This window comes from Streptomyces cinereospinus (genome assembly GCF_042430725.1).
In the GTDB taxonomy this organism is placed as follows: Bacteria; Actinomycetota; Actinomycetes; order Streptomycetales; family Streptomycetaceae; genus Streptomyces; species Streptomyces cinereospinus.
In genome coordinates, this window is the sequence record NZ_JBHMCY010000049.1 from 1 (window position 1) to 56,199 (window position 56,199).

General features: G+C 72.8%; 50 protein-coding genes and 1 pseudogene (1 of these 51 only partly in view). 26 read left to right on the forward strand and 25 right to left on the reverse strand.

Translation table 11 applies throughout. From position 1 onward, the window contains the following. The coding region (locus ACFF45_RS23360) for an acyl carrier protein (protein WP_381348396.1) at positions 1-434 on the forward strand (434 nt) is incomplete at its 5' end. Positions 435-551: 117 nt separating this feature from the next. On the opposite strand, the gene ACFF45_RS23365 is transcribed toward ACFF45_RS23360, so the two are convergent. From ACFF45_RS23365 to ACFF45_RS23385, 5 genes are all read right to left on the reverse strand, one after another. Beyond that, the gene (locus ACFF45_RS23365) at positions 552-1,370 is read right to left on the reverse strand and encodes a Rossmann-like domain-containing protein (RefSeq protein ID WP_381348397.1); all 819 of its coding nucleotides are present in this window, start codon (positions 1,368-1,370) and stop codon (positions 552-554) included. A gap of 31 nt (positions 1,371-1,401) precedes the next feature. Then, positions 1,402-3,276 (reverse strand): B12-binding domain-containing radical SAM protein, encoded by a 1,875-nt coding sequence (locus tag ACFF45_RS23370; RefSeq protein WP_381348398.1) that lies wholly within the window; start codon positions 3,274-3,276, stop codon positions 1,402-1,404. 293 nt (positions 3,277-3,569) lie between these two features. Next, positions 3,570-4,613: a helix-turn-helix transcriptional regulator gene (locus ACFF45_RS23375; protein WP_381348399.1), complete on the reverse strand. Its 1,044-nt coding sequence runs from the start codon at positions 4,611-4,613 to the stop codon at positions 3,570-3,572. A gap of 323 nt (positions 4,614-4,936) precedes the next feature. Further along, entirely contained in the window at positions 4,937-5,641 is a 705-nt protein-coding gene (locus ACFF45_RS23380) for an MBL fold metallo-hydrolase (protein ID WP_381348400.1), read from the reverse strand. Positions 5,642-5,714: 73 nt separating this feature from the next. Then, complete coding sequence (locus ACFF45_RS23385) at positions 5,715-5,873, reverse strand: hypothetical protein (RefSeq protein WP_381348401.1); 159 nt, start codon at positions 5,871-5,873, stop codon at positions 5,715-5,717. A gap of 306 nt (positions 5,874-6,179) precedes the next feature. On the opposite strand from ACFF45_RS23385, the gene ACFF45_RS23390 reads away from it, so the two are divergent. After that, positions 6,180-6,602 (forward strand): hypothetical protein, encoded by a 423-nt coding sequence (locus tag ACFF45_RS23390; protein ID WP_381348402.1) that lies wholly within the window; start codon positions 6,180-6,182, stop codon positions 6,600-6,602. A 42-nt stretch (positions 6,603-6,644) separates the two neighbouring features. Here the strand turns inward: ACFF45_RS23390 and ACFF45_RS23395 are convergent, their stop codons facing one another. Next, positions 6,645-7,088 (reverse strand): transposase family protein, encoded by a 444-nt coding sequence (locus tag ACFF45_RS23395; protein WP_381348403.1) that lies wholly within the window; start codon positions 7,086-7,088, stop codon positions 6,645-6,647. Between the two features lie 956 nt (positions 7,089-8,044). Here ACFF45_RS23395 and pcaDC point away from each other — a divergent pair. From pcaDC to ACFF45_RS23410, 3 genes are read left to right on the forward strand one after another with little or no spacing between them, the layout of a single operon-like run. After that, a complete protein-coding gene (gene pcaDC / locus ACFF45_RS23400) occupies positions 8,045-9,346 on the forward strand; it encodes a bifunctional 3-oxoadipate enol-lactonase/4-carboxymuconolactone decarboxylase PcaDC (protein ID WP_381348404.1) in 1,302 nt (433 codons plus the stop codon). A 34-nt stretch (positions 9,347-9,380) separates the two neighbouring features. Beyond that, complete coding sequence (locus ACFF45_RS23405) at positions 9,381-10,013, forward strand: MBL fold metallo-hydrolase (RefSeq protein WP_381348405.1); 633 nt, start codon at positions 9,381-9,383, stop codon at positions 10,011-10,013. A 49-nt stretch (positions 10,014-10,062) separates the two neighbouring features. Then, positions 10,063-10,842 (forward strand): exodeoxyribonuclease III, encoded by a 780-nt coding sequence (locus tag ACFF45_RS23410; protein WP_381348406.1) that lies wholly within the window; start codon positions 10,063-10,065, stop codon positions 10,840-10,842. 60 nt (positions 10,843-10,902) lie between these two features. Here ACFF45_RS23410 and ACFF45_RS23415 read toward each other — a convergent pair whose 3' ends face one another. Continuing rightward, a complete protein-coding gene (locus ACFF45_RS23415) occupies positions 10,903-12,666 on the reverse strand; it encodes an SGNH/GDSL hydrolase family protein (protein WP_381348407.1) in 1,764 nt (587 codons plus the stop codon). 255 nt (positions 12,667-12,921) lie between these two features. Here ACFF45_RS23415 and ACFF45_RS23420 point away from each other — a divergent pair, with 255 nt between their 5' ends. Continuing rightward, on the forward strand, positions 12,922-13,329 hold the full coding sequence (locus ACFF45_RS23420) for a DUF6278 family protein (protein WP_381348408.1): 408 nt from the start codon (positions 12,922-12,924) through the stop codon (positions 13,327-13,329). A gap of 198 nt (positions 13,330-13,527) precedes the next feature. Here the strand turns inward: ACFF45_RS23420 and ACFF45_RS23425 are convergent, their stop codons facing one another. Next, positions 13,528-15,096: an alpha/beta fold hydrolase gene (locus ACFF45_RS23425; protein ID WP_381348409.1), complete on the reverse strand. Its 1,569-nt coding sequence runs from the start codon at positions 15,094-15,096 to the stop codon at positions 13,528-13,530. A 79-nt stretch (positions 15,097-15,175) separates the two neighbouring features. Continuing rightward, on the reverse strand, positions 15,176-15,478 hold the full coding sequence (locus ACFF45_RS23430; protein WP_381348446.1) for a hypothetical protein: 303 nt from the start codon (positions 15,476-15,478) through the stop codon (positions 15,176-15,178). A 115-nt stretch (positions 15,479-15,593) separates the two neighbouring features. Here ACFF45_RS23430 and ggt point away from each other — a divergent pair, with 115 nt between their 5' ends. Then, on the forward strand, positions 15,594-17,396 hold the full coding sequence (gene ggt / locus ACFF45_RS23435) for a gamma-glutamyltransferase (protein WP_381348410.1): 1,803 nt from the start codon (positions 15,594-15,596) through the stop codon (positions 17,394-17,396). Between the two features lie 195 nt (positions 17,397-17,591). Here ggt and ACFF45_RS23440 read toward each other — a convergent pair whose 3' ends face one another. Then, a complete protein-coding gene (locus tag ACFF45_RS23440; RefSeq protein ID WP_381348411.1) occupies positions 17,592-20,126 on the reverse strand; it encodes an ATP-dependent Clp protease ATP-binding subunit in 2,535 nt (844 codons plus the stop codon). Positions 20,127-20,569: 443 nt separating this feature from the next. Further along, the gene (gene map, locus ACFF45_RS23445) at positions 20,570-21,346 is read right to left on the reverse strand and encodes a type I methionyl aminopeptidase (RefSeq protein ID WP_381348412.1); all 777 of its coding nucleotides are present in this window, start codon (positions 21,344-21,346) and stop codon (positions 20,570-20,572) included. A 32-nt stretch (positions 21,347-21,378) separates the two neighbouring features. Between map and ACFF45_RS23450 the strand changes: the two genes are divergently transcribed. The 6 genes from ACFF45_RS23450 (at position 21,379) to ACFF45_RS23475 (ending at position 27,941) form a co-directional block, all read left to right on the forward strand. After that, positions 21,379-21,630 carry a helix-turn-helix domain-containing protein gene (locus ACFF45_RS23450; protein ID WP_381348413.1) on the forward strand — a complete coding sequence of 84 codons (252 nt, stop codon included), beginning with the start codon at positions 21,379-21,381 and terminating at the stop codon, positions 21,628-21,630. Positions 21,631-21,766: 136 nt separating this feature from the next. After that, on the forward strand, positions 21,767-23,185 hold the full coding sequence (locus ACFF45_RS23455) for a hypothetical protein (RefSeq protein WP_381348414.1): 1,419 nt from the start codon (positions 21,767-21,769) through the stop codon (positions 23,183-23,185). 171 nt (positions 23,186-23,356) lie between these two features. Beyond that, complete coding sequence (locus ACFF45_RS23460; RefSeq protein ID WP_381348415.1) at positions 23,357-24,199, forward strand: nitrilase-related carbon-nitrogen hydrolase; 843 nt, start codon at positions 23,357-23,359, stop codon at positions 24,197-24,199. Continuing rightward, positions 24,196-25,479: an aspartate aminotransferase family protein gene (locus ACFF45_RS23465; protein ID WP_381348416.1), complete on the forward strand. Its 1,284-nt coding sequence runs from the start codon at positions 24,196-24,198 to the stop codon at positions 25,477-25,479. Before ACFF45_RS23460 ends, ACFF45_RS23465 begins: the two co-directional genes overlap by 4 nt. A 28-nt stretch (positions 25,480-25,507) precedes the next feature. Continuing rightward, entirely contained in the window at positions 25,508-26,911 is a 1,404-nt protein-coding gene (gene hydA, locus ACFF45_RS23470; protein ID WP_381348417.1) for a dihydropyrimidinase, read from the forward strand. Between the two features lie 10 nt (positions 26,912-26,921). After that, positions 26,922-27,941, forward strand: a complete 1,020-nt coding sequence (locus ACFF45_RS23475) for a TIGR03842 family LLM class F420-dependent oxidoreductase (RefSeq protein WP_381348418.1) — start codon at positions 26,922-26,924, stop codon at positions 27,939-27,941. A gap of 94 nt (positions 27,942-28,035) precedes the next feature. Here the strand turns inward: ACFF45_RS23475 and ACFF45_RS23480 are convergent, their stop codons facing one another. Next, positions 28,036-28,686 carry a hypothetical protein gene (locus ACFF45_RS23480; protein ID WP_381348419.1) on the reverse strand — a complete coding sequence of 217 codons (651 nt, stop codon included), beginning with the start codon at positions 28,684-28,686 and terminating at the stop codon, positions 28,036-28,038. A 336-nt stretch (positions 28,687-29,022) separates the two neighbouring features. On the opposite strand from ACFF45_RS23480, the gene ACFF45_RS23485 reads away from it, so the two are divergent. From ACFF45_RS23485 to ACFF45_RS23520, 8 genes are all read left to right on the forward strand, one after another. Further along, on the forward strand, positions 29,023-30,849 hold the full coding sequence (locus tag ACFF45_RS23485; protein ID WP_381348420.1) for a gamma-glutamyltransferase family protein: 1,827 nt from the start codon (positions 29,023-29,025) through the stop codon (positions 30,847-30,849). A gap of 94 nt (positions 30,850-30,943) precedes the next feature. Further along, positions 30,944-31,789: an inositol monophosphatase family protein gene (locus tag ACFF45_RS23490; protein ID WP_381348421.1), complete on the forward strand. Its 846-nt coding sequence runs from the start codon at positions 30,944-30,946 to the stop codon at positions 31,787-31,789. A gap of 122 nt (positions 31,790-31,911) precedes the next feature. Further along, positions 31,912-33,321, forward strand: coding sequence for a phytoene desaturase family protein (locus ACFF45_RS23495; RefSeq protein WP_381348422.1), 1,410 nt, complete (start codon positions 31,912-31,914; stop codon positions 33,319-33,321). Continuing rightward, on the forward strand, positions 33,318-33,830 hold the full coding sequence (locus ACFF45_RS23500; protein ID WP_381348423.1) for an O-acetyl-ADP-ribose deacetylase: 513 nt from the start codon (positions 33,318-33,320) through the stop codon (positions 33,828-33,830). Before ACFF45_RS23495 ends, ACFF45_RS23500 begins: the two co-directional genes overlap by 4 nt. A gap of 143 nt (positions 33,831-33,973) precedes the next feature. Next, positions 33,974-34,615: a phosphoribosyltransferase gene (locus tag ACFF45_RS23505; protein WP_381348424.1), complete on the forward strand. Its 642-nt coding sequence runs from the start codon at positions 33,974-33,976 to the stop codon at positions 34,613-34,615. 23 nt (positions 34,616-34,638) lie between these two features. Next, complete coding sequence (locus ACFF45_RS23510) at positions 34,639-35,064, forward strand: CBS domain-containing protein (RefSeq protein ID WP_381348425.1); 426 nt, start codon at positions 34,639-34,641, stop codon at positions 35,062-35,064. 124 nt (positions 35,065-35,188) lie between these two features. Beyond that, positions 35,189-36,601 (forward strand): dihydrolipoyl dehydrogenase, encoded by a 1,413-nt coding sequence (gene lpdA, locus ACFF45_RS23515; protein ID WP_381348426.1) that lies wholly within the window; start codon positions 35,189-35,191, stop codon positions 36,599-36,601. Between the two features lie 147 nt (positions 36,602-36,748). Beyond that, the gene (locus tag ACFF45_RS23520; protein WP_381348427.1) at positions 36,749-37,183 is read left to right on the forward strand and encodes a DUF7144 family membrane protein; all 435 of its coding nucleotides are present in this window, start codon (positions 36,749-36,751) and stop codon (positions 37,181-37,183) included. A 99-nt stretch (positions 37,184-37,282) separates the two neighbouring features. Here ACFF45_RS23520 and ACFF45_RS23525 read toward each other — a convergent pair whose 3' ends face one another. Next, a complete protein-coding gene (locus ACFF45_RS23525) occupies positions 37,283-37,639 on the reverse strand; it encodes an ArsR/SmtB family transcription factor (RefSeq protein ID WP_381348428.1) in 357 nt (118 codons plus the stop codon). A gap of 57 nt (positions 37,640-37,696) precedes the next feature. On the opposite strand from ACFF45_RS23525, the gene ACFF45_RS23530 reads away from it, so the two are divergent. Genes ACFF45_RS23530 through ACFF45_RS23540 form a run of 3 tightly spaced genes read left to right on the forward strand, consistent with a single transcriptional unit; the run spans position 37,697 to position 41,665 of the window. After that, the gene (locus ACFF45_RS23530; protein WP_381348429.1) at positions 37,697-39,643 is read left to right on the forward strand and encodes a heavy metal translocating P-type ATPase; all 1,947 of its coding nucleotides are present in this window, start codon (positions 37,697-37,699) and stop codon (positions 39,641-39,643) included. A 49-nt stretch (positions 39,644-39,692) separates the two neighbouring features. Further along, positions 39,693-41,174, forward strand: a complete 1,482-nt coding sequence (locus ACFF45_RS23535; RefSeq protein WP_381348430.1) for an AlkA N-terminal domain-containing protein — start codon at positions 39,693-39,695, stop codon at positions 41,172-41,174. An 8-nt stretch (positions 41,175-41,182) separates the two neighbouring features. Next, positions 41,183-41,665 carry a methylated-DNA--[protein]-cysteine S-methyltransferase gene (locus ACFF45_RS23540; RefSeq protein ID WP_381348431.1) on the forward strand — a complete coding sequence of 161 codons (483 nt, stop codon included), beginning with the start codon at positions 41,183-41,185 and terminating at the stop codon, positions 41,663-41,665. On the opposite strand, the pseudogene ACFF45_RS23545 reads toward ACFF45_RS23540, so the two are convergent. Then, positions 41,599-41,895 (reverse strand): annotated as a pseudogene (locus ACFF45_RS23545) (hypothetical protein); the annotation flags it as partial. The gene ACFF45_RS23540 and the pseudogene ACFF45_RS23545 overlap by 67 nt on opposite strands. A gap of 66 nt (positions 41,896-41,961) precedes the next feature. Between ACFF45_RS23545 and ACFF45_RS23550 the strand changes: the two are divergent. Next, positions 41,962-42,162: a type II toxin-antitoxin system VapB family antitoxin gene (locus ACFF45_RS23550; protein WP_381348432.1), complete on the forward strand. Its 201-nt coding sequence runs from the start codon at positions 41,962-41,964 to the stop codon at positions 42,160-42,162. 12 nt (positions 42,163-42,174) lie between these two features. On the opposite strand, the gene ACFF45_RS23555 is transcribed toward ACFF45_RS23550, so the two are convergent. Both ACFF45_RS23555 and ACFF45_RS23560 read right to left on the reverse strand, forming a co-directional pair. Beyond that, entirely contained in the window at positions 42,175-42,666 is a 492-nt protein-coding gene (locus ACFF45_RS23555) for an NUDIX domain-containing protein (RefSeq protein ID WP_381348433.1), read from the reverse strand. 159 nt (positions 42,667-42,825) lie between these two features. Beyond that, the gene (locus tag ACFF45_RS23560) at positions 42,826-43,899 is read right to left on the reverse strand and encodes an ADP-ribosylglycohydrolase family protein (protein WP_381348434.1); all 1,074 of its coding nucleotides are present in this window, start codon (positions 43,897-43,899) and stop codon (positions 42,826-42,828) included. A gap of 180 nt (positions 43,900-44,079) precedes the next feature. Between ACFF45_RS23560 and ACFF45_RS23565 the strand changes: the two genes are divergently transcribed. After that, complete coding sequence (locus ACFF45_RS23565; protein ID WP_381348444.1) at positions 44,080-45,216, forward strand: glycerate kinase; 1,137 nt, start codon at positions 44,080-44,082, stop codon at positions 45,214-45,216. Positions 45,217-45,372: 156 nt separating this feature from the next. Here the strand turns inward: ACFF45_RS23565 and pssA are convergent, their stop codons facing one another. The 9 genes from pssA to ACFF45_RS23610 all read right to left on the reverse strand — a co-directional run. Then, a complete protein-coding gene (gene pssA / locus ACFF45_RS23570; protein ID WP_381348445.1) occupies positions 45,373-46,152 on the reverse strand; it encodes a CDP-diacylglycerol--serine O-phosphatidyltransferase in 780 nt (259 codons plus the stop codon). Between the two features lie 58 nt (positions 46,153-46,210). Continuing rightward, positions 46,211-46,867 carry a phosphatidylserine decarboxylase gene (locus ACFF45_RS23575; protein WP_381348435.1) on the reverse strand — a complete coding sequence of 219 codons (657 nt, stop codon included), beginning with the start codon at positions 46,865-46,867 and terminating at the stop codon, positions 46,211-46,213. 172 nt (positions 46,868-47,039) lie between these two features. Continuing rightward, the gene (locus tag ACFF45_RS23580; protein WP_381348436.1) at positions 47,040-48,245 is read right to left on the reverse strand and encodes an acyl-CoA dehydrogenase family protein; all 1,206 of its coding nucleotides are present in this window, start codon (positions 48,243-48,245) and stop codon (positions 47,040-47,042) included. Positions 48,246-48,247: 2 nt separating this feature from the next. Continuing rightward, positions 48,248-48,760 (reverse strand): MaoC family dehydratase, encoded by a 513-nt coding sequence (locus ACFF45_RS23585; protein ID WP_381348437.1) that lies wholly within the window; start codon positions 48,758-48,760, stop codon positions 48,248-48,250. A 5-nt stretch (positions 48,761-48,765) separates the two neighbouring features. After that, positions 48,766-49,728 (reverse strand): HpcH/HpaI aldolase/citrate lyase family protein, encoded by a 963-nt coding sequence (locus ACFF45_RS23590; RefSeq protein ID WP_381348438.1) that lies wholly within the window; start codon positions 49,726-49,728, stop codon positions 48,766-48,768. Beyond that, positions 49,725-51,752, reverse strand: a complete 2,028-nt coding sequence (locus ACFF45_RS23595; RefSeq protein WP_381348439.1) for an ethylmalonyl-CoA mutase — start codon at positions 51,750-51,752, stop codon at positions 49,725-49,727. Before ACFF45_RS23595 ends, ACFF45_RS23590 begins: the two co-directional genes overlap by 4 nt. A gap of 10 nt (positions 51,753-51,762) precedes the next feature. Further along, complete coding sequence (gene ccrA / locus ACFF45_RS23600) at positions 51,763-53,106, reverse strand: crotonyl-CoA carboxylase/reductase (protein WP_381348440.1); 1,344 nt, start codon at positions 53,104-53,106, stop codon at positions 51,763-51,765. 412 nt (positions 53,107-53,518) lie between these two features. Continuing rightward, positions 53,519-54,346, reverse strand: coding sequence for a TetR family transcriptional regulator (locus tag ACFF45_RS23605; protein ID WP_381348441.1), 828 nt, complete (start codon positions 54,344-54,346; stop codon positions 53,519-53,521). Positions 54,347-54,488: 142 nt separating this feature from the next. Further along, positions 54,489-56,199: the 3' portion of a 3-hydroxyacyl-CoA dehydrogenase family protein gene (locus ACFF45_RS23610; protein ID WP_381348442.1), read on the reverse strand. Its footprint extends 95 nt past the window's final position; 1,711 of the gene's 1,806 nt are visible here — the last part of the coding sequence; its start codon lies beyond the right edge, outside the window; the stop codon is at positions 54,489-54,491.

The window sequence follows — 56,199 nt, forward strand, 5'->3', positions numbered from 1 at the left end:
ACGCGGCGTTGGCGGGTGGGGACCCGGCGGTCGTGGCCGCGCGTTTCGACCCGGCCGCACTGCGCACCGCCGGCACCGAAGGCCACCTGCCGTCCCTTCTCGCCGGATTGGTCGAGCGGGTGGACGGAGCGGCGGAGCCGACGGCGCCCGTCAGCCTGAAGGCGCAGCTCGCGGAACTGGCCGAACCGGAGGGGGCCCGGCTGATGCTGGAAACCGTCCGTGGCGAGGTGGCCGCAGTGCTCGGACACGACTCGGTGACCGAGATCGACGTGGAGGCCGAGCTGATGGACCTCGGCTTCGACTCGCTCACCGCCGTCGAGCTGCGCAACCGTCTCAACGCGCTCACGGGCCTGCGGCTGAGCAGCACGCTCGTCTTCGACTACCCGACCACCCAGGAACTCGCCGAGTACCTGCACACGGAACTCATGCCGTAGGGCCCGCAGCGTCTGCGGCGGGAGCGTCGCCCGCACGGCTGTGGCAACGCCGATGGCCGCACCTCCGTCGAGAGGTGCGGCCATCGGCGTGTGAGGTCGCGCGAGGGGCGTGGGCGCTCAGCGCTCCCGCCGGTACACCTCCAGCAGCGACGGCCCCTGGAAGAGGTACTGCGGCTGAGGCTCCGAGATCACCGCGTCGATCCCGAACGTGTGCACGTACTCCTGCGCGAAGTGGCATCCGGAGACGGCGAAGACGACCAGCCGGGTGTCGTTGTCGCGGGCCGCGGTCACCAACGACTCCAAGGTGTTGCTGGCGAGCGTCTCGCCGCAGACCAGGGCCACGTCGGCGTCGGCGACCAGCTCCGCGCTGTGGTCGCCGTGGTGGACCGGCACGCCCAGGATGCCGTGCTCGATCAGCTCCTGGTCGAAGTCGCTGGTGGCCAGGGTGACGTTCTCCTGCTGGAGCAGGTGCACGAGGTTGCCCATGACGCCGATCTGCGCGACGCGCTTGCCGCCGCCGGTGCGGCGCAGCTGGCGCAGGGTCTCCTCGACGATGACCTCCGCCCGGGCCAGGGCCTTGTCGGAGGGGCGTCCGTCGATGACGAGCCGGCGCTGCGGGTCGCGCGGGAGTGCGCCGAAGGCCGCGTCCAGGATGGCGATGCTCTCCTCGTCGGTGCGGCCGACGGTCTCGCGGGCGTCACCGCCGATCAGCGCGTCGCCGTCCGCGTCGACGGAGACCGTGCCGAAGTCGGCGTAGCAACAGCCCTGCCGGACAGTCTGGGCCAGGACGAAGCTGTAGACCATGAACCGCTCGTAGGCGGTGGGCTGGGAGCGGTAGTCCACGCCCCACAGGGCGCGCAGACGGAAGTCGTCGTCGGGAACATTGTGGCTGCTCTCGGCCACGATCGTCCGCAGGGTGTCGATGATGCTGTGCACGGATGGGCTCCACGGCGGTGAGGGAACGGGATCAGACGGTGCTGCGCTGCTCCGGGGCTGCGGAGTTGCGGACGGTGCCCCAGCGTTTCGCCGTCGACTCGTGGATGAACCAGATGTCGTCCTCGGTCAGGCGCTGGGAGACCACTCCGGGGAAGGCCTCCTCGAAGTAGACGTACGGTGGCCGGTTCTCCACCTGTGGCGAGTGGTAGTCGAGCCGGTCGGCCATGCCGTGGGCGCGGGTGATCGCGGTCGCCGGATGGTAGGTGAGGATGTTCGGGCTGGCGAGGCCGAGCAGGTCGTCGTCGATGAGGAGGCCGACTTCCTGGACGGTCTCCTCGATGGTCTCCCTGGTCTCCCCCTCGAGGCCGAACAGCACCGAGCTGCCCGCGGGTATGCCCGCCTCGCGGATCAGTTCCAGGGCCCGGCGCACCTTCGCCTTCCACGGCCTGCCCGCGACGCGGCGCACGTTCTTGTGCACGTGCTGCATGACCTCGGCGGCCATGCTCTCGATGCCCATGTAGACGTATGTGCAGCCGGCCTCGCGCATGGCGGCGAGCACCTGGCGTACGTCGTCCTCCTTGTGCAGGGCGGTCATGAGATCCACGGTGACCTGGGCGCCGAACTGCAGTCCGCGCAGCCGCTGCCAGTCGTCGTCCTCGGTGATCCACTTGCGGCAGGCGGGAGGCAGGTCGTCGGGGCCCTGGGCCTGTCGTACGGCGCTGAGCTGATCGCAGAAGGCCCGGATGAGGGGGAACGTGCCGGACCAGAAGATCGAGTCGTCGAAGAAGACCGCCTCGGCGCCGTAGCTGACGTACTCGCAGATCCGCTCGACGGCGACGGCAGCCGGATCGCGGCCGAACCTCTTCAGGCCGCCGACCACGGTGGCCGCCTCGGAGCAGAAGTCGCAGTGGTACGGGCAGGCGTTGGAAACCGTCATGTGGGCCGTGCGGGCGGGGGAGCCGTCGGCGAGCGGGAAGACGGGGAAGCGGGAGCGGATCGCGAACCCCTGGTAGGGGGAGGGGAGGTCGGCGAGGTCGAAGGCCGGACCCTTGGCCGGGAAGGCGTGCACGGCGTCTTCCGTGATCCCGCAGATCAGGGAGGAGCCCGGGACGCGCTCCCCGGCCTCGCCGAGCAGGCGGAGGACGTCGACGACGTCGGCGGGGTGGGCTCGAGTGCGGTCCAGGTCCATGGCGAGGGACACCGCCCGCAGCAGCAGGTCGAGGGCGTAGTAGCCCTCCCCGGCGACGAGGAAGTCGACCACGGGGCCGATCCGCCGGTCGTCGACCGCCCGTAACGGACTGCTGTACTCCACGACCAGTTTTCCGGTGCCGGGCAGGTACCGCATGGTCTCGTCGACGTGCCGGCCGCCGAGGATCACGAGGCAGTGGGGCAATTCCTCCTTGGTGACTCGTGCCATCTCCAAGGCGTAGCGATTGCCCGGCGAGACGGTGCTGATGAGCAGGACTCTGGGGCGGCGGCGGCGCAGTTCCGCGCGGAAATCCGCCTCCGAGCGTTCGTCCCAGACCCGGGGATCGAAAACGGTGTGGTCGGCGACGCTGTCGTCCGCGTTCCATTCCCGGAGTGCATGGTCGGCGGCGAGCCTGTCCCGGCGGCTGGGCGCGGTGCCCCAGTCGGGACACAAGTCGCTGAACGGTGAACCGGGCCCCGCCCCTCGGCGGGCCGAACGCAGCGCGTGGTCGACCGCGACCGACAGCGCGGCGTACAGGCACATGGGGTCGCCGGGGTAGGTGATCTCGCCTTCGGTCGACGTCATGACCGGGGCGAGCACCGCGAGGACGGGATAGCGCCGGACGTCCCAGGGAAGTTCACTTCCGGTCCGTTCGGCCAGTTCCGCCAGGCGGGACGTCCGTAGCCGGTCGAGACGTGCGCGTTGATCGGGTGACACGTCATCTTCCGCTAGCAGACAGGTGTGTATGACAGTACGGCGTGTCAGCAAGAGAATTCCTCCAGAGCAGCCTGTGGCGCCTCGGACGCACGTCACCGAAAATTCAGCCCAACGAACGGCGAGTGAAATCATCGGCAGAGCTGGAATTCCGCCCGGCCGACGATTTCACTCGTCGTTTACTGGAGACTCGGCTCGCCCGACCAGACTTGCTCAGGTGGAGGCGGCTATCCAGAAAGTAATCAGCCTGGTACTTTTCGCGCCATGCTGAGGCGGTCGTGGATTGCCGGGGATTCTCAGGGACTGCTGACGCAGCGTAGCCTGAGCGGCGTCCGGCAATGCTGGGTGTGCGGGGCGCCGACCGGCAGGTGGATGACGAGTTTCAGCGGCTCGGGCGCGGCCTGGTGCATGAGGGAGGTCCTGCGCATGGTCACGGCGCCGTGCAGTGGATGGCGCACCGTGCACTGGCTCATCCCCTGGCCGCCCACCGTGTGCTCGTCCCAGTAGCGGCGGAAGTGGGCGCTGGCCTCGGTGAGGTCCTGCACCAGCGAGGTGACCCGGGCGGTGTCCCGGCATTCGAGGGCGTCGGCGCGGAAACAGGCGACCAGGCCTCTGGCCTGCTCCTGCCAGTCCACGAAGCGCTCCCGCGCGCACTTCGAGGTGAACATCCACACCAGCAGGTTGGGCCGGGGTGCGGAAGTCGCGGCGAAGTCCCCGAACCAGTCGGTCGTCTCGTTGTTCCAGGCCACCAGATCGCCGGCCTGCGTACACAGGTACGCGGGGAGGGGGGCGAGCGACTCGACGACCTGGGTGAGGTTCTCCACGACGGCCGAACGCTGGCTGGACTGTGCCGTCGGCGGCGGTGCGGGATACGACAGGTTGTAGAGGTATAACCGCTCGTCTTCCGAGAGACACAGTATGTCGGCGAGGCTTTCCAGCACCTCGTGCGAGGGGGAGATGTCCCTTGCCTGCTCCAGGTACGTGTACCAGGTGGGACTCACGCCGGCCAGCACGGCGACCTCTTCCCGGCGCAGCCCCGGAGTGCGTCTGCGGGGGCCCTTCGGCAGGCCGACCGCCTCCGGCTTCATCGACTCGCGACGGGTACGTAGAAAATGGGCACGTTCCCGTCGACGGAACTCGGAATCAGACATATTCGCCCCCGTAATGTCCAAAAGTGACAACAGAAGGTAACTCGCTGCCGCCGAGGGCCGCAAGGGAGTCCGGTTCGGTTCCGCTTCGATGAAGTGGGTGAAGTTTCGTCCGGAGAGGAGGTCGCGGGGTCGGGAATAGTGCGCCCCAGGAGGGGTGAGATCTGGCCAGTGAGGTGCTGATCCGGCCATGTCCGTGCCCGTGAGAATGTGCCGACATGGGCGCCAATGCCCATAAGTTGTTGTGGTACGCGGAGTACCAGGCTCCCGGCTGCCTGTGTACCCGGCCCGTCCGGCTCTAGAATGTCGACGTGCCTGCCACGCGCGGTTATGGCCCTGCGACGAACGAATTCGGAATCCATCCCTCCGGCAACGGTCGAGCCCAGGACGGCGCCCACGGGTGCGGCACTCGAAGTCTCATCGAAAAGGTCTCCGGCGTCGGCGCCGGGTTCGTCCCCGGGTGCGCCGTGCCGGGGGGGACCGTGCCGCAGCCGGACCGGTCCTGACGGGCGGCCTCAGCCGTCGCAGGACGCCGCGGCCCCGCGCAGGGCCGCGGACGCGCTCCCGACGACGGGGTCCCCGTGCCCGAAGCAGGCGGTGTCCACGTCCAGGTCGGCGAGCCGGTGGAGCGAGGCGATCGCGCGGTCCCGGTCCGTGTTGAAGACGCCCACCATCGTCTGCCCGTCCGGGTTGGCGAGCGCGTCCCCGGTGAACAGCACGCCGGTCTTCGGCACGTACAGCGCGATGCTGCCATCGGTGTGCCCGGGAACGCTGATCACGTGGGCCCCGCCGCCGAAGTCCAGCACATCACCCTCGTCGAGCACCTGGTTCACCTGTGCCGGCGGAGCAGGCGGGAGCGGAGGTTTGGTCTCGAACAGTGTCCGTTCCCACTCCGGTGCTCCCTGGAAGGCGGGCCGTGCCGCGACGCTCTCCCCGCGGACGACCGGAACGTCGAGCCGGTGCGCTATCACCGTCACGCCGCCCCAAGCCCCGATCTCGGCCGCCGCACCCGCGTGATCCTCATGCGCGTGCGTCAGTACCACGCGGTCCAGATCCCCGGTGGACCAGCCCAAGTGCTCGATCGACCTGGCGATCAGCTCCCCCGAGCCGGCTGTCCCGGTGTCGATCAGCGTCAGTGAGCCGGTGTCCCGCCACAGATAGGCGTTCCCGATCTCGAAGTCGAGCTGGTACAGCTGGGGCGACAGTTTCCTAGTGCGCACAGCATCTGCATAACCGCTGAAGCCGCATGAGTAACGGCTTTTCATGCGAAGCGCGGTTAGTGTGCACGTATTATCAACTGCTGAGAATGTGTCGATATGGAACACCCGGGCCAGTCGGCAGCGGCAGCGGCAGCAGCAGCGGCAGCGGCAGTGCCCGTGGCCGCGGGCCCGGAGCCTTTTCGGGCCAGGGCGGCAGCAGCGGCTCGATCAGCGCCCACAAGTCATCGTCCATGATCCACGGCCGGGTGGTCACACCATCCCGCACGGCCGAATCGGCACACCGGTCATGGCCTGTCAGGACCGTTCAACAAGATCGCGTTACCAGTTCATGGGGAACGATTGTTTTTCGGATCGATATGAGGATATTTCCCTGAAAGGACAACTCTGGGGCGACCGCCTTTTCGGACAGTTTTTTTTCGGGCCTTGACTGAACCGTTCGGACTGTCGATATTTGTGGTGCCGACTTGCGGCGGTCTCTTAGGCGGTGCCCCGCAGGTCACATCCCCCCACATCCTGAATAAGACATAGGAGCTGGCTTGTGAAGATATCGAAGCTGGTGAAAGCTGCGGCCGTTCCGATGGTGCTCGGTGTCGTCGCGTCGGTCGTCGCAGGCGCGTATCCTGCAAGCGCGGCTTCAGAGCGCGTTCCCGCCTCCCCCGTGAAGAGCATCGTGTCCGAGGCTGGACAGCCGCGGCAGCTGTTGGGCCAGGTCGCGGGTAGCGGTCCGACGTACCTGGAGGCCAGCGCCCACACCGCCGGAATCTACGCTGTCGAGTACGACATCAAAGGCACCGCCTTCTACGACACCTACGTCAATGACGTAGAGCTCGGGTACGTGGGCGGTGGCACCGGAATTTATCGGACGCGGCCGGTGTCGCTGTCCGCCGGCGGCCACCTGGTAAAGATCCCCGGCGTGGAGGGGTCGGCCACCGCATCGGTCTACCTCGTGCAGATCTCCTGAATCGACACACTGAGCCTTTTCCATCCGGATCAGGAGGCGCGTTCAAGGGCGGCAACGGCACGGACGATGGCGGTGAGCCGGGTGGTGCTGCTTCCGCAGGAGCCGCCGGCAGTTGGAGGGTGGCCATGGCACGTCCGCGGTGGCCGCGTATCGTGATCGCGGTTGTGCGGCGGGCGCGCCGGCCGCGCAGACTCCTGCCCGGGACGGGACGCGGACCGCAGAACCTGCGCCCTGGTACGCCTTGTCGGCCCTGTGCTTGATGTCCCCCGCGGCGAGGGTGGGGGAAATGCCGTGGGTCCGGGTCGCGGTCGGATCGTGCACGGCCTCGGGCAGCGCGTCCGAGGCCCAGATCGGACGGCCGGCTGGATCCCCGAGCAGTTGCACGTTCATCCCGTGGTGCTTCCTCTTCCCGGAGCGGTACGGGCGGCCGGGGGCGACGCGGTCGACCGGCGGCACGGTGCCGTCGGGGTCACGTGCCGGCGACATACGCCGCGCCGGCACCGCCTGCGGATCCGGCGGACATCGCCGCAGTCGAACGTGTCGTCGGCCGCCCGCTGCCGAAGCCCGTGGTGGTGTCGCTGCTGCGACACGAGGAAAGGACAGGAGGCGGACAACGACTTCATGAAGCTCGGGTTCGGCAGCGTCCTGTACGGACACCCGCAGTTGATCCCCATCGCGCGGGACCTCGGCGGAGGGCACAATCGTGCTGGACCAGCGTGCCAAGATCGACCGGGGCGCGTCCACGAAGCCGAGGCCGTGGAAGGCGTCATGCGCGTATCAACCTGAGGCGTGCGCGTCTCTGCCGGTGCTCATGGAGGCGATCGCCACGTCTCCCGAGACCTGCCAGCCGCTCCGCGGCACCATGCCGGTAGGGGACCAGGAGCAGAGGCTGTACTGGGAATCGCACACCGCCGCGCGATGACCGGACCCCGCATCGGTCATGACGCATCAGCAGCGCATAGTGAGGATCCGAGCCTCGGACGCGCTGCCCGGGGCCGTGCACGGTCTGACCCGGCCCGGCCCCACGGCATCCCCGCCGCCGGCATCAAGTGCTGGAGGGCGCGGGTCATGCTGTCCACCGCCCGTTCCCGGCCAAGGACGTGCGCGGCTGGAATCGGTGTCACAGCCGCCATCGCGCCAGGACACGCGGCCTCGGCGAACGTGCCATGGCCACCCTCGACTGCCGGCGGTTCATGCGGATGCTCCGCCGCAGCACCACCCGGCTCACCCGCCGTCGTCCGTGCCGTTGTCGCCCTTGAACTCGCTTCGTGATCAAGATGGCGGCGGCTCACCGTCCCCACGGTCACGCGTACCCGCCGGAGAACTCGTATCTGGATCCCCGAGGGTTCCGGCAGTGCCGGACGTGCCGCGCCGGGAGGGGCAAGAGCCGTCGGGTTCCCCGGGCCGTGTGAGATTCCGTGAGACGTGAGAGGGTCTGGGGCGTGAGTGAGACACCGTCGAACACCCTGCAATACCGCTTTGACGGGCCAGAAGAGGCTCCCGTCCTGATCTTGGGTCCGTCCCTGGGGACCACATGGCACATGTGGGACCGGCAGGTCCCGGAGCTGACGAAGCAGTGGCGCGTCTTCCGCTTCGACCTGCCCGGGCACGGCGGCGCCCCCGCCTACCCCGCGGGATCCGTCGCCGAGATCGCCGCCCGGCTGCTCGCCACCCTCGACGGCCTGGGCGTGCACCGCTTCGGCTACGCGGGCTGCGCCCTGGGCGGCGCGGTCGGCGTCGAGCTGGCGCTGCGCCACCCGGAGCGGCTCGCCTCCCTGGCGCTGATCGCCGCCTCGCCCCGCTTCGGCACCGCCGACGAGTTCCGCCAGCGCGGGGTGGTCGTCCGCACGAACGGGCTCGACCCGATCGCCCGCACCGCGCCCGACCGCTGGTTCACGGCCGGGTTCGCCGCCGCCCAGCCCGCGATCACCGAGTGGGCGGTGCAGATGGTGCGCACCACCGACCCGGGCTGCTACATCTCCCACTGCGAGGCGCTCGCCACCTTCGACGTACGTCAGCACCTGGGCCGCGTCGGCGTGCCCACGCTGGTGCTGGTCGGCTCGGAGGACCAGGTCACCGGCCCCGCCGAGGCCCGCACCCTGGTCGCCGGGATACCCGACGCCCGTCTCGCCGTCGTGCCCGGCGCCTCCCACCTGGTCCCCGTCGAGCAGCCCGCCGCCGTCACGGACCTGCTGGTCACGCACTTCTCCACCGCCTGGCAGCCTGCCTTCGACGCCACCGGCCAGATGGCCGTCGTGGCCGCCCCGGTCAGGCCCGCCCTGGCCGTGCAGCCGCCCCCGCAGGCCGTCGCGCCCGTCGCCGAGATCGCCCCGGCCCCCGTGGAACCGCACCCGGACGGGCGGCCCGACCCGTACGACGCCGGGATCAAGGTGCGCCGCGAGGTGCTCGGCGACGCGCACGTGGACCGGGCCCTGACCCAGGCCGACGAGTTCTCCGGCGACTTCCAGGAGTTCATCACCCGCTACGCCTGGGGCGAGATCTGGAGCCGGCCGGGACTGGACCGCCGGTCCCGCAGCTGCGTCACCCTCACCGCCCTGGTCGCGGGCGGACACCTGGACGAGCTCGCCTTCCACACCCGCGCCGCCCTGCGCAACGGCCTGACCCCGGACGAGATCAAGGAGGTGCTGCTCCAGGCGGCCGTCTACTGCGGCGTGCCGGCCGCGAACAGCGCCTTCAAGGTCGCCCAGCGGGTCATCAGGGAGGAGACCACCCCCCAGGAGTGAGCCCCGGCCACCGCGTCCGGGCAGGATGGTCCCCATGAAGCTCACGAAGAAGTCGCACGCCTGCGTCCGCCTGGAGAAGGACGGCCGGACGCTCGTCCTCGACCCGGGCGGATTCAGCGAGACGGACGCCGCGGCCGGCGCCGAGGCGATCCTCGTCACCCACCAGCACGCCGACCACTTCAGCGAGGAGCGGCTGCGGGCCGCCCTGGAGGCCGACCCGGCCGTCGAGATCTGGACGCTGAGGTCCGTGGCGGAGCAGATCTCGGCGGCGTTCCCGGGCCGGGTGCACACCGTCGGCCACGGCGACACGTTCACCGCCGCCGGCTTCGACGTGCAGGTGCACGGCGAGCTGCACGCCGTGATCCACCCGGACATCCCGCGCGTCACCAACGTCGGCTACCTGGTCGACGGCCGCGTCTTCCACCCCGGCGACGCCCTGACCGTCCCCGACCACCCGGTGGAGACGCTGATGCTGCCGGTGATGGCCCCGTGGAGCAAGATCTCCGAGGTCATCGACTACGTCCGCGAGGTCGGCCCGCAGCGCGCCTACGACGTGCACGACGCCCTCCTGACCGACCTGGCCCGCCCGATCTACGACAAGCAGATCGGCGCCCTGGGCGGCGCCAAGCACCTGCGGCTGGCGCCGGGGGAGTCCGCGGAGCTGTGACACCGGCGGGCGGGCCGCGTTGTCGGACCCGCCCGGTAGGTTGTGAGGCATGCGCATCGCGACCTGGAACGTGAACTCGATCACCGCCCGTCTGCCCCGGTTGCTGGCCTGGCTGGAGAGCAGCGGCACGGACGTGCTGTGCCTCCAGGAGGCCAAGGTCGCCGAGGACCAGTTCCCGTTCGACCAGCTCCGCGACCTGGGCTACGAGGCCGCGGTGCACGCCACCGGCCGGTGGAACGGCGTGGCGGTGCTCTCCCGGGTCGGCCTGGCGGACGTGGTCAAGGGCCTGCCCGGCGACACCGGCTACGACGGCTCGGTGGAGCCCCGCGCGCTCTCCGCCACCTGCGGCCCGGTCCGCGTCTGGTCGGTGTACGTGCCGAACGGACGTGAGGTCGATCACGCCCACTACGCGTACAAGCTGCGCTGGCTGGAGGCGCTGAAGGCGGCCGTCGCCGGTGACGCGGGCGGCAGCCGCCCGTTCGCGGTGCTGGGCGACTTCAACGTCGCGCCGACCGACGACGACGTGCACGACGTCGCCGCGTTCGAGGGCCTCACCCACGTCACCCCCGCCGAGCGCGCCGCGCTGGCGTCGCTGCGCGAGACGGGGCTGTCGGACGTGGTCCCGCGCCCCCTGAAGTACGACCACCCGTTCACGTACTGGGACTACCGCCAGCTGTGCTTCCCCAAGAACCGCGGCATGCGCATCGACCTGGTCTACGGCAACGAGCCGTTCGCCGGCGCGGTCAAGGACGCGTACGTGGACCGGGAGGAGCGCAAGGGCAAGGGCGCCTCGGACCACGCGCCGGTCGTGGTGGACCTGGAGGTCTGAGGCCGGGGAAGTCCGCGGCCCGGCAGGATTGAGGCCCGGCAGGTCTGAGGCCCGGGCGGGTCACAGCAGCGTCAGGTCCACCGACTCCGCCAGCGCCGCCAGTCCCGCGTCCCCCGGATGCAGATGGTCGCCGCTGTCGTACGCGGGCAGCATCCGGGCCGGCCGCGCCGGGTCCCGGACGACCGCGTCGAAGTCGAGCACCCCGTCGAAGGCGTCGCTCTGCCGGATCCAGGCGTTGACGGCGGTCCGTTCGCACTCCAGGGCGGCCGTGCAGCGGGGCTCGCCGCCGCACGGCAGCAGGGTCGCCACCAGCACCCGCAGCCCCCGCGCGTGCGCCCGGTCGGCGATCTCCGCCAGGCCCCCGGTCAGCTGCTCCGCGCTCCTGCCCGCGAGCAGGTCGTTGACGCCCTCGAAGACGACCGCCGTGCGCACCGAGGTCTGGGCGTGCACGTCCCGGTCCAGCCGGTGCAGCGCGCTCACCCCGGCCGCGTCGGTGGCGACCCCGTCCCCGGGATAGCGGTCGGCGAGCACCCTGTTGCCCGCGATGCCCTGGTTCAGCACCCCGTGGCGCGGCACCGCGTACTGCGCCCGCAGCCGCCCGGCCAGCACGTCGGGCCAGCGCCGGTTGGCGTCCGCGGTGGACCTGTCCCCGTCGGTGATCGAGTCGCCGATCAGCACCACCGACCCGGGCCCGCCGGCCACGTCCACCCCGGTCAGCAGCGGCCAGGCGGTCAGGACGGCGGTGTACGCCGTCGCCGCGCCGTCGGCGGTGTGGTCGCCCGGCTCGCTGAGGTAGGACCGCTGCTGTGCGAGGCGGTGCACGGGGGCCGCCGCGACCGGGCCGGGCAGGTGGAAGCTGACCAGCAGGGCGGCGCCGGCGGGCACGTCGAAGGCGAGCGGATCGCTGTACGCCTGGGCGCCGGCCGGGATCTCGGTGCCGGCCGCCCCGCCGAAGGCCAGCCGCACCGGCGGGGCCGCGGCCCGCGCGCCGCCGTCCTGCACGGCCACCGTCGCCCCGCCGATCCGCACCGGCGCCGCGGCGAAGGTGTTGTCGAACCGCAGCCGCACCCGGGGCCCGCCCACCGAGGTGTGCACCACCAGCCGCAGCGTCCGGTCGGTCCACGGGCCCACGGCCGGGTATCCGGACGTCGCCGTCGCCCAGCTGCCGGTCCAGCCGGTCGCGGTGGCCCGCACCGACAGGGCGAAGACATGCAGGTCGGGGGCGAGCGGCAGGCGCACGGAGGCGACGGTGCGCTCCGCGTCGACCGGCACGGTCACGACGTACAGCCGCGCCTTCTCGGTGAGCCGGCCGCCGGGGGTGTTGACGTGCGGCAGCGCGACCGCCTTGGTGGCGAGCGGGCCGCGCCGCCAGTCGGGCGCGGTGAGCACGTACGGGGAGTCGGTGCCGTCGGCGTAGGAGACCGTGCCGGAGGCGGTGAGATCGGTGCCGGAGGTGCTCGCGGCCAGGAAGGCGAGCGCGTCGCCCCGCCCGCCCAGCACCACGCTCTGGCCGTCCGCCCGTACGTTGTCCGGCTCTCCCGCGGCCCGGTCCGGCCAGGTCAGCGTGGCGCCCTGCACGGTGAGTGCGCGGCCGGGAGTCCAGCCGGCGGCCGCGAGGTCCTGGGCGGACAGGGAGGCGCCCAGGCCGTCGAAGTCGGCGCCGGCGGGGTCGGCGTCGTCGCTGACGGCGGTGCTGTCGAAGAGCTGCTCCAGCGGCAGCGGCGCCGCCGTCCCCTCCTGGGTGGCCCGGGCCGCGGCCGTGGGCAGCACGGACGCGATCAGCACGAGGACGACCGCGATCCCCCGGACACCTCGGCGTACCAACCGGCCCTCCTCCTCGGCGCGACCACGACGGGCGCCACCACGAACGGCGCGACCACGGCGGACGCCACCACGGCGGACGCGACCACGACGAACAGCGGCGAACTCTGACGAAGCGATGATCGTGAAGCTAGGGAGGCGGCCGGGTCGTGGTCAACGAACCATGCGCGAACACGGCGTGAAACCCGCCCGGACGACCGGCCCCGGCCGTCCGCGCGCCTGTGGTGCGCACGCGGGTACGAATGACAGGCTGGACGTATGAACATCCCCTTCCTGGGCCACCGACGCCGCAGGCCCGGGGTCTTCGACCCCGAGGGCATCGCCGAGCTCCTGGCCGAGTGCGAGCTGCTCCGTTCCCAGGCGGGCCGGGTGGGCGTGCAACTCGACGACAGCGTCGCCTCGTTGGAGGCGCTCGACCAGCTGCTGCCGCGCTGGCGGGACGACGCGGAGATCCTGCCCTGGCTGGGCAACGACGCCGGCCTGTACCTGGGCACGGTGATCGTGCGCACGGTGCCCGGCGCGGTGTGGGAGATCTGGCCGGACGGGCAGCCGGTGGTGCGGCTGGCGTCCGGCCGGGAGTTCGACGTCGTGGCGTGCGGTCAGGAGTGGGCCGCCAGCGGGGTGCCCGAGCTGTCGCAGCTGTACGCGGAGGTCGCCGAGTCCTGAGGCCCGCGCCGGCCGCGTGCCCCGTCCTTCCCGGCGCCCCGGTCACCGCCCCGAACCCGGCCTGCCACCGGCCGCGTTCGGGGGCGGCGGACCTCGACTACGATGTGCCGTTCAGCCCCGTGCCGGGTTCCCCCGCGGCCGTTCGACCGCGGGGGGCGGCGGTACCCCGAGCCAGACCCGTCCGGCAGCGGTCGGAGATCACTGCTCGCGCAGCGGAATCGACACGTACGACGGGTCGTTCGCCGGCGAGGAGAAGGTCAGCCGCGCGCCGGACGGGTTGTGCTCGGTGTAGAGCGGGTCGACCGTGTCGACGACCAGGGCGAGCCGGTGCCCTGCCGGGACGTCGTACGCGGTGGAGAACAGTTCCAGGTCGACGCCGAACGGCTGTCCGGGCGTACGGCCGTGGAAGGTGTACGGCGCGTTGCCGACCAGCTTGCCGACGCCGAGCGGGCCCACGTCGTAGAGGTACGCGACGAGGGTTCCGCTCCGCGCGGTCGGGGTGAGGGTCGTGTGCAGCTTCGCGGTACCGCGCACCCGCTGGGCCGTGGCGTACCGCTCCGACTGCCACACGGCGGCCCAGCGGCGCGGCAGCAGCGGGACGGAGGCCGTCGGGGGCACCTGGGCGATCTGGTCGAACAGGCTGGACAGGAGGACGACCCCGCCGTCGGCACCCGAGTCGACGTTCGTGTGGACCGTGGCCGGGTCCGCGAGGTCGATCTTCCGGCTGGTCGCGGCGACCGACTTCCAGTCCGGGTAGCCCTCGTAGCCGCCGCCGGTGCGGGACTTCAGGCGGACCGGCTGCTCGCGGCCGACGCCGTTGTCCTCGCTTTTGAGGTGGTGGTCGAACCAGCGCTCGGTGTCGGTCCACACGTCGTTGGGCAGGCCGAGCAGCCCGGTCGCCTCGGCGGTCGCGTGGTCGCCGGGGCGCAGGACGAGGCGCTTGGGGACGGTCAGTTCCTCGTAGAAGTCGGCGTACTGGCCGGGCGGGAAGATCGAGTCGCCCCAGGCGTTGGCGAGCATGATCGCGGCGCCGTTGTCGTTGATCCGGTCGACGTGGGCCGCCGGGGAGCGTCTCTTCCCCCAGGCGATCAGCTCGGGTTCCTTCGCCGGGCCGGAGGCGAGGAAGTCCGCGAAGATCTGCTGGAGTTCGGCGCTGGGCCGGCCGGTGAGCCGGCCGGTGCCCAGCAGCAGGGCGGCGGCCTGGGTGTGCGGGGTGCGGCCCGAGTAGATCGAGTCGATGAGGTCGGCCCAGCCGCTGAGCGCGGCGACGGCTCTGACGCGCGGGTCGTGCGCGGCGGCGAGCAGGCTGATGCCGGCGCCGTAGGAGACGCCCGCCATGCCGACGCGCTCGGCGTCGGACGGGGTGTTGGCCAGCGCCCAGTCGATGACCCGGGACGCGTCGGCGGTGTCGGGTGGCCCGGCGACCTCTATGTATCCGCCGGACTGCCAGAAGCCGCGGGAGTTGTACGTGACGACGACGTAGCCCGAGTCGGCGAGCTTCTGGGCCTGGGCGAGGTACTCGGTCTGGGGCGTGGCCCAGCTCGTGGGCAGCACCAGGAGCGGGTAGCGGCGTCCGGCGTCGGCGCCCGCGGGCGTGACGGCGTTCGCCTTCAGCACGATGCCGCCGTCGCCGGTGATGTCGGCGAAGCGGACGGTGTTCACGGCCGCCTGGGCGGCGGGGGCGAGCCCGAGGGCGCTTCCGGCGACCAGGGTCGCGGAGACGGCGCCCACGGCGGTCGTGCGCAGGGCCTTGCGGGGGAGTCCCACGGGTCACTCCTCACTCGTGCAAGTGGAAAGTGACCCGACGGTAACCGCGAGGACTTACCGCTGGTAACCCATCGGTAAGTTACGTACAAGTAACAATCGTTGGGTGCGGGGCGCGCGGACAAGGAGGTGAGGGCAGGCCCTGGGCGCCTGGGCGGCGCGGTGCGGGGTGCGGGTGCCGCCCGCCGCCGGGAGCGGTGCCTGGGCGGCCCGGGATCGCGTCCGCGACCGGCTCCACCACGTCCGGCCCGTACACCTGGGAGTTCACCACCTTCAGCAGCGGTACGAAGGTGTGGTTGCCGTGCTTGCGGCCCGGCCGGCCGATCGCGGCGCTCAGGCCGGCCGCGATCACGCCGAGGACGATGTCGCGCACGTCGTCCGCCATGGGCGCGTGTGCCGGCGGGTGCGGGGAAATCATGTTCGAGGGTGGTGATGTGTGCTCCTGACGCGGGCATGCCTATGACATAGGCTGCGCGGACGGTCCCTGACTGGAGGTGCTGATGCGTCGCCCTGTCGTGCGGAAACTGACGGTTCTGGCGGTCACGGCCGCCGTGGTGTCGGTGGGGGCCGCGGGGCCCCCGGCCCCCCGGACCACGCCGGTGGAGAAGGTCCCGGTCGCCGTCGGCCACGGCGGCGCGGTGGCCAGCGCCGACGTCAACGCCTCCGCCGTCGGTATCGAGGTGCTCAAGAAGGGCGGCAACGCCGTCGACGCGGCCGTCGCCACCGCCGCCGCGCTGGGGGTGACGGAACCGTTCTCCGCCGGCATCGGGGGCGGCGGCTACTTCGTCTACTACGACGCCCGCTCCCGCAGGGTGCACACCGTCGACGGCCGCGAGACGGCGCCGCTGACGGCGCGCAGCGACCTGTTCGTGGAGAACGGCGCACCGCTGCCGTTCGCCGAGGCGGTCAGCAGCGGCCTCGCGGTCGGCACCCCGGGCACGCCCGCCACCTGGCAGACCGCGCTCGACGCGTGGGGCACCGAACGGCTCGCGACCCTGCTGCGGCCGGCCGAGCGGCTGGCCCGCGACGGTTTCACGGTGGACGCCACCTTCCGCGCGCAGGCCGCGCTGAACGAGACGCGTTTCCGCTACTTCCCCGACACCGCCGAGCTGTTCCTGCCCGGCGACGCGCTGCCGGTCGTCGGATCCACCTTCAAGAACCCCGACCTCGCCCGCACCTACCGGGAGCTGGGACGGGAGGGCGTGCGCGCGATGTACCGCGGCGACATCGCCGAGGATGTCGTGAACACGGTCAACAAGCCGCCCGTCGACCCCGGTGCGGGCTGGAACGCCCGCCCCGGCGACCTGTCCGCGCGGGACCTGGCGGCCTACCGGGCCAAGCCGCAGGCGCCGACCAGGACGTCGTACCGTGGTCTCGACGTCTACTCCGCCGCCCCGTCCTCGGCCGGCGGCACCACGGTCGGCGAGGCCCTCAACATCCTGGAGAACACCGACCTGTCCGAGGCGAGCGACGTCGCCTACCTGCACCGCTTCATCGAGGCCAGCCGGATCGCCTTCGCGGACCGCGGGCGCTGGGTCGGCGACCCCGTCTTCGAGGACGTCCCCACGAAGGAACTGCTGTCGCAGCGGTACGCCGACGCGCGCGCCTGCCTCATCAAGGACGACGCCGTGCTCACCAGCCCGCTCCCGCCCGGTGACCCGCGCGATCCGGCGGCGTGCGGCACGGCGGGGAAGGCCGTCCGGACGACGTACGAGGGCGAGCACACCACGCATCTGACGGTGGCGGACCGGTGGGGGAACGTCGTCTCCTACACCCTGACCATCGAGCAGATGGGCGGCAGCGCCATCACCGTGCCCGGCCGCGGGTTCCTCCTCAACAACGAACTGACGGACTTCTCCTTCGCCCCCGCCGACCCGGCCGTGCACGACCCGAACCTGCCGGGTCCGGGCAAGCGGCCGCGGTCGTCGATCGCGCCGACGATCGTCCTGGACGCGCATGACCGGCCCGTGGTGGCGGTGGGCTCGCCGGGCGGCGCGTCCATCGTCACCACCGTGCTGCAGACGCTGACCGGTTTCCTCGACCGGGGGCTGCCGCTGGCCGAGGCCATCGCCGCGCCGCGGGCCAGTCAGCGCAACGCCGCCCAGACCGAACTGGAGCCCGGCCTGTACGACGACACCGGGCTGCGGCAGCGGTTGCAGGACATCGGCCACTCCTTCCGCCTCAACCCCGAGATCGGCGCCGCCACCGGCGTGCAGCGGCTGCCGGGCGGGGCGTGGCTGGCGGCGGCCGAGAAGACCCGGCGCGGCGGCGGCTCGGCGATGGTGGTGTCACCGGCGCGGTGACGCCGGCGCCGCGCGGCCGCTACCACACCTGCGCGTACGGCCGCTACCACACCTGCGCGTACGGCCGCTACCACACTTGCGCCAACGCGGCCGCGAGCACACCTGCGCATGAGCGGCCGCGCCGGCGCCTGCGGCGTCGTGGCCGCGCGTGGCGCCTGCGGCGGTGCGCCTGCGTGGTCGCGCAGGCGGGGGCGTCTACGCGGTCGCGCTCCCGGCCCGGAAGTCCAGCCTGCCGTTCGTCACGTCCACCAGGACCAGGTCGCCCTCCTTCACCCGGCCGTCCAGCAGGAGGAGGGAGAGCTGGTTGTCGACCTCGCGCTGGATGGTGCGGCGCAGCGGACGGGCGCCGTACTCCGGCTGGTAGCCCTGGCGGGCCAGCCAGTCGACGGCCGGATCGGTGAACTCGACCGTGACGCCCTGGGCGTGCAGCAGCCGGCGGGTGCGCTCCAGCAGCAGGTTGGTGATGGCGTGCAGCTGGTCCGGCGTGAGCTGGCGGAAGCAGACGATCTCGTCGATCCGGTTGAGGAACTCGGGCCGGAAGTGCTCGCGCAGCGGCCGCAGGATCTGCTCGCGGCGCGCCTCCTCGTCGGCGTCGGCGCCACCCGGGCCGAAACCGATCCCCGCGCCCCGCCGGATGATCGCCTCCGAGCCGAGGTTGCTGGTCATCACGATCACCGTGTTGGTGAAGTCGACCGTGCGGCCCTGCGAGTCGGTGAGCCGGCCGTCGTCGAGGACCTGCAACAGGATGTTGAAGACGTCCGGGTGCGCCTTCTCCACCTCGTCCAGCAGCAGCAGGGAGTACGGGTGCCGGCGCACCACCTCGGTGAGCTGCCCGGCCTCCTCGTGGCCGACGTACCCGGGCGGCGCGCCGACCAGCCGGCTGACGGTGTGCCGCTCCTGGTACTCGCTCATGTCCAGCCGGACCATCCGCTCCTCGCTGCCGAACAGTGCCTCGGCGAGCGCGCGGGCCAGCTCGGTCTTGCCGACGCCGGTCGGGCCGAGGAACAGGAAGCTGCCGATCGGCCGGTCCGGGCTGGCGAGCCCGGCGCGGGAGCGCAGCACCGCCTCGGAGACGACCCGCACCGCCTCGTCCTGGCCGACGACCCGCTCGTGCAGGTGCTGCTCCAGGCCGAGCAGCCGCTCCTTCTCCTCCTCGGTCAGCCTGCTGACCGGGATGCCGGTCTGCCGGGACACCACCTCGGCGACGGCCTCGGCCGTGACCTCCAGGTGCTGCCCCTCGTCGGCCTGGCCGTCGCCGGTGGCCTCCGAGATCCGCCGCCTGAGCTCCACGATCCGGTCCCGCAACCGCGTGGCCTGCTCGTACTGCTCGGCGGCGACCGCCTGGTCCTTGTCCCGGGCCAGCTGCTCGGCCTCCCGCTCCATGGCCCGCACGTCCGTGCCCTTGGTGCGGGCGCGCAGCCGCACCCGTGCGCCCGCCTGGTCGATCAGGTCGATGGCCTTGTCGGGCAGCCGGCGGTCGGTGAGATAGCGGTCGGACAGCTCGACGGCGGCGACCAGGGCCTCGTCCGTGTAGCGCACCTGGTGGTGGGCCTCGTAGCGGTCCCGCAGGCCGCGCAGGATCTCGATGGCGTCCGCGGCGGTCGGCTCGGGGACCAGGATCGGCTGGAAACGGCGGGCGAGCGCCGCGTCCTTCTCGATCCGGCGGTACTCCTCCAGGGTGGTGGCGCCGACGATGTGCAGCTCGCCGCGGGCCAGGGCCGGCTTGAGGATGTTGCCGGCGTCCATGGAGCCGCCCTCCCCGCCGCCGCCCGCGCCCACCACGGTGTGCAACTCGTCGATGAAGACGATCAGGCGGTCGGAGTTGGCGCGGATCTCGCCCACGATGGTGTTGAGCCGCTCCTCGAAGTCGCCCCGGTAACGCGTCCCCGCGACGACCCCGGGCAGGTCCAGGGCGATCACCCGCCGCCCGATCAGCACGTCGGGCACGTCACCGTCGGCGATCCGCTGCGCCAGCCCTTCCACGATCGCGGTCTTGCCGACGCCCGCGTCACCGATGAGCACCGGGTTGTTCTTGCCGCGCCGGGAGAGCACCTCGATGGTCTGCTCGATCTCCTCGTCCCGTCCGATGACCGGGTCGATACGGCCCTGCCGGGCCAGCTCGGTGAGGTCGCGGCCGTACTTGTCGACGGTCGGCGTCGCCGCCGGGCGGGGGTGCTCGGGGTGGGGCTGCGCGGTGTCCGGGGCCTCGGGCGGCATCGCGGAGGGGGAGAACCGGGCCGCGTTGAGGATGTGCCCGGCGGCCGAGTCCGGGTTGGCGGCGAGCGCGCTGAGCACGTGCTCGGGGCTGATGTAGCCGGTGCCGCTCGCGCGGGCGAGGTCGTGCGCGTCCAGCAGGGCGCGCTTGACGGCCGGGGTGAGCGAGAGCGACGTGGGCGGCGGGGCCTCGTTCTGCGGGTGCTGCACCGGGCCGGAGCGCTCGTCGATCTCCGACGCCAGGGAGTCGGGGTCCGCTCCGGCGCGGCTGAGCAGGCTGCGGGTCGGTTCGCTGGCGAGGGCCGCGCGCAGCAGGTGCTGGGTGTCGAGGTCCCGGCTGCCGTGCTCGGCGGCGTACTGGGCGGCGCCGCGCACCAGGTCCCGGGCCGGCTGACTGAGCAGCCGGCCGATGTCGATCTGGCGGGGGCCGGGGCGGGGTCCGCCGAAGAAGCGGGCCAGGAATTCTCCGAACGGGTCCGAGTTCATGCCCTCCGGGCCGGGGAAGCCGCTGGTCATCACAGTTCCGTTTCGCTGATCGGCGTACCGGTGTGCACGAGTGCCCGTGCGCTGCGCGGCTATGCGTGGGGGTGCGCTTCCCAACACCCTGGCACGATCGGGGGCGGGTGGCATGTGGAGGGGCGATGGGTCCGGGGCGGGTGGGTTGTCGGTCGCGGGGTGCGGGGTGCGGGGTGCGGGGGGTTGGCCGGGCGGTTCCCCGCGTGCCTTGGGGGGTGTGCGTGGTGGGTCGGGTGCGGGGTGCGGGGGGTTGGCCGGGCGGTTCCCCGCGCGCCTTGGGGGGTGTGCGTGGTGGGTCGGGTGCGGGGTGCGGGAGGTTGGTCGCGCGGTTCCGCCCGCCCCTCGGGGGTGCGGGTCGCGGGTGCTGGTCGCGCGGTTCCCCGCGCCCTATCGGATGGTCGTGCGGCTGTTCGTGCGGCTTCGGGGGCGTTTCCCGGGCTCCCTCAGGGGGTCTGCCTGGCCGTGAGGATGCGGGGGCCGGAGTCGGTGATGGCCACCGTGTGTTCCGCGTGGGCGGCGCGGGAGCCGTCGTTCGTGCGGAGGGTCCAGCCGTCGGGGGCCGCGTGGAAGTCGTCGCGGCCGCCCGCGAGGACCATGGGCTCGATGGCGAGCACCATGCCCGGGCGCAGGCGCATGCCCCGCCCCGGGCGGCCCTCGTTCGGCACCGAGGGGTCCTCGTGCATGCGGCGGCCGATGCCGTGGCCGCCGAAGCCGTCCGGGATGCCGTAACCGGCGCGGCGGCAGACCGTGCCGACGGCGTGGGCGATGTCGCCGATGCGGTTGCCGACGACGGCCGCCCCGATGCCGGCGGCCAGCGCGCGCTCGGCGGTCTCGATCAGGCGCAGGTCGGCCGGGCGGGGGCGGCCGACGGTGAAGCTGATCGCCGAGTCGCCCACCCAGCCGCCCAGCTCGGCGCCGCAGTCGACGGAGAGCAGGTCGCCGTCGCGCAGCCGGTAGCCGCTCGGGACGCCGTGCACGATCGCGTCGTTCACCGAGGTGCAGACGACGGCCGGGAAGGGCGTCGGTGCGAAGGAGGGGCGGTACCCCAGGAAGGGGGACGTCGCGCCCGCCGCGCGCAGCACCTCGCGGGCCACCTCGTCCAGCTCCAGCAGGGAGACGCCCACGGCGGCGGCCGCGCGTACGGCCGTCAGGGCGCGGCCGACGACCTGGCCCGCCTCGTACATGGCGTCGATCGATGTGTCTGTCTTCAGCTCCACCATGCCAATTACTATACCGGTATTAGAATGGTGGCATGGTGCGCACCCCACTCACCCCGGAAGAGCGTGAACGCGGCGAGCGGCTCGGGCGGCTGCTGCGCGAAGCCCGCGGCGGCCGCAGCATGGCCGAGGTGGCGGCGAGCGCGGGCGTCTCCGCGGAGACGCTGCGCAAGATCGAGACCGGCCGTGCCCCGACCCCGGCCTTCTTCACGGTGGCCGCGCTGGCCCGCGTGCTCGGCCTGTCCATGGACGAACTGGCCGGCGCGTGCGCGCCGGCGGGGGTCTGAGGCCGCCGACGTCACCGCCGCGACGCGGCAGGTCCGAGGTCTTGGCGTTCCCGTGGAAAACTGCCCGTAGCGAGCCCGTAACACGACTGGTGTTGTCTACGGCCCGGAGTGCTCCGGTCCTTACGTGGGGTGTGCGATGTCGGTGGAACAACTCCCGGGTCCGATGCGGGACTTCGCCGCCTACCTGAGCGGTCTGCTGGCGCGCCTGGAGCACGGCGCCGGGTGGTGCGCGGTGTTCTGGCAGCGTGACCCGGACGGTATGCGAGCCTGTCTCGACGGGCGCGACGTACCGCCGTGGGACGTGGTCGAGGCGCTCCTGCAGGACCTCGCCGCGAAGTACGGTCCCGAGGCCGCCGTCCCCGGGAAGGAGCGGGCCCGCCCTTTGCACGCGGCCGCGCTGCTCGCCCACGACACCCGCCCCGGCGGCCGCGACGCCCTCGGGGACCGGCTCGGCCTCATGCTGCGCGAGCAGCGGTACGCCGCCGAACGGCTCGCCGAGCTGGAGCGGCTGCTGCCCACCGCCGCGAGCCGCGGGGACGCCGACGCCCTCCGGCTGGATCTGGCGTGGGCCCGGGACGACCACGACCGGGCGACGGCGCGGTGCGCGGAACTGCGGGCGCGCCTCGCCGAGCTGGACCGCCCGGCGGCGCCCGGCCGGGTACGGGGCGCACGGCGGATCCACCTGCCCACCGCCGACCGGACGCCGCCACCGGGCCCCGGGGCCCCTGCCCCGGTGGGCACCGCCGCACACCCTCTGCCGTCCGCGCCCGCCCACGCCGTCCCCCGCCCGGCGGAGACCGCCGACCCGGCCCCCGCCCCCAAGCAGCGCAAGCGCCGCCGGGGCGGTGCCCGGTTCGCCGGGATGGTGGACGAGGAGGCCGTGCCCGCCGTCGTGGCCCCGGACGCCGTGCCCGTCCTGCCCGCCCCCGCCCCCGCCGCCGGCCGGACCCCGCGGGGCGCCCGTTTCGCGGGGGCGGCCGCGGAGCCGCCCGCGCCGGGCGGGCCGCCGGCGGAACCGCTGGACGCGGGGGCGCTGCGGGAGCTGGCGGCAACGGTCGCGACGCTGGTGCGGCTGCGCCGCGAGGGCCGCACGGGGGAGGCGCACGTCCTGCTGGTCGAGGCGGCGTACTGGCCCGCCGACCACCTGCCGCTGCTCGCCGCCGAGATGGACCGCGCCGGACTCGCCGCCGACTGGGCGACGCTGCTGTGGGAGGCCGCCTCGCTGCCCGCCGGTCAGCTGGTCGCCGCGGCGGACGCGCTGGTCGCGGCCGGCCGGGCGGCCGACGGGGAGCAGATCCTGCGCCAGGGCATGGGCCGGCCGGCCGAGGAGGTGGGCCGGGCCGTGCTCGGACTGGCCCACGACGGCCGGCGCCGCGAGATCCGCGCGCTGCTCGACGCGTACGTGCGGGTGCGTACCCCCGAGGAGGTCGCGCGCAGCGCCGAGGCCGACCCGCAGACCCTGGTACCGCTGCTGCTGGAGGCGGCGCTGGGCGTCTCCGCCGAGCGGCACTGGGACCTGGTGCACGCCCTGCGGGTCGCCGGGCTGACCGCGTAGGCGTGCCCCGCCGGTCACCCGCCGCGATCACCCACCGGGGTGCGAAACACGATCGACTCCGCGGGTTGACGACGATGGCCTTGGCAAGGCCCGCGCGGAGGCATACGTTCGTGCCTCTATGACCCGCTCTACGGGCGTAGAGGCGCTGACGTCCCGTCGAAGGAGCAGCTCATGGCGAACGTCGTCCGTGCCGCTCTGGTCCAGGCCACCTGGACCGGCGACACCGAGTCCATGGTGGCGAAACACGAGGAGCACGCCCGCGCGGCGGCCCGGCGGGGTGCCGGGGTCATCGGGTTCCAGGAGGTCTTCAACGCCCCCTACTTCTGCCAGGTGCAGGAGCCGGAGCACTACCGCTGGGCCGAACCGGTGCCGGACGGGCCGACCGTGCGCCGGATGCGGGACCTGGCGCGCGAGACCGGCATGGTGATGGTGGTGCCGGTGTTCGAGGTCGAGCAGTCCGGGTTCTACTACAACACCGCGGCCGTGATCGACGCCGACGGCACCTACCTCGGCAAGTACCGCAAGCACCACATCCCGCAGGTCAAGGGCTTCTGGGAGAAGTACTACTTCAAACCCGGCAACCTCGGCTGGCCGGTCTTCGACACCGCGGCCGGCAAGGTCGGCGTCTACATCTGCTACGACCGCCACTTCCCCGAGGGCTGGCGGCAACTCGGCCTCAACGGCGCCCAGCTGGTCTACAACCCGTCCGCCACGCACCGCGGCCTGTCCGGCTACCTGTGGCGGCTGGAACAGCCGGCGGCCGCCGTCGCCAACGAGTACTTCGTCGCCGCCATCAACCGGGTCGGCGTCGAGGAGTACGGCGACAACGACTTCTACGGCACGAGCTACTTCGTCGACCCGCGCGGGCAGTTCGTGGGGGAGGTCGCCGACGACCGGACCGAGCAACTCCTCGTGCGCGACCTCGACTTCGACGTCATCGACGAGGTGCGGCAGCAGTGGGCCTTCTACCGCGACCGCCGCCCCGACGCCTACGAAGGGCTGGTGCGGCCGTGACCGGGGACCTGCTCGGACGCCACCGGGCCGTGCTCCCCGACTGGCTCGCGCTCTACTACGACCAGCCGATCGAGATCACCCACGGCGAGGGCCGGCACGTCTGGGACGCCGCAGGCAACCGCTATCTGGACTTCTTCGGCGGCATCCTGACCACGATGACCGCGCACGCCCTGCCCGAGGTGACCGAGGCGGTGAGCGAACAGGCCGCGCGGGTCATCCACACCTCCACCCTGTACCTCAACCGGCCGATGGTCGAACTCGCCGAGCGCATCGCCCGGTTGAGCGGCATCCCGGACGCCCGGGTGTTCTTCACCACGTCCGGCACCGAGGCCAACGACACCGCCCTGCTGCTGGCCACGACGTACCGCCGCAGCAACACCGTCCTGGCGATGCGCAACAGCTACCACGGCCGCTCCTTCAGCACCGTCGGCATCACCGGCAACCGCGGCTGGTCACCGACCTCGCTGTCCCCGCTCCAGACGCTGTACGTCCACGGCGGCGTGCGCTCCCGGGGACCGTACGCCGCCCTGGACGACGACGCGTTCGTCGCCGCCTGCGTCGATGACCTCACCGACCTGCTCGGCCACACCCGCCCGCCGGCCGCGTTGATCGCCGAGCCGGTCCAGGGCGTCGGCGGCTTCACCGCCCCGCCGGACGGCCTGTACGCGGCCTTCCGCGAGGTGCTCCACGAACGCGGGATCCTGTGGATCTCCGACGAGGTGCAGACCGGGTGGGGCCGCACCGGCGAGCACTTCTGGGGCTGGCAGGCACACGGCCGCAGCGGCCCGCCCGACATGCTCACCTTCGCCAAGGGCCTCGGCAACGGCATGTCCATCGGCGGTGTCGTCGCCCGCGCCGAGATCATGAACTGCCTCGACGCCCACAGCATCTCCACCTTCGGCGGCACCCAGATCACCATGGCCGCGGGCCTGGCCAACCTCACCCATCTGCTGGAACACGACCTCCAGGGCAACGCGCGCCGGGTCGGCGGACTGCTCATCGAGCGGCTGCGGACCGTCGCCGCGCAGGTGCCGGCCGTGCGTGAGGTGCGCGGGCGCGGACTGATGATCGGCATCGAGGTGGCACGGCCGGGCACCGGCGAGGCGGACCCGCAGGCCGCGGCCGCCGTGCTGGAGGCGGCCCGCGAGGGCGGACTGCTCATCGGCAAGGGCGGCGGGCACGACACCAGCGCCCTGCGCATCGCCCCGCCGCTGTCCCTGACCGTCGCCGAGGCCGAGGAGGGCGCCGCCGTCCTCGAACGCGCGCTGCGCGGTCTGTGACCGCCGTGCCCCGACAGGAGGGACCAGCATGAGCAGCCGTACCGTCGTCCGCGGTGGCCTCGTCGTCACCGCCGCCGACGAGATCCACGCCGACGTCCTGATCGAGGACGGCCGCATCGCCGCCCTCGCCGCCGGCGGCACCCCGGCCGCCGAGGCCTGGACGGCCGAGCGGGTGATCGACGCCACCGGGAAGTACGTCCTCCCGGGCGGCGTCGACGTGCACACCCACATGGAGCTGCCGTTCGGCGGCACCTTCGCCTCCGACACCTTCGAGACCGGCACCCGGGCCGCCGCCTGGGGCGGCACCACCACGATCGTCGACTTCGCGGTGCAGAGCGTCGGCCACACCCTGCGCGAGGGCCTCGACGCCTGGCACGCCAAGGCGGAGGGCAACTGCGCGATCGACTACGGCTTCCACATGATCGTCTCCGATGTGCACGAGGAGATCCTCGCGGAGATGGACCTGCTGGTGGAGGAGGGGGTGACCTCCTTCAAGCAGTTCATGGCCTACCCGGGCGTCTTCTACAGCGACGACGGCCAGATCCTGCGCGCCATGCAGCGCTCCGCCGGCAACGGCGGACTGATCATGATGCACGCCGAGAACGGCATCGCCATCGACGTACTGGTGGAACAGGCGCTGGCCCGGGGCGAGACGGACCCCCGCCACCACGGGGAGGTCCGCAAGGCCCTGCTGGAGGCCGAGGCCACGCACCGCGCCATCCGGCTCGCCCAGGTCGCCGGCGCCCCCCTGTACGTGGTGCACGTCTCGGCCATGGAGGCGGTCGCCGAACTGGCCAGGGCCCGCGCCGACGGGCTCGCCGTCTTCGGCGAGACCTGCCCGCAGTACCTCTTCCTGTCCACCGACGACCTCGCCGGGCCCGGCTTCGAGGGCGCCAAGTACGTGTGCAGCACACCGCTGCGCCCCCGGGAGCACCAGGCCAAGCTGTGGCAGGGGCTCAGGACGAACGACCTCCAGGTGGTCTCCACCGACCACTGCCCCTTCTGCTTCACCGGCCAGAAGGAACTCGGCCGCGGCGACTTCTCCAGGATCCCCAACGGGCTGCCGGGCGTGGAGAACCGCATGGACCTGCTCCACCAGGCCGTCCTCGACGGGCACCTCACCCGCCGGCGCTGGATCGAGACCGCCTGCGCCACCCCGGCCCGGATGTTCGGCATGTACCCGAAGAAGGGCACCATCGCGCCGGGCTCCGACGCCGACGTCGTGATCTACGACCCGCACGCCGAGCAGGTGCTGTCCGCCGCGGAGCACCACATGAACGTCGACTATTCGGCGTACGAGGGCAAGCGCGTCACCGGCCGCGTCGAGACCGTGCTCTCGCGCGGGGTCGCGGTCATCACCGAGCGGGAGTACACCGGGCACGCCGGGCACGGCGTCTACACCCCCCGCTCCACCTGCCAGTACCTCAGCTAGGAGCTGCCCCATGGACTTCGGACTCGTGCTCCAGACCGACCCGCCGGCCTCCCGGGTGGTCTCCCTGATGAAACGCGCCGAACGCAACGGATTCCGGTACGGCTGGACCTTCGACTCGGCCGTGCTCTGGCAGGAACCGTTCGTGATCTACAGCCAGATCCTGGCCAACACCAGCAAGCTGACGGTCGGTCCGATGGTCACCAACCCGGGCACCCGGACCTGGGAGGTCACCGCCTCCGCCTTCGCCACCCTCAACGACATGTTCGGCAACCGCACCGTGTGCGGCATCGGGCGCGGCGACTCGGCGATGCGGGTGGCCGGCCGCAAGCCGAACACGCTGGCCCGGATCAGCGAGGCCATGAAGGTCATCCGGGCACTGGGCAGCGGCCGGGAGGCCGACCTGGGCGGCACCGTGATCAGGTTCCCGTGGATCGGACCGGGCGCCCGGCTGCCCGTGTGGATGGCCGCGTACGGGCCCAGGGCCCTGAAGATGGCCGGCGAGGAGGCGGACGGCTTCATCCTCCAACTGGCCGACCTGTATCTCACCGAGTACATGGTCAAGGCGGTCAAGGACGCGGCCGCCGCCGCCGGGCGCGACCCGGCCGACGTGACCGTCTGCGCGGCCGCCCCCGCCTACGTCACCGACGACGACTCGCCCGAGGCGCTCGCGCACGCCCGGGAGCAGTGCCGCTGGTTCGGCGGCATGGTGGGCAACCACGTCGCCGACCTGGTCGCCCGGTACGGCGAGCACTCGTCGGCCGTTCCCGGCGAACTCACCGCCTACGTCAAGGCCCGCCAGGGCTACGACTACGCCCACCACGGGCGCAGCGGACACCCCGACACCCGGTTCGTGCCCGACGAGATCGTCGACCGGTTCTGCGTCATCGGGCCGGTGGAGCGGCACGTCGAGAAGCTCACCGCGCTGCGCGCGCTGGGCGTCGACCAGTTCGCCGTCTACGACATGCACGACGCGCAGGAGAGGGTGGTCGACGCCTACGGCGCCCACGTCATCCCCGCGGTCCGCGCCTGAACAGGCCACCGCCGCTCACCCCAGCGGGCGTCGGGGGACGCCGCACCGCCCGCCGCCGCGGCCCGCACCCTCGACGGTGCGGCGGGCCGCGGCGCTACAGCGCCGCCGCGGCCTCCTTGGCCGCCTTGATCGCGCCCCTGTTCATCTCGTCCGAGCCGGGCGCGTCCTGCGACTCGAAGTCGGAGCCGTTGTACGTCACGACCACCAGCGCGTTGGCCGCCCGCACGACCACCACGGCCTCGCGGGTCCGCTGGTCGCCCTCGGTGGTGAGGTTCACGACGGAGTAGGCGGCGTCGCCCACCCCGGGGACGGCACCGCCGCCGCTCTTCTCCTCGATCCGCTGCTCGTACTGCCGCCGCGCCTCGTCGTCCGAGTCGCTGATCTCGAAGGAGACGTCCAGCCAGCGGTAGTCGTAGCCCTTCAGGGCGTTCCAGGAGCAGGTGCGCCGGACCGAGCTGTCCGTGGAGTCGATCTCCCTCCCGGCGGTTCTGGCGCCGGGCACCAGCGACGTGATCGTCTCCTCGGCGAGGCTGCCGCACGGCGCCGGCGCCTCGGTGTACGTCTTCGGCGCGGCCGTCGACGACGGTGCCGTCGCGGGCTGGGTGCCGGTCCGGTCCACCGCCCTGTCCTGGGCGGCGGGGGCGGCGGACTCCGGGCCGGAGGTGAGGACCCAGCCCGCGCAGGCGAGCACGGCGACCGGGGTCAGACGCGCGGTGAGGGCGAGCGGCAGAGGAAGAGAACGCACGGCGCACTTCTCGTGGGGGACGGTGCGGAGGGAGTCCGCACTGCGGACGGGACGCCAGTGTCACACGTCTGTCCGTGGGGCGGAAGTGCCAACTCGTTCCGTACCTGAGCGGTAACTGAGGCCTACCGCCGACGCGTTGTGTGCCCCGTTATGTCCGCGGCGCGCCATGCGGCGCCCCCCTCTTCACCAGGGGGCCCAACTGGCCGCGCGGGCCGAGGAGTCGGAGCCGGCGACCGCGCACGGCGGACGGCCCGCGCCAAACGCGGCGTCCGACGGACCCCGCCGCCCACTGCGTACGATCACCTGACCCGCCGTCGTACGACGAGGAGTCCGCCCGTGTTCACCACCCGGCCCACCCTCCAGGGCACCTTCGGCATGGTGTCCGCCACCCACTGGCTCGCCTCGCAGTCCGCGATGGCCGTGCTGGAGGACGGCGGCAACGCCTACGACGCGGCCGTGGCCGCGGCGTTCGTGCTGCACGTCGTCGAGCCGCACCTCAACGGGCCCGCCGGAGAGGTGCCCGTCCTGATCGCGCCCGCGGACGGTCCGGTGCGGGTGCTGTGCGGGCAGGGCGTGGCACCCGCCGGGGCGAGCGTCGCCCACTACCGGGGGCTCGGTCTCGACCTGGTCCCCGGCACCGGGCCGCTCGCCGCCGCCGTCCCGGGCGCCTTCGACGCCTGGATGCTGCTGCTGCGCGACCACGGCACCAAGCCGCTCGCGGACGTCCTGAAGTACGCCGTCGGGTACGCCGAGCACGGGCACGCGCCCGTGGAACGCGTCGGCGAGACCGTCGAGACCGTGCGCGAGCTGTTCGAGACGGAGTGGACCTCGTCGGCGGAGATCTACCTGCCGGACGGCAGGCCCCCGCGCCCCGGCCGGCTGCTGCGCAACCCCGCGCTCGCCGCCACCTGGCGGCGGCTGCTCGCCGAGTCCGCCGGGGCGGGGGACCGGGAGGCGCAGATCGAGGCCGCGCGCCGGGTGTGGCGCACCGGCTTCGTCGCCGAGGCGCTGGCCCGGCAGGCGGCACGGCCCACGCTGGACACCAGCGGCGAGCGCCACACCGGCACCCTCACGGCCGACGACCTGGCCGGCTGGTCCGCCGGGTACGAGGCGCCGGCCACGTACGACTGGAACGGCTGGACGGTGTGCAAGGCCGGGCCCTGGAGCCAGGGCCCGGTGCTGCTCCAGCAACTCGCCCTGCTGCCGGACGACGTGCCGGAGTACGGCTCCGCGGACTACGTGCACCTGCTGATCGAGGGCTGCAAGCTCGCCATGGCCGACCGGGAGGCCTGGTACGGCGACGCGCGCGAGGTGCCGCTGGAGGACCTGCTGTCCCCGGCGTACGCCGCACAGCGGCGCGGACTGGTCGGCGACCGGGCCTCGCACGAGCTGCGGCCGGGGTACCCGGGCGGGCGCACCCCGCGGCTGTGCGCCCACGCGCACGAGGTCGCCGAGGGCGGGGCGGGCGTCAGCCCGATGGGGGCGGGGGAGCCGACGGTCGCCAGGAGCCCGACGTCCCCGGTGCCCGGCGAGCCCGAGATCTCCGGCGACGGCGGCACCCGCGGCGACACCTGCCACCTGGACGTCGTCGACCGGTGGGGCAACATGGTCGCCGCCACCCCCAGCGGAGGCTGGCTGCAGTCCAACCCGGTCGTGCCCGAGCTGGGCTTCCCGCTCGGCACGCGGTTGCAGATGACGTGGCTGGAGGAGGACCTGCCGAACTCGCTCACGCCCGGACGGCGGCCGCGCACCACGCTCACCCCGTCGGTCGCACTGCGGGACGGCGTGCCGGTGCTGGCGTTCGGCACGCCCGGCGGGGACCAGCAGGACCAGTGGCAGCTGCACTTCTTCCTGGCCCTCGCCCTGCGCCCCCCGGTCCGCGGCGGACTCGACCTCCAGGGCGCGATCGACGCCCCGAACTGGCACAACGACAGCTTCCCCGGCTCCTTCCACCCGCGCGGGATGCGCCCGGGCAGCGTGACGGTCGAGGGCCGGACGGCCCCGGAGGTCGTCGCGGGACTGCGGCGGCGCGGCCACCTCGTCACGGTGGGCGGGGACTGGTCGGAGGGGCGGCTGTGCGCGGTGGCGCGGGATCCGGGGACGGGCGTGCTGTCGGCGGCGGCGAATCCGCGCGGGATGCAGGGGTATGCGGTAGGCCGGTGATCAACGGCGGCCGACGCCGGGAGTTCATCCCGATTCCCCCCGGCATACACCGGTCCGGCGGGGATTGTCAGTGCCGCGTGCTCTCATGGAAGGCATGAACGACGACATGGAAACCATCGACGAGTTTCTCGTACGCCACTCGGCCGATGTCGAAGAGGCGCTGCGCAAGGCCGCCGCGGCCGAGATCATGCCGCGTTTCCGGCAGCTGGCCGAGCACGAGGTCGAGCGCAAGAGCGGGCCGCACGACCTGGTGACGGACGCAGACCGCCTGGCCGAGCGGTATCTCACCGAGGCGCTCGGCGCGCTGCTGCCCGGTTCCGTGGTGGTCGGCGAGGAGGCCGTGCACGCCAACCCGGCGTCCTACGCGGCGATACGCGGCGACGCCCCGGTCTGGATCGTCGACCCCGTCGACGGCACCCGGCAGTTCGTGCACGGCGACGACGGCTTCTGCACCCTGGTCGCGCTCGCGCACCGCGGTGTCGTGCTGGCCTCGTGGACCTACGCGGCCGCCCGCGACCAGCTGGCCACGGCCGTCCGCGGCCGGGGCGCCTTCCTCGACGGCGTGCGGCTGTTCGCCGGGCCGCCCACGCCGGGCCGTGACCTGCGGATCGCCACCTCCCACCCGGACTACACCACCCCCGAGGAGAAGCGCGCGCTGCTCGGTCTGCGGACGGACGGCGTCGCCCCGCGCGCGTGCGGTTCGGCCGGTCTGGAGTATCTCGCCGTCGCCCGGGGCGAGTCGGACGCCGTCGCGTTCTCCTGGGAGGCCGCCTGGGACCACGCGGCGGGCCTGCTGCTGGTCGAGGAGGCGGGCGGCGCGCACCTGACCCGCACCGGCGAGCCGTTCCGCATCACGGGCGGCAACCCCCTGCCGTTCACCGCGGCCCGGGACGCGGCCACGGCCCGGCAGGTGGTGGCGCTGCTGGCGTCGGGGGTCTGAGTGCCGGCCCGCCGTCCCGGGAGGACCGCCGCCGGGGGCCCGTCGCGGTGGGGTGTCAGCCCCCCGGCATATCCTGATCCTGAGTGGCCATCGGCTGACGAAGGAGTCCGAAGGTGCCGTCGATGCTCGATGCGGTCGTGGTGGGTGCGGGGCCGAACGGACTGACCGCCGCCGTGGAGCTGGCCCGCCGCGGCTTCTCCGTGGCGGTGTTCGAAGCCCGGGACACGATCGGCGGCGGCGCCCGCACCGAGGAGCTCACGCTCCCGGGCTTCCGTCACGACCCGTGCTCCGCGGCCCACCCCCTGGGCATCAACTCCCCGGCGTTCCGGGCACTCCCGCTGGAGCGCTACGGCCTTCAGTGGCTGCACCCCGAGCTGCCCATGGCCCACCCCTTCCCCGACGGCACCGCAGCGGTCCTGTCCCGCTCGGTCGGGGAGACGGCGGCCTCCCTCGGGCCCCGCGACGCGGGCGCCTACCGCAGGCTGGTCGAGCCGTTCCTGCCCCGGTGGGACACCCTGGCCCGCGATTTCATGTCCCTGCCGCTGACCGCGCTGCCCCGCGACCCGGTGACCCTCGCCCGCTTCGGCCTGGCCGGGCTGCCCCCGTCGACCTGGCTGACCCGCCGATTCCGCGACGAGGCGGCCAAGACCCTCTTCGCCGGCCTCGTCGCCCACGTCATGGCCCCGCTCAGCTCCTTCGCCACCAGCGCGATCGGCCTGGTCTTCGCGCTCGCCGCGCACGCCCGGGGCTGGCCGGTGGCCCGGGGCGGCTCGCAGTCCCTCTCGGACGCGCTCGCCGCGTACCTCACCGACCTCGGCGGCACGATCCACACCGACTACGAGGTCAAGCGCCTGGACGACCTGCCGCCCGCGCGCGCGTACGTCTTCGACACCTCGCCCACCGCCCTCGCCCGCATCGCGGGCTTCGGCCGCTACTACGAGGGCTACCGCTACGGTCCCGGCGTCTTCAAGATCGACTACGCGCTGGACGGCCCGGTGCCGTGGACCGCCGAGGAACCGCGCAGGGCCGGGACCGTGCAGATCGGCGCGGACAGCGCGGAGATCGGCGCCGCGCTGCGCGCGGTGTCCCGCCAGGGCCGGGCGCCCGAGCGCCCGTTCCTCATCACCGTCCAGCCCAGTGTCGTGGACCCCACCCGCGCCCCCGGCGGCCGGCAGGTCTTCTGGGCGTACGGCCACGTCCCCGGCGGCTGGACCGGGGACCTCACCGACGCCGTCGAACGCCAGCTGGAGCGTTTCGCCCCGGGCTTCCGCGACCGCGTCCTGGCCCGCGCCACCGCCGGCCCGCCCGAGCTGGCCGCGCGCAACGCCAACTACGTCGGCGGTGACATCGCCTCCGGCGCGGTCAGCGGACTGCAGACCGTGCTGCGCCCCAGGCCGACCCTGTTCCCGTACCGCACCCCGCACCCGGCCGTGTACCTCTGCTCCTCGGCGACCCCGCCGGGACCGGGCGTGCACGGCATGTCGGGGCACAACGCGGCGAAGGCCGTCTGGAGGAGGCTGCGGCAGACATGACCCCCGCCATCAGGTACGTCCGGGGCGACATCACCGAGCAGAGCGCCGACGCGATCGTCAACGCGGCCAACTCCTCGCTGCTCGGCGGCTCGGGCGTGGACGGCGCCATCCACCGGCGCGGCGGCCCCGCCATCCTGGAGGAGTGCCGCGGGCTGCGCGCCTCCTCCTACGGCAAGGGCCTGCCGACCGGGCAGGCGGTGGCCACCACGGCGGGCGACCTGGACGCCCGCTGGGTGATCCACACCGTGGGACCCGTCCACTCCGCACAGGAGGACCGCTCCGCGCTGCTGGCCTCCTGCTACCGCCAGTGCCTGCGCGTCGCCGACGAGCTGGGCGCCCGCAGCGTCGCGTTCCCGGCCGTCTCCGCGGGCGTCTTCGGCTGGCCGGTGGACGACGCCGCGCGGATCGCGGTCGAGACGGTGCGGACCACGCCCACGGCGGTCGAGGAGGTCACCTTCGTGCTCTTCGACCAGCGCGCGTACGAGGCGTTCGCGGGCCGGGCGCACTGAGCGCACCGCCCGCCGGCAGCCGCCCCGCGACCGCCGGACCGGCCCCCGCCGGGGGCCCGCACCGTGTCCGCGTGTCGGGTGCCGCATGGTGGAAACCCGTACCACCACAGGGCGACGAGACCCCCGTGGCGGAAGGGGAGCACATGCGTTTCCATGACCGCGCGCACGCCGGTCGGGAACTGGCCGGGCATCTGCGCATCCTGCAGGAGAAGGGGACACTCCCGGACCCCGTGGTCCTCGCCCTGCCCCGCGGCGGCGTCACGGTGGCCCGGGAAGTGGCACGGGCCCTCGGCGCACCGCTGGACGTGCTGGTGGTCCGCAAGATCGGCGCGCCGTTCCAGGAGGAGTTCGGGGTCGGCGCCATCGCGGGCGACGAACCGCCGTTGTTCGACACCCGGGCGCTGGACCAGCTGGGCCTGAACGAGGCCGACCTGGCCCCGGTCGTGGCCCGGGAGCGGGCTGAGCTGCACCGCAGGGAACAGCGGTACCACCGGGACCGGCCCGCCGCCGAACTGCGCGGACGGACCGCCATCCTCGTCGACGACGGACTGGCCACCGGTTCGACCGCCCGGGCCGCCGTGCGGGCGGTGCGGCACCGGGAGCCCGAGCGGGTGGTCGTCGCCGCGCCGGTCTGCTCGCACGAGGCCGTGGAGCTGCTGCGCGCCGAGGCCGACGACGTGGTGTGCCTGCTGCGGCCGAGCCCGTTCCACGCGGTCGGCCTCTGGTACGACGACTTCGAACAGCTGACGGACGAGGACGTGCTGGAAGCACTGCACGGCAGCTGACCCGGCGGCCCCAGGAGGTGTCCATGACCAGGCAGGTACGCGACGTGATGTCACCGGGCACGGCGTCGGTCGAGCCCATGACCACGGTGGCCCGCGCCGCCCGGGTCATGCGGGACCGGGACATCGGCGACGTGCTGGTGGCCTACGGCCGCGATCTGTTCGGCGTGCTCACCGACCGCGACATCGCGATCCGGGCGGTCGCCGAGGCCCGCGACCCCTGCATCACCCCGGTCGGATCGCTGTGCACCCGCCCCCCTGTGGTGACCGTGGCGGCGGACGACACCACCGACCACGCCGTCGCGCTGATGCGGCAGCACGCCGTGCGCAGGCTGCCCGTCGTCGACCGCGAGGGCCACCCGGTCGGTGTGGTCAGCCTGGGCGACCTCGCCGCCTGCGAGGACCCGCACTCCGCGCTGGCGGACATCAGCCGGGCGGCCCCCAACCACTGACCGCACCGGCGCGGGCGAGCCGAGACCGGCGTCATGGCCCCCGGTGTGGCGACGAGCCCGGGCGGGGTGGAAGAATCCCTTGCACCACACCGGCCCTTGCACCACACCGGAAGGGATCTGACGCATGGACGAGCAGGACGAGCGCTTCGACGTCGTCGTTCTGGGAGCGGGACCCGGCGGGTACGTCGCCGCCGTCCGTGCCGCCCAGCTGGGCAGGCGGGTGGCCGTGGTGGAGGAGAAGTACTGGGGCGGCGTCTGCCTGAACGTCGGCTGCATCCCCACCAAGGCCCTGCTGCGCAACGCCGAGCTCGCGCACATCGTCACCCGCGAGGCCAGGACCTTCGGCATCAGGGTCGACGGCGAGGTCTCCTTCGACTACGGCGAGGCGTTCCGGCGCAGCCGCCGGGTCGCGGACGGCCGGGTCAGGGGCGTCCACTACCTGATGAAGAAGAACAAGATCACCGAGTACGACGGCCGGGGCACCTTCCTCGACCCGCACACGCTCCGGGTCACCGACCGCGAGGGCAACGTCCGCACCCTCGGCTTCGACCACTGCGTCATCGCCACCGGCGCCACGCCCAGACTGCTGCCCGGCACCCGCCGCACCGCGCGCGTCGTGACGTACGAGGAGCAGATCCTCACCGAGGACCTGCCGCGGTCGGTCGTCATCGCGGGCGCCGGCGCGATCGGCGTCGAGTTCGCGTACGTGCTGCACAACTACGGCGTGCAGGTCACCGTCGTGGAGTTCCTGGACCGGGTCGCCCCCACGGAGGACGCCGACGTCTCCGCCGAACTGGCCCGTCAGTACCGCAGGCTGGGCATCGACGTGATGACCTCGACCCGCGTCGACGCCCTCGACGAGTCCGGTCCGCAGGTCCGGGTCACGGTCACCGCCGAGGACGGCTCGCAGCAGGTGCTGGAGGCCGACAAGGTGCTCCAGGCGATCGGTTTCGCGCCCAACGTCACCGGATACGGCCTGGAGCACACCGGCGTCCGCGTCACCGAGCGCGGCGCGATCGACGTCGACGGCCGGTGCCGCACCTCCGTGCCGCACATCTACGCCATCGGTGACGTCACCGCGAAGCTCATGCTCGCGCACACCGCCGAGGCCATGGGCGTGGTCGCCGCCGAGACGATCGCGGACGCCGAGACGAGGGAACTCGACTACGCGATGATCCCGCGCGCCACCTACTGCCGGCCGCAGATCGCCAGCTTCGGCTACACCGAGGCGCAGGCCCGCGAGCGGGGCTACGACGTCAAGGTGGCGACGTTCCCGTTCACGGCCAACGGCAAGGCGCACGGCCTCGGCGACACCACCGGCTTCGTGAAGCTGATCAGCGACGCCCGGTACGGCGAGCTCATCGGCGGTCACCTGATCGGCCCGGACGTCACCGAGCTGCTGCCCGAGCTGACCCTGGCCCAGCAGTGGGACCTCACCGTGCACGAGGTCGCGCGCAACGTGCACGCCCACCCGACGCTGGGCGAGGCGGTCAAGGAGGCGGTGCACGGGCTGGCCGGCCACATGATCAACATGTGAGCGCCCGGCGCCACCCGGTCGGCGCAGCCCGGATGGCGGCGCCCGGCGGGCGACCGGAGGCTGGGAGTCACCCACCTGGGGAAACCGCGAGACCCCCGGGGACGCCCACACCGGGTCACCTGCCCGGGTACGGAAGGGACGACCGTCATGGCCCAGCACGCTGCACACCAGACGGAAAGCACGCGCACCGCTCCGACGGCCCGCCGCGAGGGCTGGGTGACCGGCGGCGTCACGTTCGCCGGTGTGCTGATGCTGTGCGGCGGAGTGCTGGCGGTGCTCCAGGGCATCGCCGCGATCGCCGAGGACGACGTGTACGCCAGCGTCGGCGCGTACGTCTACGAGCTGGACCTCACCGGCTGGGGCTGGATCCACCTGGTCGTGGGCGTCCTGGTCGCCGTGACCGGCTGGGGCCTGCTCATGGGGGCGGCGTGGGCGCGGTTCGCGGGTATCACCCTGGCCGCGCTCAGCCTGGTGCTGCAGTTCCTCTTCCTGCCGTACCAGCCCGTCTGGTCGGTCGTCCTGATGGCGATCGACGTGTTCGTGATCTGGGCCCTGGCCTCCTGGCGGGAAGCCCCCCGCTGACCCGCCCGGCCCGCACCGCCGCCGCCGTCCCCGACGGCGGCGGCCGCGCGTCCGGGGGTTCCGGCCGGAGCACTCCGGCGCGGGCGTCCGGCGGACGCCCTACTCCGCGGCGTCGCTGATGCCCAGCCGCAGGTGCTCCACGTGGTACACGGCCTGGTCGAGGAGTTCGGCGACATGGTGGTCGTGCAGCGCGTAGACGATCGACCGGCCGCGCCGCTCGCCGACCACCAGCCCGAGGTTGCGCAGCAGCCGCAACTGGTGCGAACAGGCCGACTGCTCCATGCCCACCTCCGCGGCCAGCTCGGTGGCCGGCAGCGGCCCCTTGCGCAACCGCGCCAGGATCAGCAGACGGGACGGCGTGGACAGGGCCTGGAGGGTGGTGGCCACCTTGGCGACGTTGGCCTCGTCCAGGCGTACGCGCCCGACGGCTGCGGTGGTGGCGGCTCCGTGACCCATGACCGATATCGTACCCCCCGCATATGAACGCATGAATGACTCTTCATGTGTTCCTGTATGGTGGCCCGCGTGTCCGCGACTCTCGCGCCGCGCACGGCGCCCCCTGCCCGCACCGCCACGGCCCCCCGCCGCCGCACCCGCGTCCTCGCCCTGCCCGAGGCGCGCTGGGCGCTGGCCGCGCTGGTGGCCTTCCTGCTCGCCCTCGCCCTCGACCTGGGCGGTGCCCCCGCCTGGGCGTCCGGCCCGCTGTACGCCGCCGCGTACGCCACCGGCGGCTGGGAGCCGGCGCTGGAGGGCCTGCGCGCGCTGCGCGAGAAGACCCTCGACGTCGACCTGCTGATGATCGTCGCGGCGCTGGGCGCGGCGGCGATCGGGCAGGTCCTCGACGGCGCCCTGCTGATCGTCATCTTCGCCACGTCCGGCGCGCTGGAGGCGCTGGCCACCGCCCGCACCGCCGACTCGGTGCGCGGACTGCTCGACCTGGCTCCCGCCACCGCGACCCGGCTGACGGCCGACGGCCGCGAGGAGACCGTGCCGACGGCCGGGCTCGCCGTCGGCGACCTGCTGCTGATCCGGCCGGGGGAGCGGATCGGCGCCGACGGCAGGGTGCTGGACGGCACCAGCGAGGCCGACCAGGCCACCATCACCGGCGAGCCCCTGCCGGTGGTCAAGCGCCCCGGCGACGAGGTCTTCGCGGGCACCCTCAACGGCACCGGCGCGCTGCGCGTCCGCGTCGGGCGCGACCCCGCCGACTCGGTGATCGCCCGGATCGTGACGCTGGTCGAGGAGGCCTCCCGGACCAAGGCGCCGACGCAGCTGTTCATCGAGAAGGTCGAACAGCGCTACGCGGTCGGGGTGGTGGCCGCGACGCTCGCCGTCTTCGCCGTGCCGCTGGCCTTCGGCGCGGACCTCACGGACGCGCTGCTGCGGGCGATGACCTTCATGATCGTCGCCTCGCCGTGCGCGGTCGTGCTGGCGACCATGCCGCCGCTGCTGTCCGCGATCGCCAACGCCGGCCGGCACGGCGTGCTGGTGAAGTCGGCGGTGGCGATGGAGCGGCTCGGCGAGGTCGACACCGCGGCGCTCGACAAGACGGGCACCCTGACCGAGGGCGCCCCGGAGGTGACGGACGTACGGCCGCTGCCGGGCTCCGGTCTCGACGAGGACGGGCTGCTGGCGCTCGCCGCGGCGGCCGAGCATCCCAGCGAGCACCCGCTGGCGCGGGCGATCGTGACCGCGGCGCGGGGCAGGGGCCTGGCCGTCGCGGCCGCCGAGGCCTTCACGGCCCTGCCCGGAGTGGGCGTCACGGCCGTGGTGGCCGGGCACGAGGTGCGGGTGGGCCGTGCGGAAGCGGACGCCGGCCGGGACGACGGCGCCACCGTCGTACGGGTGGTCCGCGACGGCACACCGGTGGGCACCCTCGCCCTCACCGACCGCCTCCGCCCCGACGCCCCGGCGACCACCGCCGCCCTCACCGCCCTGACCGGCGCCGCGCCCGTCCTGCTCACCGGCGACAACGCGCACACCGCCGCCCGTGTCGCCGCGGCCACCGGCCTCACGGACGTCCGGGCGGACCTGCTGCCCGAGGACAAGGTCAAGGCCGTGCGCGAGCTTCAGGACAGCGGCCGCAAGGTGCTCTTCGTCGGCGACGGCGTCAACGACGCGCCCGCCCTCGCCGCCGCGCACTCCGGCGTGGCGATGGGGCGCGCGGGCTCCGACCTGGCGCTGGAGACGGCCGACGCCGTCGTCGTACGCGACGAACTCGTCACCGTCCCGGCGGTCGTCCGGCTGTCCCGGGCCGCCCGCCGGCTGGTCGTCCAGAACCTGGTCGTCGCCGGTACGTTCATCACCGTGCTGGTGGTCTGGGACCTGGCCGGCCATCTGCCGCTGCCGCTCGGGGTCGCCGGGCACGAGGGCTCGACCGTGCTGGTCGGGCTGAACGGGCTGCGGCTGCTGCGCGAGTCCGCCTGGCGATCCGGGGCGGTCCAGGACAGCGGAGATTGATGTCGGATTCTCGCCAGCACCGGCCCGTCCGGTGCTCGATGCTGGACGCATGCAGAAGGGGATGCACACCGACACCGAGCGCTGTCTGAGGGCCGTACAGTCCAAGGACGGGCGTTTCGACGGCTGGTTCTTCACCGCCGTCAGGACCACCGGGATCTACTGCCGGCCGAGCTGCCCGGTGGTACCGCCCAAGCCGGAGAACATGGTGTTCCACCCGAGCGCGGCGGCCTGCCAGCAGGCCGGCTTCCGGGCGTGCAAGCGCTGCCGCCCGGACACCAGCCCCGGCTCCCCGGAGTGGAACCGGCGCGCCGACCTGGTGGCCCGCGCCATGCGGCTGATCGCGGACGGCGTGGTGGACCGCGAGGGCGTCACCGGACTCGCCGCCCGGCTCGGCTACAGCGCCCGGCAGACCGAACGCCAGCTGCTCGCCGAGCTGGGCGCGGGCCCGCTCGCCCTGGCCCGCGCCCAGCGCGCCCAGACCGCCCGGCTGCTCATCGAGACCACCGCGCTGCCCATGGCGCAGATCGCCTTCGCCGCGGGCTTCTCCGCCATCCGCACCTTCAACGACACCGTCCGCGAGGTCTACGCCCTCACCCCCGGCGAGCTGCGTGCCCGCGCGCCGAAAGGACCCGCCGGGGGCACCCCGGGCGCCCTCCCGCTGCGCCTGCCCTTCCGCGCCCCGCTCAACCCGGACAACCTCTTCGGCCACCTCGCCGCCACCGCCGTGCCCGGCGTGGAGGAGTGGCGCGACGGCGCCTACCGGCGCACCCTCCGCCTGCCCTACGGCCACGGCATCGCGGCGCTCGCCCCGCGCCCCGACCACATCGCCTGCCGCCTCACCCTCAGCGACCTGCGCGACCTGCCCGTCGCCATCAGCCGCTGCCGCCGGATGCTCGACCTGGACGCCGACCCGGTCGCGGTCGACGACCAGCTGCGCACGGACCCGGTCCTCGCCCCGCTGGTCGACAAGGCGCCCGGCCGGCGCGTCCCGCGCACGGTCGACGAGGCCGAGTTCGCCGTCCGGGCCGTCCTCGGCCAGCAGGTCTCCACGGCCGCCGCCCGCACCCACGCCGCCCGGCTGGTCACCGCGCACGGCGAGCCGGTCGACGACCCCGAGGGCGGGCTCACCCATCTGTTCCCGGCGCCCGAGGCGCTGGCCGCCGTCGACCCCGAGTCGCTCGCCATGCCCCGCACCCGGCGCAGGACCCTCACGACCCTCGTCGGCCACCTCGCCGACGGCTCACTGCGGCTGGGCGTGGAGAGCGACTGGCCGCAGACCCGCGCGCGGCTGCTGGCCCTGCCCGGCTTCGGCCCCTGGACCGCCGACGTCATCGCGATGCGCGCCCTCGGCGACCCGGACGCCTTCCTCCCCACCGACCTCGGTGTCCGCCGCGCGGCGGGGGAGCTGGGCCTGCCCGCCACGCCGGCCGCGCTCACCGCGCGCGCGGCGGCCTGGCGCCCGTGGCGGGCGTACGCCGTGCAGTACCTGTGGGCGACCGACAGCCACCCGATCAACTTCCTTCCCGTGTGAGGACCCCCATGCGACAGCACACCGTCGTCGACAGCCCGTACGGCCCCCTCACCCTCGTCGCCGAGGACGGCCGGCTGTGCGGCCTGTACATGACCGACCAGCGTCACCGCCCGGCGCAGGAGACCTTCGGAGCACGCGACGACAGGCCCTTCGGCGAGCCGGTCGACCAGCTCACGGCCTACTTCGCGGGCGAGCTGGAGGAGTTCACGCTCGACCTGCGCCTGATCGGCACCCCGTTCCAGCGCTCCGTCTGGGACCAGCTGCGCCGCATCCCCTACGGCGAGACCCGCTCCTACGGCGAACTGGCCGAGGCCCTGGGCAACCCGCAGGCCTCCCGCGCGGTCGGCCTCGCCAACGGCCGCAACCCCATCGGCATCATCGTCCCCTGCCACCGCGTGATCGGCACCGGCGGCGGCCTCACCGGCTACGGCGGCGGCCTGGAACGCAAGCAGCGCCTGCTGGACCACGAACGCGGCGCGGCCCTCTTCTGATCCACCTGGTGCCGCAGCAGCTTCGGCAGCGCGGTCCCGGTCGGCTCGCGGATCACCTCGTCGGCGCGGTCGTCGTCCGGCGTCGGCTCGGCGTCGACGACGACGAGCCGGGCGCCGTGGCCGGCGGCGACGCCCGCGAGGCCGGCGGCGGGCTGGACCTGGAGGCTGCTGCCGACGGCGACGAAGACCTGGCAGGCCTTGGTGACGGCGACGGCCTGGCCCAGTCGGACATGGCTCCGAGGGGATGGGCGGCACCGGGCGGGCCGGCGGCCCCCGTCTGCCGCTAGGGTCCGCGCATGGCAAGGATCAATGTCGCGCTCGACGCCGGACTCGTCGTCGAGGCCATGGTGCTCGCGGGCGTCGGCACCCCGCAGGACGCGGTGGAACTCGTCCTGCGCGACTACGTCGAGCGCGGCCACCGCACGGAGGCCAGGACCGCCCGGCGGGACGAGGCACTGCGCGAGGCCGACGCCAGGCCGCGCGACGTGGAGGGCTGACGCCGCGCCGCCTCAGGCGACCCGGTGGCCGTTCTCCAGCTCGACCGTCTGCGCGCCGTTCACCAGGGCGTCGAGAGCGGCGACCACACGGCGGCCCGTGGCGCCGGGCAGGTGGTCCGGCAGCTCGGCGGGTGTGACGAACCGCCACGACAGCAGCTCCTCCTCCTGGAGCCGGATCGCCTTGATGTCCTCCTCGCCCAGTACTCCGCCGTCGTAGAGGTACGCCACCAGCGGCGGCCGGGCCGTCCCGTGCACCCAGTCGACGGCGAGCAGCCGGCCGAGTTCGCGGTCCAGGCCGATCTCCTCCGCGGTCTCGCGGCGGGCGCCCTGCCGGGGGGTCTCGCCGTCGTCCGACTCGATCGTGCCGCCCGGCAGCGCCCAGCCCTCGCGGTAGTTGGGCTCGACGAGCAGCACCCGGCCCTCGGCGTCCCGGAAGAGCGCGGCGGCACCGGCGAGCACGCGGGGCAGGCCGGCGATGTACGTGGCGAAGTCAGGAGTGGTCACCCTGGACAGGGTAGCCAGCCACGGGACCGCCCTCAGCGGCGCACGGCACCTCACGGCAGCCGGCCCGCGCCCGCCTCCGCCCCGCGCCCGCGCCCGCCTCCGCCCCGCGCCCGCCCTGGACGCGCCGCCCCGGCCGCCGATCGCGCCGCCCGGCCGTTCTCAGGCCTCCGCCTGCGCCAGCCGCAGGGTCCGTTCCGCCAGTTCGCTGATGCGGACCCCGTCGAAGCCGAAGACCGCGCTGCGCACCGTGTCCTCCAGCGGGTCCTTCCACTGGCCCCCGATCGCCTCCGCCCCGGTCAGCACTCCGGCCACCGAACCCGCCGTGGCGCCGTTGGAGTCGGTGTCCAGGCCGCCGCGGACGGTGAGGGCGATGGTGCGGGTGAAGTCGCCGTCGCCGTACAGCAGCCCGGCGGTGAGCACGGCGGCGTTCGGGACGGTGTGGATCCAGCCCAGCCCGGCGGTCTCCTCGGCCACCGTGGTGAGGGTGTCCTCCCACGGCATGCGGGTCTCGTGCAGCGCGACGACCCGGCGGACCGTGCGGGCCAGACGGCTGCTCGCCGGGACGACGGCCAGCGCCTCGTCCAGCGCCCGCCGGACGGTGGGCGCGGTGAACGCCGCGGAGATCAGCGCCGCCGCCCACATCGCGCCGTAGACGCCGTTGCCGGTGTGCGACAGCACCGCGTCCCGGCGGGCCAGCGCGGCGGCCCGGCGGGGCGCGCCGGGGGAGGTCCAGCCGTAGATGTCGGCCCGGATCAGCGCGCCGATCCACTCCTGGTACGGGTTGTCGTACGTCGCCGTCAGCGGCGGCTTCAGACCGCTCGCCAGGTTCCGGTACGCCGCCCGCTCGGCCGTGAAGGTCTGCAGGTACGGCAGCCGCAGCAGCCACAGGTCGCCGACCTGCTCGGTGCTGAAGCCGAAACCGTGCGTCTCCAGCAGGTCCAGGCCGAGGATGGCGTAGTCGACGTCGTCGTCGCGGCAGCTGCCGTGGATCCGGCCGCGGACGCACTGGCGCCACTCGGGGCGCAGGTCGATGGCGCCGCCGCCGGGCGGCGGCGCGGGGATGTAGTCGGTGAGCGGCAGCGCGGAGGTCTGCCGCAGGTAGTCGTCGATGCGGTCCCGCGTCCACAGGTCGCCCTGCTCGACCGGTTTGCCGAGCATGTTGCCCGCGATCCGGCCCAGCCAGCCCCCGAGGACGCGGTCGGCGAGCTCTGGCTCGGTGCCCACAGGGGTCATAGCTCAGGTCTACCCACTTCCGGCCGCCGCCACAGACCGCGCTCAGCCGGTTGCCAGGGGTTCCGCGGACCGGGCGGGGGCATGACGGCGGAGGTGCGCCGCGGTTAAGGTCGCAGCTGCGCGACTGGTCCGACGTGCGCGGGGCCCGGAGAGCGAGGGGAGGACAAGGTGGCTGACGCTGTGGACGGCGCCCGCGGGGTGCTCATCGCCGCGGACAAGTTCAAGGGGTCGCTGACGGCCGTGCAGGTCGCCGAGCGGGTGACGGCGGGACTGCGCCGCGTCCTGCCGGACCTGGCCGTCGAGGCGCTGCCCGTCGCCGACGGCGGCGACGGGACCGTGGACGCGGCGGTCGCGGCCGGTTTCGAGCGACGCGAGGTACGGGTCGCGGGGCCCCTGGGCGAGGAGGTCACGGCGGCGTTCGCGCTGCGCGGCGGCACCGCGGTGGTGGAGATGGCCGAGGCGAGCGGGCTGCGGCGGCTGCCGGCCGGGGTCTTCGCCCCGCTGACGGCCTCCACCTACGGGTCCGGCGAGCTGCTGCGGGCCGCCCTCGGCGCCGGCGCGCGCACGATCGTCCTCGGGGTCGGGGGCAGCGCGACCACGGACGGCGGCGCCGGGATGCTGGCCGCGCTCGGCGCGCGGTTCCTGACGGCCGACGGGGAGCCGGTCGCGCCGGGCGGCGGGGGGCTGGGCGCGCTGGCGTCCGCGGACCTGTCGGGGCTGGACGCGCGGCTCTCCTCGGTCGAGCTGGTGCTCGCCGGCGACGTCGACAACCCGCTGACCGGTCCCGCGGGCGCGCCCGCGGTGTACGGGCCGCAGAAGGGCGCCTCGCCCGACGACGTGGCGGCGCTGGACGCGGCGCTGGGCCACTTCGCGAAGGTGCTGGGGCAGGCCGTCGGGCCGAGGGCGGCGGAGTACGCCGGGGCGCCGGGGGCCGGCGCGGCGGGCGGCGTCGGGTACGGCGCCATGCTGCTCGGCGCGCGCTTCCGGCCCGGCATCGAGGTCGTGCTCGACGTCCTGGGCTTCGCGCCCGCCCTGGAGCGCGCGGACCTGGTGGTCACCGGTGAGGGCTCCCTGGACGAGCAGACCCTGCACGGCAAGGCCCCGGCGGGCGTCGCCGCGGCGGCGCGGGCGGCGGGCAAGGAGGTCGTCGCGGTGTGCGGGCGGCTCGCGCTCACTCCGCAGGCCCTGGCGGGTGCCGGGATCCGGCGTGCCTACCCGCTGACGGAGATCGAGCCGGACGTGGCGAAGTGCGTCGCGGGGGCCGGGCCGATCCTGGAGCGGGTCGCGGAACGCGTCGCCCGGGACTTCCTGGCCTGACCCCGGTACGACCGGCCCGCCCGTCCGGCGGTCGAGGACGCGGCCCGTCCGGGGCCGAGCCGGGGGACCGGGGCGGCGGCACCCGGCGAGGCCGGCCCCCTCACCGAGCGAAAGGGCCCCGGACCAACCCGGTCCGGGGCCCTTTCCGGCGGAGCGCTACGACTGCGCCGCCCGCGCCTCGCGCCGGTTGTCGCGGAAGTTGTTCACCCGGCGGGCCGTGGCGAACAGCGGGATCACCGCGCCCATGACCAGTTGCAGCGCGCAGCCCGTCTGGAGCAGCAGCTGGCCGCTGGGGGCACCGAAGGCCCAGGCCACCAGCAGGCCCATGCTGAGCACGATCCAGGCGAGCATCGCGCCCGCCAGGCGGCCCCGCGGCTTCGGGTACTCGACGCGGCTCACCATCAGCCACGCGGTGCCCAGGATCGCCAGCAGCGTCGCCGCGAAGGGCAGCTCCAGCAGCACGATGGCGACGACCGTCAGCGCCCCGAAGGGGCTCGGCATGCCCTGGAACATGCCGTTCGTCGGCGTCACGCAGGAGAATCTGGCCAGCCGCAGCACCACGGCGAGCAGCACGACGATCGCGCCGACCGCCGCCACCCGCTGGTGCGCGTCGTCGGCGACCATGCCGTAGACCAGGACGAAGTACGCCGGGGCCAGCCCGAAGCTGATCAGGTCGGAGAGGTTGTCCAGCTCCGCGCCCATGGGGGAGGAGCGCAGCTTGCGCGCGACCAGGCCGTCGAACAGGTCGAAGACCGCGGCGCAGAGCATGAGGATGACCGCCGTGGCCGCGCTGTGGCGGGCCATGCCGGTCTCCTGGCTGCCGGTGAGGTGCGGGATCAGGATGCCGGTGGTGGTGAAGTACACCGCCATGAAGCCGCAGGTGGCGTTGCCCAGGGTGAGGGTGTCCGCTATCGACAGGCGCAGAGAGAGGGGCATCTCCTCCTCTTCGTCCTCCGCCGCCGCCTCCGGGACCCAGCCCGGCTGCGACCCGGGATCAGTCACGGTCAATGCGAGTCACCCCAGCCACGGTCTTCTGGCCGACCTCCACGGCGACCTCGACCCCCTCCGGCAGGTACAGGTCGACGCGCGAGCCGAAGCGGATCAGGCCGATCCGCTCACCCTGCTCGACCTTGGTGCCCTGCGGGACGTAGGGGACGACGCGGCGGGCCACGGCGCCGGCGATCTGGATCATCTCGATGTCGCCGAGTTCGGTGTCGAAGTGCCACACGACCCGCTCGTTGTTCTCGCTCTCCTTGTTGAAAGCGGGAACGAAGCCGCCCGGGACATGCTCGACGGACGTCACGGTGCCGGCCAGGGGGGCGCGGTTGACGTGGACGTTGAGCGGGCTCATGAAGATCGCGACGCGGGTGCGCCCGTCCTTCCACGGCATGATGCTCTGCACCACACCGTCGGCCGGGGAGATGACCCGGCCCTGGGTGATCTCGCGCTCGGGGTCGCGGAAGAACCACAGCATGCCCGCCGCGAGCGCGGTGGCGGGAACGGCGACGGCCCTGGCGGCGCCGGAGCGGCGGGCGCGGGCCAGGCTGAGGGCTGCGGTGGCGACGGTCGGGAGAAGCCACGGCGATGCTCCGCGCGCGAGGCGTACGCCGGCTCGGCTGTCGCGAGGTGCAGAGGTTTGGCTGTGGGGCATGGATGACCTTCGTAGCGGGTGATGCCGCGCTTCTGACGGGGGACGGCGGCTTTCCGGCGATCGTAGCGGCTAACCGCCACAACTGGGTAAGCCAGGAAGCCGAGTCGGCAACCGAGGAGTGCCTACGGGGTGTGATCTTCTTCTCGAAGAAAACACCCCGCTTCCGGGCATTTCAGCCCTGGAATCGATACTCTTCGAGCAGCCTCCGCCCAATGATCATTTTTTGGATCTCGGCGGTACCCTCACCGATCAGCAGCATGGGGGCCTCGCGGTAGAGACGCTCGATCTCGTACTCCTTGGAGAAGCCGTAGCCGCCGTGGATCCGGAAGGCATCCTCCACGACCTCCTTGCAGTACTCGGAGGCGAGGTACTTCGCCATCCCGGCCTCGAGGTCGTTACGCTCCCCGGAGTCCTTTTTGCGTGCCGCGTTGACCATCATGGCATGCGCGGCCTCCACCTTGGTAGCCATCTCGGCCAGTTTGAACTGGATCGCCTGGTGCTGCGCGATCGGCTTGCCGAAGGTGTGGCGCTGCTGGGCGTACTGGACGCCGAGCTCGAACGCACGCTGAGCGACGCCGCAGCCACGCGCCGCGACGTTGACGCGGCCGACCTCCACGCCGTCCATCATCTGGTAGAAGCCGCGGCCGGTCACCCCGCCGAGCACGCGATCCGCGGGAATCCGCAGGCCGTCCATGATGAGCTCGGTGGTGTCGACGCCCTTGTAGCCCATCTTGTCGATCTTGCCGGGAATGGTCAGACCGGGCCGGACCTCACCGAAGCCGGGCTCCTTCTCGACCAGGAAGGTGGTCATCGACTTGTGCGGCGCGGTGCCCTCGGGGTGACCTTCGTCACTTCGCACCAGAACGGCGACGAGGGACGACGTCCCCCCGTTGGTCAGCCACATCTTCTGGCCGTTCAGGATGAATTCATCCCCGTCCCGGACGGCCTTGGACGTGATGGCCGACACGTCCGAGCCGAGGCCCGGCTCCGACATCGAGAAGGCGCCCCGGATCTCGCCGGCCGCCATCCTCGGCAGGAAGTGCTCCTTCTGCTCCCGCGTGCCGTGCTGCTTGAGCATGTACGCCACGATGAAGTGCGTGTTGATGATGCCGGACACCGACATCCAGCCGCGGGCGATCTCCTCGACGCACAGGGCGTACGTCAGCAGCGACTCGCCCAGACCCCCGTACTCCTCGGGGATCATCAGGCCGAACAGGCCCAACTCCGTGAGGCCGTCGACGATCGCCTGCGGGTACTCGTCGCGGTGCTCCAGCTCGGTGGCGACCGGAATGATCTCCTTGTCCACGAAGTCCCGGACGGTGGACAGGATCTCCTGCTGGATGTCGGTCAGACCGGCGGTCTGGGCGAGTCGCGCCATCGCTACTTCCCCTGTTCCTTCAGCTCGGGGCGGCCCGGCTGCTCGCCGCCGCGCTCCTTGACGTACGTCCCGGTGGGGACCATCACCTTGCGGCGGAACACGCAGACCAGCGTGCCGTCCTGCTTGTAGCCCCTGGTCTCGACGTGCACGATGCCGCGGTCGTTCTTCGACTTCGACGGCCACTTGTCGAGCACGGTCGTCTCGCCGTAGACCGTGTCGCCGTGGAAGGTCGGCGCCACGTGCTTGAGCGACTCGATCTCCAGGTTGGCGATCGCCTTGCCGGAGACGTCCGGGACGGACATGCCGAGCAGCAGCGAGTAGATGTAGTTGCCCACGACGACGTTCTTGCCGAAGTCGGTCGTCTTCTCCGCATAGTTCGTGTCCATGTGGAGCGGGTGGTGGTTCATGGTGAGGAGGCAGAACAGGTGGTCGTCGTACTCGGTGACCGTCTTGCCCGGCCAGTGCTTGTACACCGCGCCGACCTCGAACTCCTCGTAGGTGCGTCCGAACTGCATCGTGCTCAGGCCTCCGGGATCTCGAACTTCGACGTGCGCCGCATGCCGGCGGCGCGGCCCTTGCCGGAGATGACCAGCGCCATCTTGCGGCTGGCCTCGTCGATCATCTCGTCGCCGAGCATCGCGGAGCCCTTCTTGCCGCCCGCCTCGGACGTGTAGTAGTCGTACGCGTCCAGGATCAGCTCGGCGTGGTCGTAGTCCTCCTGGGAGGGCGAGAACACCTCGTTGGCCGCCTCGACCTGACCCGGGTGCAGCACCCACTTGCCGTCGAAGCCGAGCGCGGCGGCGCGGCCGGCCACCTCGCGGAAGCCGTCGACGTTCTTGATCTGGAGGTAGGGGCCGTCGATCGCCTGGAGGTCGTTGGCGCGGGCGGCCATCAGGATCTTCATCAGGATGTAGTGGTAGGCGTCCGCCGGGTAGCCGGGCGGCTGCTCGCCCACGACCAGCGACTTCATGTTGATCGACGCCATGAAGTCGGCCGGGCCGAAGATGATCGTCTCGATCCGCGGGGAGGCCTGGGCGATCTCGTTGACGTTGTTCAGGCCCTGCGCGTTCTCGATCTGCGCCTCGATGCCGATCCGGCCGACCTCGAAGCCCATCGTCTTCTCGATCTGCGTCAGCAGCAGGTCCAGCGCGACGACCTGCTGGGCGGTCTGGACCTTCGGCAGCATGATGCAGTCCAGGTTCGGACCCGCGCCCTCGACCACCGTCACGACGTCGCGGTACGTCCACTGCGTCGTCCAGTCGTTGACGCGCACGACCCGCGTCTTGCCCGTCCAGTCGCCCTCGTTGAGGAACGTGACGATGGTGTGCCGCGCCTCCGGCTTGGCCAGCGGGGCGCAGGCGTCCTCCAGGTCGAGGAAGACCTGGTCGGCGGGGAGGCCCTGGGCCTTCTCCAGGAACCGCGGGTTGGAGCCCGGTACGGCCAGGCAGGAACGCCGGGGGCGAAGGCGGTTGACGGTCGTCATGCGGGGACCTCCAGGGGGTCGAGCTTGTTCGCTGTGCGGATCTCGTCGACGATCCGGCCGATGATCCCGGTGATGTCGAAATTCTTCGGGGTGAAGACCGCGGCGACTCCCGCGGCCCGCAGCTGTTCGGCGTCACCATGCGGGATGATGCCACCGGCGATCACCGGAATGTCTGTGGCACCGGCCACACGGAGCCGCTCCAGCACGTCCGGCACCAGCTGGGCGTGCGAGCCGGAGAGGATCGACAGGCCAACGGCGTGCACGTCCTCGGCGAGGGCGGCGTTTACGATCTGGTCGGGCGTCAGCCGGATGCCCTGGTAGACCACCTCGAAGCCGGCGTCGCGGGCGCGGACGGCGATCTGCTCCGCGCCGTTGGAGTGCCCGTCCAGCCCCGGCTTGCCGACCAGGAAGCGCAGCTTGCCGACGCCGAGGTCGCGCGCCGTCCGTTCCACCTTCCGGCGGACCTCGGACATGGCGCTGCCCTCCTCGGCGGAGACCGCCACCGGCGCCGAGGACACGCCCGTCGGCGCCCGGAACTCGCCGAACACCTCGCGCAGCGCGCCGGCCCACTCCCCGGTCGTCACTCCGGCGCGGGCGCACTCCAGGGTGGCCTCCATCAGGTTGCCGGTGCCCTTGGCGGCCTCCTTCAGCCGCTCCAGCGCCTTGCACGGTCGGGGGTGGTTGAACGGCGGCTGGTAGCGGGTGTCGCGCCAGTCGCGCAGCGCGTCGACGACACGGGCCTCGACCGCCGGGTCGACGGTCTGGATCGCGGTGTCCAGGTCGGCGGTGAGCGGGTTGGGCTCGGTGGTCTCGAAGACGTTGACGCCGACGATCTTCTCCTCGCCGGACTCGATCCGGGCCCGGCGCTCCGCGTGCGAGGCGACCAGCTGCGACTTGAGGTAGCCCGACTCGACGGCGGCCATCGCGCCGCCCATCTGCTGGATGCGCTCCATCTCGGCGAGGGACTCCGCCACGAGCTCGCCGACCTTCGCCTCGATCACCGTCGAGCCCGCGAAGACGTCGTCGTACTCCAGCAGGTCGCTCTCGTGGGCGAGCACCTGCTGGATGCGCAGGGACCACTGCTGGTCCCAGGGGCGGGGCAGGCCCAGGGCCTCGTTCCAGGCGGGCAGCTGGACGGCCCGCGCGCGGGCGTCCTTGGAGAGGGTCACGGCCAGCATCTCCAGGACGATCCGCTGGACGTTGTTCTCCGGCTGCGCCTCCGTCAGGCCCAGGGAGTTGACCTGGACCCCGTAGCGGAAGCGGCGCTGCCTGGGGTTCTCGATGCCGTACCGCTCGCGCGTGACCTGGTCCCAGATCCGCCCGAACGCCCGCATCTTGCACATCTCCTCGATGAAGCGGACACCCGCGTTCACGAAGAAGGAGATACGGGCCACGACATCCCCGAACTTCTCCTCGGGGACCTGCCCCGAGTCGCGCACGGCGTCGAGGACCGCGATCGCGGTGGACATCGCGTACGCGATCTCCTGCACCGGCGTGGCGCCCGCCTCCTGCAGGTGGTAGCTGCAGATGTTGATCGGGTTCCACTTCGGGAGGTGGGAGACCGTGTACGCGATCATGTCCGTGGTCAGCCGGAGTGAGGGCCCCGGCGGGAACACGTGCGTCCCCCGCGACAGGTACTCCTTGACGATGTCGTTCTGGGTCGTGCCCTGGAGCCGGCTGATGTCCGCGCCCTGCTCCTCCGCGACGACCTGGTAGAGCGCCAGCAGCCACATGGCCGTGGCGTTGATGGTCATCGAGGTGTTCATCTGCTCCAGGGGGATGTCCCGGAACAGCCGGCGCATGTCACCGAGGTGCCCGATCGGCACGCCGACCCGGCCGACCTCGCCGCGGGCGAGGACGTGGTCGGAGTCGTACCCGGTCTGCGTCGGCAGGTCGAACGCCACGGACAGACCCGTCTGGCCCTTGGCGAGGTTGCGCCGGTAGAGCTCGTTGGACGCCTCGGCCGTGGAGTGACCGGCGTACGTGCGCATGAGCCACGGCCGGTCCTTCTGACGCTCAGTCATGCGTCGTCCCTCAGACGTTCCGGAAGCGGTTGATGGCGTCCAGGTGCCGGGCGCGCATCTCCTCGTCGCGCACGCCCAGGCCCTCCTCGGGGGCGAGGCAGAGCACGCCGACCTTGCCCTGGTGGGCGTTGCGGTGCACGTCGTGGGCGGCCTGGCCGGTCTCCTCCAGCGGGTAGACCTTGGAGAGCGTCGGGTGGATCTTGCCCTTGGCGATGAGGCGGTTGGCCTCCCAGGCCTCGCGGTAGTTGGCGAAGTGGGAGCCGATGATGCGCTTCAGCGACATCCACAGGTAGCGGTTGTCGTACTCGTGCAGGTAGCCCGAGGTCGAGGCGCAGGTGGTGATGGTGCCGCCCTTGCGGGTGACGTAGACGCTGGCGCCGAAGGTCTCGCGGCCGGGGTGCTCGAAGACGATGTCGATGTCCTCGCCGCCGGTCAGTTCGCGGATGCGCTTGCCGAACCGCTTCCACTCCTTGGGGTCCTGGGTCTGCTCGTCCTTCCAGAACGTGTAGCCCTCGGCGTTGCGGTCGATGATCGCCTCGGCGCCCATGGCCCGGCAGATGCCGGCCTTCTGCTCGCTGGAGACGACGCAGACCGGGGTGGCGCCGCCGGCCAGCGCGAACTGGGTGGCGTAGGAGCCGAGGCCGCCGGAGGCGCCCCAGATGAGCACGTTGTCGCCCTGCTTCATGCCGGCGCCGTTGCGGGAGACCAGCTGCCGGTAGGCGGTGGAGTTGACCAGGCCCGGGGCGGCGGCCTCCTCCCACGACAGGTGGGCGGGCTTGGGCATCAGCTGGTTGGACTTCACCAGCGCGATCTCGGCCAGGCCGCCGAAGTTGGTCTCGAAGCCCCAGATGCGCTGCTCGGGGTCGAGCATGGTGTCGTTGTGGCCGTCGCTGGACTCCAGCTCGACGGAGAGGCAGTGCGCGACGACCTCGTCGCCGGGCTTCCAGGAATTGACGCCCGGGCCGGTGCGCAGGACGACGCCGGCCAGGTCGGAGCCGATGATGTGGTACGGCAGGTCGTGCCGCTTGGCCAGCTCGCTGGTGCGGCCGTAGCGCTCCAGGAAGCCGAAGGTGGACAGCGGCTCGAAGATCGAGGTCCACACCGAGTTGTAGTTCACCGAGGAGGCCATGACGGCCACCAGGGCCTCGCCGGGGCCCAGTTCGGGCACCGGCACCTCGTCCAGGTGGATCGACTTGCGGGGGTCCTTGTCGCGGGTGGTCAGACCCGCGAACATCTCCGTCTCGTCCTTGTGCACGGTGATCGCGCGGTACGACTCGGGGAGCGGCAGGGCGGCGAAGTCGGCCGGCGTGGAGTCGGGCGACTGGATCGCGTCCAGGATGTCCTTCACGGTCACGGTGTTGCCTCCGGCGGTGAGCGCCCCTTGCGGAAGGGCGCTGAGGGTTACGTCGGTGCTGCTGAGGGATGGGGGTCGCCGTCGGTTCGGCGGGTGGTGCGCGGTTTCGGCAGCGCTTTGTGGCGCGGGAGGGTGCCTGTGACGCAGGCGTCCGGGCGCGCGGGCCGTGGGCCCCGGGGACAGCCGGCGTGCTGTAGGTCGCTGCACGCCGGCCGCCCGGACCTCTTCAACGTATGGCACGCCGTGTCAGTCGGCAAGGCACTGGGTGCCAGAAATTGCTCTCAGATGAAATCTTTACGTAACAAATGAGCGATGATCGATCGAATGCCCGCCCAGAACGCGCCAAAATGGGGCCCCGACATGCCAAAACGGCCACCCGGGCGGGTGGCCGTCCAAGGGGTGCGGCAGATGCTCAGCGCTCCTTGAGCGCCTCCTCGATGGTGCGCATGACCTCGTCCAGCGGGGCGTCCGTGCGGGCCACCGTCACCAGTACCTCGCCCTGCGCGGAGACCGCCGCCGGAGCCGGCCGGGGGGCCGCGGCCCGCCCGACCCCGATGCCCGCCCCGAACGTCCTGCGCACGATCGCGAAGGCGTGGTCGAGCTGCGCCTCCACGTCGCCCTGGCCGCCCGCGCGCAGCCAGCGCCGCAGCACGTGGTTGTGGGCGGTGACGACGGCGGACGCGGCGACCTCGGCCAGCAGCGGGTCGTCGTTGGCGTCGTCGTCGTGCGCGTGCTCGTCGAAGTGGCCGAGCAGATAGCGGGTGAAGAGCCGCTCGTAGCGGGCCACCGAGGCGATCTCGGCCTCGCGCAGGGTGGGCACCTCGCGCGTGAGCTTGTAGCGGGCGACCGAGATCTCCGGCCGGGCCGCGTACATCCGCATGACCTCCTTGATCCCGCGGCACACCGTGTCGAGCGGATGCTCGTGCGCGGGCGCCGCGTTGAGCACCGCCTCGGCCCGGATCAGGGTGTCGTCGTGGTCGGGGAAGATCGCCTCTTCCTTGGAGCGGAAGTGGCGGAAGAAGGTGCGGCGGGCGACCCCGGCCTGGGCCGCGATCTCGTCGACGGTGGTCGCCTCGTAGCCCTTGGTAGCGAACAGCTCCATGGCCGCGGCCGCCAGTTCCCGGCGCATTCTGAGCCGTTGGGCGGCGGCGCGACTGCCCGCGGCACTTTCCGGCGCGTCGGGCGAGGCTGATGTACGTGAGGACTTGGCGGGCTGGGGCATGCCCCGAACGTACTGCATGCGCGCAGCTCGATGCGCAGGTCCGGGGTTTCCCCCGCCCCGGACGGGCGGGGGAGTGCGGGGCGGGGCGGCGGGGGGACGGCCGCCCGGCCCCAGCAGCCCGCCCCACTCCGCCCCCGCCCCGAACCAGTCGCCCGGCGGGTCAGCGGCGGGCATGTTCGCGGAAGCCACGGCCCGTCTTGCGGCCGAGGCAGCCCGCGGCCACCAGGTGCTCCAGCAGGGGCGCCGGGGCCAGACCCGGATCGCGGAACTCGCGGTGCAGCACCTTCTCGATGGCCAGCGACACGTCCAGGCCCACCACGTCCAGCAGCTCGAAGGGGCCCATGGGGTAGCCGCCGCCCAGCTTCATCGCCGCGTCGATGTCGTCCAGGGACGCGTAGTGGTCCTGCACCATCTTGATCGCGTTGTTCAAGTACGGGAAGAGCAGCGCGTTCACGATGAACCCGGCCCGGTCGCCGCAGTCGACGGGGTGCTTGCGGATCCGGCCGCAGACCTCGCGCACGGTGGAGTGGACGTCGTCGGCGGTCAGCACCGTGCGCACGACCTCGACCAGCTTCATCGCCGGCGCCGGGTTGAAGAAGTGCATGCCGATCACGTCCTGCGGACGCGAGGTGGCGCGGGCGCAGGCGACGACCGGCAGCGACGAGGTGGTCGTGGCCAGGACCGCGCCGGGCTTGCACACCTTGTCCAGCGCCGCGAACAGCTGCCGCTTGACCTCCAGGTCCTCGGCGACCGCCTCGACCGCCAGGTCGACGTCGGCGAAGGCGTCGTAGGGGCCCGCCGGGGTGATCCGCTCCAGCGTCTGCGCCGCCGCCTCGGCGGTCAGCCTGCCCTTGGCGACGGAGCGCGACAGCGACGTGCCGATGCGGGCCCTGGCCGCCCGTGCCTTCTCCTCGCTGCGGGCGGCCAGGACCACCTCGTACCCGGCCTTGGCGAACACCTCGGCGATGCCGGAGGCCATGGTGCCGGAGCCCGCGACGCCGACCGAGCGGACGGGGCGGCCCGGCGTGAACTGCCCGTCCTCCCGCGGGGTCAGCGCGTCCCGCACGACGGTGGCGCTGCCCGGCGCCTCGTAGGTGTAGAAGCCGCGGCCCGCCTTGCGTCCGGCCAGGCCCGCCTCGCTGAGCTGCCGCAGGATCGGTGCCGGGGCGTGCAGCCGGTCGCGGGAGGCGGCGTACATCGCCTCCAGGACGGTGCGCGCGGTGTCGATGCCGATCAGGTCCAGCAGGGCGAGCGGGCCCATGGGCAGGCCGCAGCCGAGCCGCATCGCGGCGTCGATGTCCTCACGGGAGGCGTACCGGGCCTCGTACATCGCGGCGGCCTGGTTCAGGTAGCCGAACAGCAGCCCGTCGGCGACGAAGCCGGGCCGGTCGCCGACCGCCACGGGCTCCTTGCCCAGCTCCGTCGCGAGGTCGGTGACCGCGGCGACCGCCTGCGGGGCGGTGAGCACCGAGGAGACCACCTCGACCAGCTTCATCGCCGGGGCCGGGTTGAAGAAGTGCAGGCCCAGCACCCGCTCCGGGCGGGCCGAGTCGGCGGCCAGGCGCGTGACCGACAGCGCGTTGGTGCCGGTCGCCAGGACGGTCTGCGGGCGCACGATGCCGTCCAGCTCGCGGAGGATCTGCTGCTTGATCTCGTACGACTCCGGCGCCACCTCGATCACCAGGTCGGCGTCGGCCGCCGCCCGCAGGTCGGTGGCGGTGCGCACCCGGGCGAGGGCCCGCGCGCGCTCCTCCTCGGTCAGCCGGCCGCGCTCGACGGCGCGGGCGGTGGCGGACTTCAGGGCGGCGACGCAGCGCACCGCCTGGGCCTCGCTGATGTCGATGCCGACGACCTCGCGGCCGGCCCGGGCC

What these genes read in the sequence shown, in the direction of transcription:
- ACFF45_RS23375 (WP_381348399.1), bottom strand. Translation starts at nt 4,613, where the DNA reads ATGGCCGGATCAGCACCTCACTGGCCAGATCTCACCCCTCCTGGGGCG.
- ACFF45_RS23385 (WP_381348401.1), bottom strand. Translation starts at nt 5,873, where the DNA reads ATGGACGATGACTTGTGGGCGCTGATCGAGCCGCTGCTGCCGCCCTGG.
- ACFF45_RS23395 (WP_381348403.1), bottom strand. Translation starts at nt 7,088, where the DNA reads ATGTCGCCGGCACGTGACCCCGACGGCACCGTGCCGCCGGTCGACCGC.
- ACFF45_RS23405 (WP_381348405.1), top strand. Translation starts at nt 9,381, where the DNA reads ATGAAGCTCACGAAGAAGTCGCACGCCTGCGTCCGCCTGGAGAAGGAC.
- ACFF45_RS23410 (WP_381348406.1), top strand. Translation starts at nt 10,063, where the DNA reads ATGCGCATCGCGACCTGGAACGTGAACTCGATCACCGCCCGTCTGCCC.
- ACFF45_RS23420 (WP_381348408.1), top strand. Translation starts at nt 12,922, where the DNA reads ATGAACATCCCCTTCCTGGGCCACCGACGCCGCAGGCCCGGGGTCTTC.
- ACFF45_RS23430 (WP_381348446.1), bottom strand. Translation starts at nt 15,478, where the DNA reads ATGGCGGACGACGTGCGCGACATCGTCCTCGGCGTGATCGCGGCCGGC.
- ggt (WP_381348410.1), top strand. Translation starts at nt 15,594, where the DNA reads ATGCGTCGCCCTGTCGTGCGGAAACTGACGGTTCTGGCGGTCACGGCC.
- ACFF45_RS23440 (WP_381348411.1), bottom strand. Translation starts at nt 20,126, where the DNA reads ATGACCAGCGGCTTCCCCGGCCCGGAGGGCATGAACTCGGACCCGTTC.
- map (WP_381348412.1), bottom strand. Translation starts at nt 21,346, where the DNA reads ATGGTGGAGCTGAAGACAGACACATCGATCGACGCCATGTACGAGGCG.
- ACFF45_RS23450 (WP_381348413.1), top strand. Translation starts at nt 21,379, where the DNA reads ATGGTGCGCACCCCACTCACCCCGGAAGAGCGTGAACGCGGCGAGCGG.
- ACFF45_RS23455 (WP_381348414.1), top strand. Translation starts at nt 21,767, where the DNA reads ATGTCGGTGGAACAACTCCCGGGTCCGATGCGGGACTTCGCCGCCTAC.
- ACFF45_RS23460 (WP_381348415.1), top strand. Translation starts at nt 23,357, where the DNA reads ATGGCGAACGTCGTCCGTGCCGCTCTGGTCCAGGCCACCTGGACCGGC.
- hydA (WP_381348417.1), top strand. Translation starts at nt 25,508, where the DNA reads ATGAGCAGCCGTACCGTCGTCCGCGGTGGCCTCGTCGTCACCGCCGCC.
- ACFF45_RS23475 (WP_381348418.1), top strand. Translation starts at nt 26,922, where the DNA reads ATGGACTTCGGACTCGTGCTCCAGACCGACCCGCCGGCCTCCCGGGTG.
- ACFF45_RS23490 (WP_381348421.1), top strand. Translation starts at nt 30,944, where the DNA reads ATGAACGACGACATGGAAACCATCGACGAGTTTCTCGTACGCCACTCG.
- ACFF45_RS23495 (WP_381348422.1), top strand. Translation starts at nt 31,912, where the DNA reads ATGCTCGATGCGGTCGTGGTGGGTGCGGGGCCGAACGGACTGACCGCC.
- ACFF45_RS23500 (WP_381348423.1), top strand. Translation starts at nt 33,318, where the DNA reads ATGACCCCCGCCATCAGGTACGTCCGGGGCGACATCACCGAGCAGAGC.
- ACFF45_RS23505 (WP_381348424.1), top strand. Translation starts at nt 33,974, where the DNA reads ATGCGTTTCCATGACCGCGCGCACGCCGGTCGGGAACTGGCCGGGCAT.
- ACFF45_RS23510 (WP_381348425.1), top strand. Translation starts at nt 34,639, where the DNA reads ATGACCAGGCAGGTACGCGACGTGATGTCACCGGGCACGGCGTCGGTC.
- lpdA (WP_381348426.1), top strand. Translation starts at nt 35,189, where the DNA reads ATGGACGAGCAGGACGAGCGCTTCGACGTCGTCGTTCTGGGAGCGGGA.
- ACFF45_RS23520 (WP_381348427.1), top strand. Translation starts at nt 36,749, where the DNA reads ATGGCCCAGCACGCTGCACACCAGACGGAAAGCACGCGCACCGCTCCG.
- ACFF45_RS23525 (WP_381348428.1), bottom strand. Translation starts at nt 37,639, where the DNA reads ATGGGTCACGGAGCCGCCACCACCGCAGCCGTCGGGCGCGTACGCCTG.
- ACFF45_RS23530 (WP_381348429.1), top strand. Translation starts at nt 37,697, where the DNA reads ATGGTGGCCCGCGTGTCCGCGACTCTCGCGCCGCGCACGGCGCCCCCT.
- ACFF45_RS23535 (WP_381348430.1), top strand. Translation starts at nt 39,693, where the DNA reads ATGCAGAAGGGGATGCACACCGACACCGAGCGCTGTCTGAGGGCCGTA.
- ACFF45_RS23540 (WP_381348431.1), top strand. Translation starts at nt 41,183, where the DNA reads ATGCGACAGCACACCGTCGTCGACAGCCCGTACGGCCCCCTCACCCTC.
- ACFF45_RS23550 (WP_381348432.1), top strand. Translation starts at nt 41,962, where the DNA reads ATGGCAAGGATCAATGTCGCGCTCGACGCCGGACTCGTCGTCGAGGCC.
- ACFF45_RS23560 (WP_381348434.1), bottom strand. Translation starts at nt 43,899, where the DNA reads ATGACCCCTGTGGGCACCGAGCCAGAGCTCGCCGACCGCGTCCTCGGG.
- pssA (WP_381348445.1), bottom strand. Translation starts at nt 46,152, where the DNA reads ATGCCCCTCTCTCTGCGCCTGTCGATAGCGGACACCCTCACCCTGGGC.
- ACFF45_RS23575 (WP_381348435.1), bottom strand. Translation starts at nt 46,867, where the DNA reads ATGCCCCACAGCCAAACCTCTGCACCTCGCGACAGCCGAGCCGGCGTA.
- ACFF45_RS23580 (WP_381348436.1), bottom strand. Translation starts at nt 48,245, where the DNA reads ATGGCGCGACTCGCCCAGACCGCCGGTCTGACCGACATCCAGCAGGAG.
- ACFF45_RS23585 (WP_381348437.1), bottom strand. Translation starts at nt 48,760, where the DNA reads ATGCAGTTCGGACGCACCTACGAGGAGTTCGAGGTCGGCGCGGTGTAC.
- ACFF45_RS23590 (WP_381348438.1), bottom strand. Translation starts at nt 49,728, where the DNA reads ATGACGACCGTCAACCGCCTTCGCCCCCGGCGTTCCTGCCTGGCCGTA.
- ACFF45_RS23595 (WP_381348439.1), bottom strand. Translation starts at nt 51,752, where the DNA reads ATGACTGAGCGTCAGAAGGACCGGCCGTGGCTCATGCGCACGTACGCC.
- ACFF45_RS23605 (WP_381348441.1), bottom strand. Translation starts at nt 54,346, where the DNA reads ATGCAGTACGTTCGGGGCATGCCCCAGCCCGCCAAGTCCTCACGTACA.